Origin of the sequence: Mycobacterium sp. URHB0044 (assembly GCF_000620625.1) — a bacterium.
In the GTDB taxonomy this organism is placed as follows: domain Bacteria; phylum Actinomycetota; class Actinomycetes; order Mycobacteriales; family Mycobacteriaceae; genus Mycobacterium.
In genome coordinates this window covers 285901-342182 of sequence record NZ_JIAW01000007.1, presented here as the reverse complement: position 1 = coordinate 342182, position 56282 = coordinate 285901, and the positions used below count along the sequence as shown (strand labels likewise).

At 66.6% G+C, this 56282-nt stretch carries 60 protein-coding genes (2 of these 60 only partly in view); 38 read left to right on the top strand and 22 right to left on the bottom strand.

Annotation, left to right across the window (positions count from 1 at the left end; translation table 11 throughout):
- On the top strand, positions 1-128 hold the end of the coding sequence (locus tag N536_RS0117510) for a hypothetical protein (protein ID WP_029114787.1). Its footprint begins 229 nt before the window's first position; only the last 128 of its 357 coding nucleotides appear in the window; the start codon falls outside the window, past its left edge; its stop codon occupies positions 126-128.
- Between the two features lie 24 nt (positions 129-152).
- Here the strand turns inward: N536_RS0117510 and N536_RS0117505 are convergent, their stop codons facing one another.
- On the bottom strand, positions 153-1046 hold the full coding sequence (locus N536_RS0117505) for an RNA polymerase sigma-70 factor (RefSeq protein ID WP_029114786.1): 894 nt from the start codon (positions 1044-1046) through the stop codon (positions 153-155).
- Positions 1043-2203 (bottom strand): NAD(P)/FAD-dependent oxidoreductase, encoded by a 1161-nt coding sequence (locus N536_RS0117500; protein ID WP_029114785.1) that lies wholly within the window; start codon positions 2201-2203, stop codon positions 1043-1045. Before N536_RS0117500 ends, N536_RS0117505 begins: the two co-directional genes overlap by 4 nt.
- 129 nt (positions 2204-2332) lie before the next feature.
- On the opposite strand from N536_RS0117500, the gene N536_RS0117495 reads away from it, so the two are divergent.
- Both N536_RS0117495 and N536_RS0117490 read left to right on the top strand, forming a co-directional pair.
- Positions 2333-3295 (top strand): substrate-binding domain-containing protein, encoded by a 963-nt coding sequence (locus tag N536_RS0117495; RefSeq protein WP_036436683.1) that lies wholly within the window; start codon positions 2333-2335, stop codon positions 3293-3295.
- Positions 3296-3356: 61 nt separating this feature from the next.
- Complete coding sequence (locus N536_RS0117490; RefSeq protein ID WP_029114783.1) at positions 3357-3965, top strand: maleylpyruvate isomerase family mycothiol-dependent enzyme; 609 nt, start codon at positions 3357-3359, stop codon at positions 3963-3965.
- A gap of 2 nt (positions 3966-3967) precedes the next feature.
- Here the strand turns inward: N536_RS0117490 and N536_RS0117485 are convergent, their stop codons facing one another.
- From N536_RS0117485 to N536_RS0117465, 5 genes are read right to left on the bottom strand one after another with little or no spacing between them, the layout of a single operon-like run.
- Positions 3968-4555 carry a TetR/AcrR family transcriptional regulator gene (locus N536_RS0117485; protein WP_051574571.1) on the bottom strand — a complete coding sequence of 196 codons (588 nt, stop codon included), beginning with the start codon at positions 4553-4555 and terminating at the stop codon, positions 3968-3970.
- Between the two features lie 29 nt (positions 4556-4584).
- Positions 4585-5124: a putative immunity protein gene (locus N536_RS0117480; protein ID WP_155948629.1), complete on the bottom strand. Its 540-nt coding sequence runs from the start codon at positions 5122-5124 to the stop codon at positions 4585-4587.
- Positions 5125-5143: 19 nt separating this feature from the next.
- On the bottom strand, positions 5144-5446 hold the full coding sequence (locus N536_RS0117475) for a hypothetical protein (RefSeq protein ID WP_029114780.1): 303 nt from the start codon (positions 5444-5446) through the stop codon (positions 5144-5146).
- Positions 5443-6954 carry a class I adenylate-forming enzyme family protein gene (locus N536_RS0117470; RefSeq protein ID WP_029114779.1) on the bottom strand — a complete coding sequence of 504 codons (1512 nt, stop codon included), beginning with the start codon at positions 6952-6954 and terminating at the stop codon, positions 5443-5445. The genes N536_RS0117475 and N536_RS0117470 overlap by 4 nt, the downstream gene beginning before the upstream one ends.
- Entirely contained in the window at positions 6951-7787 is an 837-nt protein-coding gene (locus N536_RS0117465; RefSeq protein ID WP_029114778.1) for an NAD(P)-dependent oxidoreductase, read from the bottom strand. The genes N536_RS0117470 and N536_RS0117465 overlap by 4 nt, the downstream gene beginning before the upstream one ends.
- A gap of 219 nt (positions 7788-8006) precedes the next feature.
- On the opposite strand from N536_RS0117465, the gene N536_RS0117460 reads away from it, so the two are divergent.
- From N536_RS0117460 to N536_RS0117445, 4 genes are all read left to right on the top strand, one after another.
- Positions 8007-9584, top strand: a complete 1578-nt coding sequence (locus N536_RS0117460; RefSeq protein WP_029114777.1) for a methylmalonyl-CoA mutase family protein — start codon at positions 8007-8009, stop codon at positions 9582-9584.
- Positions 9584-10012, top strand: coding sequence for a cobalamin B12-binding domain-containing protein (locus N536_RS0117455; RefSeq protein ID WP_051574569.1), 429 nt, complete (start codon positions 9584-9586; stop codon positions 10010-10012). The genes N536_RS0117460 and N536_RS0117455 overlap by 1 nt, the downstream gene beginning before the upstream one ends.
- A gap of 94 nt (positions 10013-10106) precedes the next feature.
- Positions 10107-11063, top strand: coding sequence for an LLM class F420-dependent oxidoreductase (locus N536_RS0117450; RefSeq protein WP_029114775.1), 957 nt, complete (start codon positions 10107-10109; stop codon positions 11061-11063).
- Complete coding sequence (locus N536_RS0117445) at positions 11060-12115, top strand: CaiB/BaiF CoA-transferase family protein (protein ID WP_029114774.1); 1056 nt, start codon at positions 11060-11062, stop codon at positions 12113-12115. Before N536_RS0117450 ends, N536_RS0117445 begins: the two co-directional genes overlap by 4 nt.
- On the opposite strand, the gene N536_RS0117440 is transcribed toward N536_RS0117445, so the two are convergent.
- Positions 12103-12411: a 2Fe-2S iron-sulfur cluster-binding protein gene (locus tag N536_RS0117440; protein ID WP_029114773.1), complete on the bottom strand. Its 309-nt coding sequence runs from the start codon at positions 12409-12411 to the stop codon at positions 12103-12105. The genes N536_RS0117445 and N536_RS0117440 overlap by 13 nt on opposite strands.
- Before the next feature lie 107 nt (positions 12412-12518).
- Between N536_RS0117440 and N536_RS0117435 the strand changes: the two genes are divergently transcribed.
- Genes N536_RS0117435 through N536_RS0117420 form a run of 4 tightly spaced genes read left to right on the top strand, consistent with a single transcriptional unit; the run spans position 12519 to position 16555 of the window.
- Positions 12519-13916, top strand: a complete 1398-nt coding sequence (locus N536_RS0117435) for a class I adenylate-forming enzyme family protein (RefSeq protein WP_029114772.1) — start codon at positions 12519-12521, stop codon at positions 13914-13916.
- Positions 13901-14716: an acyl-CoA dehydrogenase family protein gene (locus tag N536_RS0117430; RefSeq protein ID WP_029114771.1), complete on the top strand. Its 816-nt coding sequence runs from the start codon at positions 13901-13903 to the stop codon at positions 14714-14716. The genes N536_RS0117435 and N536_RS0117430 overlap by 16 nt, the downstream gene beginning before the upstream one ends.
- Positions 14703-15791: an acyl-CoA dehydrogenase family protein gene (locus N536_RS0117425; RefSeq protein WP_029114770.1), complete on the top strand. Its 1089-nt coding sequence runs from the start codon at positions 14703-14705 to the stop codon at positions 15789-15791. Before N536_RS0117430 ends, N536_RS0117425 begins: the two co-directional genes overlap by 14 nt.
- Positions 15791-16555 carry an enoyl-CoA hydratase/isomerase family protein gene (locus N536_RS0117420; RefSeq protein ID WP_029114769.1) on the top strand — a complete coding sequence of 255 codons (765 nt, stop codon included), beginning with the start codon at positions 15791-15793 and terminating at the stop codon, positions 16553-16555. The genes N536_RS0117425 and N536_RS0117420 overlap by 1 nt, the downstream gene beginning before the upstream one ends.
- Before the next feature lie 72 nt (positions 16556-16627).
- Here N536_RS0117420 and N536_RS38745 read toward each other — a convergent pair whose 3' ends face one another.
- Complete coding sequence (locus N536_RS38745) at positions 16628-17086, bottom strand: VOC family protein (RefSeq protein ID WP_081809249.1); 459 nt, start codon at positions 17084-17086, stop codon at positions 16628-16630.
- 211 nt (positions 17087-17297) lie between these two features.
- Between N536_RS38745 and N536_RS0117410 the strand changes: the two genes are divergently transcribed.
- Both N536_RS0117410 and N536_RS0117405 read left to right on the top strand, forming a co-directional pair.
- Entirely contained in the window at positions 17298-17939 is a 642-nt protein-coding gene (locus N536_RS0117410; protein ID WP_029114768.1) for a TetR/AcrR family transcriptional regulator, read from the top strand.
- 106 nt (positions 17940-18045) lie between these two features.
- Positions 18046-19242, top strand: coding sequence for an acyl-CoA dehydrogenase family protein (locus N536_RS0117405; protein WP_197040159.1), 1197 nt, complete (start codon positions 18046-18048; stop codon positions 19240-19242).
- Here the strand turns inward: N536_RS0117405 and N536_RS0117400 are convergent.
- Together N536_RS0117400 and N536_RS0117395 are read right to left on the bottom strand one after the other, a co-directional pair.
- The gene (locus N536_RS0117400; RefSeq protein WP_029114766.1) at positions 19239-19988 is read right to left on the bottom strand and encodes an SDR family NAD(P)-dependent oxidoreductase; all 750 of its coding nucleotides are present in this window, start codon (positions 19986-19988) and stop codon (positions 19239-19241) included. The genes N536_RS0117405 and N536_RS0117400 overlap by 4 nt on opposite strands.
- Positions 19985-20749, bottom strand: a complete 765-nt coding sequence (locus N536_RS0117395) for an SDR family NAD(P)-dependent oxidoreductase (protein WP_029114765.1) — start codon at positions 20747-20749, stop codon at positions 19985-19987. Before N536_RS0117395 ends, N536_RS0117400 begins: the two co-directional genes overlap by 4 nt.
- A gap of 76 nt (positions 20750-20825) precedes the next feature.
- On the opposite strand from N536_RS0117395, the gene N536_RS0117390 reads away from it, so the two are divergent.
- From N536_RS0117390 to N536_RS0117370, 5 genes are read left to right on the top strand one after another with little or no spacing between them, the layout of a single operon-like run.
- A complete protein-coding gene (locus N536_RS0117390) occupies positions 20826-21965 on the top strand; it encodes a thiolase family protein (protein ID WP_029114764.1) in 1140 nt (379 codons plus the stop codon).
- A 25-nt stretch (positions 21966-21990) separates the two neighbouring features.
- Positions 21991-22905 carry an ArgK/MeaB family GTPase gene (locus N536_RS38740; RefSeq protein ID WP_051574567.1) on the top strand — a complete coding sequence of 305 codons (915 nt, stop codon included), beginning with the start codon at positions 21991-21993 and terminating at the stop codon, positions 22903-22905.
- Between the two features lie 48 nt (positions 22906-22953).
- Positions 22954-23367 carry a Zn-ribbon domain-containing OB-fold protein gene (locus N536_RS0117380; protein WP_029114763.1) on the top strand — a complete coding sequence of 138 codons (414 nt, stop codon included), beginning with the start codon at positions 22954-22956 and terminating at the stop codon, positions 23365-23367.
- 13 nt (positions 23368-23380) lie between these two features.
- Positions 23381-24526: a thiolase family protein gene (locus N536_RS0117375; RefSeq protein ID WP_029114762.1), complete on the top strand. Its 1146-nt coding sequence runs from the start codon at positions 23381-23383 to the stop codon at positions 24524-24526.
- Positions 24527-24580: 54 nt separating this feature from the next.
- Positions 24581-25483 (top strand): enoyl-CoA hydratase, encoded by a 903-nt coding sequence (locus N536_RS0117370; RefSeq protein WP_029114761.1) that lies wholly within the window; start codon positions 24581-24583, stop codon positions 25481-25483.
- A gap of 75 nt (positions 25484-25558) precedes the next feature.
- Here the strand turns inward: N536_RS0117370 and N536_RS0117365 are convergent, their stop codons facing one another.
- Positions 25559-27160, bottom strand: a complete 1602-nt coding sequence (locus N536_RS0117365; protein ID WP_036436676.1) for an FAD-dependent oxidoreductase — start codon at positions 27158-27160, stop codon at positions 25559-25561.
- A gap of 25 nt (positions 27161-27185) precedes the next feature.
- Positions 27186-27893: an IclR family transcriptional regulator gene (locus tag N536_RS0117360; protein WP_029114759.1), complete on the bottom strand. Its 708-nt coding sequence runs from the start codon at positions 27891-27893 to the stop codon at positions 27186-27188.
- 109 nt (positions 27894-28002) lie between these two features.
- Between N536_RS0117360 and N536_RS0117355 the strand changes: the two genes are divergently transcribed.
- Genes N536_RS0117355 through N536_RS0117320 form a run of 8 tightly spaced genes read left to right on the top strand, consistent with a single transcriptional unit; the run spans position 28003 to position 36979 of the window.
- Complete coding sequence (locus N536_RS0117355) at positions 28003-28869, top strand: alpha/beta fold hydrolase (protein ID WP_029114758.1); 867 nt, start codon at positions 28003-28005, stop codon at positions 28867-28869.
- A 30-nt stretch (positions 28870-28899) separates the two neighbouring features.
- Positions 28900-30603, top strand: a complete 1704-nt coding sequence (locus N536_RS0117350; RefSeq protein WP_029114757.1) for a bifunctional 3-(3-hydroxy-phenyl)propionate/3-hydroxycinnamic acid hydroxylase — start codon at positions 28900-28902, stop codon at positions 30601-30603.
- Positions 30551-31471: a 3-carboxyethylcatechol 2,3-dioxygenase gene (locus N536_RS0117345; RefSeq protein ID WP_029114756.1), complete on the top strand. Its 921-nt coding sequence runs from the start codon at positions 30551-30553 to the stop codon at positions 31469-31471. The genes N536_RS0117350 and N536_RS0117345 overlap by 53 nt, the downstream gene beginning before the upstream one ends.
- A gap of 23 nt (positions 31472-31494) precedes the next feature.
- Positions 31495-33270: an FAD-binding protein gene (locus N536_RS0117340; RefSeq protein WP_029114755.1), complete on the top strand. Its 1776-nt coding sequence runs from the start codon at positions 31495-31497 to the stop codon at positions 33268-33270.
- Entirely contained in the window at positions 33267-34583 is a 1317-nt protein-coding gene (locus N536_RS0117335; protein WP_029114754.1) for an LLM class flavin-dependent oxidoreductase, read from the top strand. Before N536_RS0117340 ends, N536_RS0117335 begins: the two co-directional genes overlap by 4 nt.
- Before the next feature lie 10 nt (positions 34584-34593).
- Positions 34594-35418: a coniferyl-alcohol dehydrogenase gene (locus N536_RS0117330; RefSeq protein WP_029114753.1), complete on the top strand. Its 825-nt coding sequence runs from the start codon at positions 34594-34596 to the stop codon at positions 35416-35418.
- Complete coding sequence (locus tag N536_RS0117325; protein ID WP_369798432.1) at positions 35415-36398, top strand: cyclase family protein; 984 nt, start codon at positions 35415-35417, stop codon at positions 36396-36398. The genes N536_RS0117330 and N536_RS0117325 overlap by 4 nt, the downstream gene beginning before the upstream one ends.
- A gap of 8 nt (positions 36399-36406) precedes the next feature.
- Positions 36407-36979, top strand: coding sequence for an NADPH-dependent FMN reductase (locus N536_RS0117320; RefSeq protein WP_029114751.1), 573 nt, complete (start codon positions 36407-36409; stop codon positions 36977-36979).
- Positions 36980-37009: 30 nt separating this feature from the next.
- On the opposite strand, the gene N536_RS0117315 is transcribed toward N536_RS0117320, so the two are convergent.
- The 9 genes from N536_RS0117315 to N536_RS0117275 all read right to left on the bottom strand — a co-directional run bounded on the left by N536_RS0117315 (position 37010) and on the right by N536_RS0117275 (position 44804).
- Entirely contained in the window at positions 37010-37855 is an 846-nt protein-coding gene (locus N536_RS0117315) for a TauD/TfdA family dioxygenase (RefSeq protein ID WP_029114750.1), read from the bottom strand.
- Between the two features lie 31 nt (positions 37856-37886).
- The gene (locus tag N536_RS0117310) at positions 37887-38222 is read right to left on the bottom strand and encodes a hypothetical protein (RefSeq protein ID WP_029114749.1); all 336 of its coding nucleotides are present in this window, start codon (positions 38220-38222) and stop codon (positions 37887-37889) included.
- Between the two features lie 2 nt (positions 38223-38224).
- Positions 38225-39487, bottom strand: a complete 1263-nt coding sequence (locus N536_RS0117305; protein WP_029114748.1) for an SRPBCC family protein — start codon at positions 39485-39487, stop codon at positions 38225-38227.
- A gap of 50 nt (positions 39488-39537) precedes the next feature.
- A complete protein-coding gene (locus N536_RS0117300; RefSeq protein ID WP_029114747.1) occupies positions 39538-40281 on the bottom strand; it encodes an SDR family NAD(P)-dependent oxidoreductase in 744 nt (247 codons plus the stop codon).
- 33 nt (positions 40282-40314) lie between these two features.
- Positions 40315-41394: a ferredoxin--NADP reductase gene (locus N536_RS0117295; protein ID WP_081809247.1), complete on the bottom strand. Its 1080-nt coding sequence runs from the start codon at positions 41392-41394 to the stop codon at positions 40315-40317.
- 73 nt (positions 41395-41467) lie between these two features.
- On the bottom strand, positions 41468-41920 hold the full coding sequence (locus N536_RS0117290; protein WP_029114745.1) for a MarR family winged helix-turn-helix transcriptional regulator: 453 nt from the start codon (positions 41918-41920) through the stop codon (positions 41468-41470).
- Between the two features lie 40 nt (positions 41921-41960).
- Entirely contained in the window at positions 41961-43208 is a 1248-nt protein-coding gene (locus N536_RS0117285; RefSeq protein ID WP_029114744.1) for an amidohydrolase family protein, read from the bottom strand.
- Complete coding sequence (locus tag N536_RS0117280; RefSeq protein ID WP_029114743.1) at positions 43205-43534, bottom strand: hypothetical protein; 330 nt, start codon at positions 43532-43534, stop codon at positions 43205-43207. Before N536_RS0117280 ends, N536_RS0117285 begins: the two co-directional genes overlap by 4 nt.
- 4 nt (positions 43535-43538) lie before the next feature.
- The gene (locus tag N536_RS0117275; RefSeq protein ID WP_029114742.1) at positions 43539-44804 is read right to left on the bottom strand and encodes an aromatic ring-hydroxylating dioxygenase subunit alpha; all 1266 of its coding nucleotides are present in this window, start codon (positions 44802-44804) and stop codon (positions 43539-43541) included.
- A 137-nt stretch (positions 44805-44941) separates the two neighbouring features.
- On the opposite strand from N536_RS0117275, the gene N536_RS0117270 reads away from it, so the two are divergent.
- The 12 genes from N536_RS0117270 to N536_RS0117215 all read left to right on the top strand — a co-directional run.
- A complete protein-coding gene (locus tag N536_RS0117270) occupies positions 44942-46387 on the top strand; it encodes an aldehyde dehydrogenase (protein ID WP_029114741.1) in 1446 nt (481 codons plus the stop codon).
- 73 nt (positions 46388-46460) lie between these two features.
- A complete protein-coding gene (locus N536_RS0117265; RefSeq protein WP_036436664.1) occupies positions 46461-47063 on the top strand; it encodes a carboxymuconolactone decarboxylase family protein in 603 nt (200 codons plus the stop codon).
- 172 nt (positions 47064-47235) lie between these two features.
- Positions 47236-48078, top strand: coding sequence for an alpha/beta fold hydrolase (locus N536_RS0117260; protein WP_029114739.1), 843 nt, complete (start codon positions 47236-47238; stop codon positions 48076-48078).
- The gene (locus N536_RS0117255; RefSeq protein ID WP_029114738.1) at positions 48075-48890 is read left to right on the top strand and encodes an SDR family NAD(P)-dependent oxidoreductase; all 816 of its coding nucleotides are present in this window, start codon (positions 48075-48077) and stop codon (positions 48888-48890) included. The genes N536_RS0117260 and N536_RS0117255 overlap by 4 nt, the downstream gene beginning before the upstream one ends.
- A gap of 30 nt (positions 48891-48920) precedes the next feature.
- Positions 48921-49640 (top strand): TetR family transcriptional regulator, encoded by a 720-nt coding sequence (locus N536_RS0117250; protein WP_051574566.1) that lies wholly within the window; start codon positions 48921-48923, stop codon positions 49638-49640.
- The gene (locus tag N536_RS0117245) at positions 49637-49831 is read left to right on the top strand and encodes a ferredoxin (RefSeq protein ID WP_029114736.1); all 195 of its coding nucleotides are present in this window, start codon (positions 49637-49639) and stop codon (positions 49829-49831) included. Before N536_RS0117250 ends, N536_RS0117245 begins: the two co-directional genes overlap by 4 nt.
- 5 nt (positions 49832-49836) lie before the next feature.
- Complete coding sequence (locus N536_RS0117240; RefSeq protein WP_029114735.1) at positions 49837-51072, top strand: cytochrome P450; 1236 nt, start codon at positions 49837-49839, stop codon at positions 51070-51072.
- 43 nt (positions 51073-51115) lie between these two features.
- Complete coding sequence (locus N536_RS0117235; RefSeq protein WP_029114734.1) at positions 51116-52282, top strand: amidohydrolase family protein; 1167 nt, start codon at positions 51116-51118, stop codon at positions 52280-52282.
- Between the two features lie 13 nt (positions 52283-52295).
- Positions 52296-53537, top strand: a complete 1242-nt coding sequence (locus N536_RS0117230) for a Xaa-Pro peptidase family protein (RefSeq protein ID WP_029114733.1) — start codon at positions 52296-52298, stop codon at positions 53535-53537.
- Positions 53537-54667: a Xaa-Pro peptidase family protein gene (locus N536_RS0117225; protein WP_029114732.1), complete on the top strand. Its 1131-nt coding sequence runs from the start codon at positions 53537-53539 to the stop codon at positions 54665-54667. The genes N536_RS0117230 and N536_RS0117225 overlap by 1 nt, the downstream gene beginning before the upstream one ends.
- A 6-nt stretch (positions 54668-54673) precedes the next feature.
- The gene (locus tag N536_RS0117220; RefSeq protein ID WP_029114731.1) at positions 54674-55636 is read left to right on the top strand and encodes an enoyl-CoA hydratase/isomerase family protein; all 963 of its coding nucleotides are present in this window, start codon (positions 54674-54676) and stop codon (positions 55634-55636) included.
- Between the two features lie 4 nt (positions 55637-55640).
- Positions 55641-56282 carry the 5' portion of a CaiB/BaiF CoA-transferase family protein gene (locus N536_RS0117215; protein WP_029114730.1) on the top strand. The gene runs 1764 nt beyond the window's last position, so the window shows 642 of its 2406 coding nt (coding positions 1-642); the start codon lies at positions 55641-55643; the stop codon falls past the right edge of the window.

Genomic DNA, 56282 nt, shown 5'->3' with positions numbered 1-56282 from the left:
GTGGCACCGATCTGCGGTGGACGCTCTACGTCGACGAGCCGCTTCCCGACGCGAGTCTCATCGGGCACATGCGCAAGCGCATCGGCGAGCTCATCAACGCCAACCTGCGGTACTCGTACGGCCAGTGATCGTGGGCTGTAACCAAACGAGAGCTACATGCGTTTCACGCCGTCGGCGACGGCGTGCAGCTTGTCCGGATTCGCCACGTTGTGCACGGTGCTGATCCGCCCGTCGGCATCGAGGTCGACGGTCAGGGTGGCGATGATGCGGCCGGCGCCGCGCAACACGATGCCCGGGCCGCCGTTGATGTCGACCACTTCCGCTGTCATGTCGCCGATTTCGACGCCCTCGTAGGGGCGTTTGATCGTGCCGGCGATCCACTTGGCCACGTTCGCCACGCCGATGATCGGACGCATCGCCTGGCGAACCTTGCCGCCGCCGTCGGTCCATAGCGTGACCTCCGGTGCGAGCATGTCCATGAGCTCGTTGATGTCACCGCCGGCGACGGCGGCGAAGAATCGCTCGGTGGCCTCCTGCTTCTTGGCGCGGTCGGCTTCGAATCGCGGTCGCCTCGCCCGAACGTGTTCACGGGCGCGATGCCCGGCCTGGCGGACCGCGGACTCGGAACGCTCGACGGCTTCACCGATTTCGGCGTAGCTGAAGTCGAACACCTCCTTGAGCACGAACACGGCCCGCTCGAGTGGACTGAGGGTCTCCAGAACGACGAGCATGGCGATCGATACCGACTCGGCGGTTTCCACGTGGTCGGCGGAATCGGGCTCGGTGAGAATCGGCTCCGGAAGCCACGGGCCCACATAGGTTTCCCGCTGACGCCGAGTCGATCGCAGCCGATCCATCGACAGGTTCGACACGACCCTGGCGAGGTACGCCTTCGGGTCGGCGACCTGTGAGCGGTCGTCCGCCGACCACTTGAACCACGCGTCCTGGACCACGTCTTCGGCGTCTGCGGCCGAGCCGAGGATCCGATAGGCGATCGAGAACAACAGCTTCCGGTAGTCGGCGAACGTCTGCTGATCGGCGCTCATCGCGTCGACCGGCCGCCGCGCCGCCACATCGCCGCTCCCAGCGCGGGTATGGCCTTGAGCAGACGGTAGGTCGTCCACGGGCTGGCGCTCACCGTCTCTTTGTACGCGACGGCCAACCGTCCGGCCAAGTACAGCCGTCCGGCACTGTCGTCGGCGTGGGTGAACTGGATGACGGCGTCGTTGCGTCCCAGGCTCACCGGCTGGTGGATGTAGCCGAAGCGGAACGCCTTGGGCTGCTTGCCGTTCAGCACCCGCACGATGGACGCCGCCGCGTGCAGCGCGGTCGGGATGCCGCTCTGGCAGGTGCCGTGTATCACGCCGTAGCCCTGCCGGATCGCCGCCGCGTCACCCACCGCGTAGACGTTCAAGTGAGACACCGACCGCAGTGACTCGTCGGTGACGATGCGGCCGCGATCGTCGACCTGCAAGCCGGCCGTGGCCGCCAGTGGCGACACCCGCACCCCCGTCGTCCAGAGCACCGCCTGTGCCGCAACCACCTGGCCGTCGGCGAGGGCCACCCCGTCGCCCATGACCTTGACGATGTCGACGCCGGCGCGCACCTGCACGCCAAGGCGATCCAATCCCGCGTGCAGCCGGGCCCGCGCCCGTTCGCCCATCATCGAGCCGGGGACCTGGCGGCTGAGCAGGACCACGTCCAGGTCGGGATGCTGCTCGGCGATCTCGGCCGCCGACTCGATGCCGGTCAGTCCGCCGCCCGCCACGACGACGGTGCCGTCGGACATCCGATTCAGGTGATCGGCCAGCAGCGTCGCGTCCTGCGCGGTGTTCAGGGTGTAGGCGAACTCATCGACGCCCGGCACGACGTCGGCATCGGCGACGCTGCCGAGCGCATAGATCAGGGTGTCGTAGCGCAGCGTGTGGGCGTCATCGATGCGCACGGTCTGGGCCGAAGCGTCGATTCCCGTCACCCAGCCCTGGACGAAGTCCACGCCGGTGCCGGCGAGCCGATCGGGAATTTGCAGGTCCGGCAGCGTCTGACCGGACGCGGTCTGATGCAGTCGCAGCCGCTCGGCGAACCGAGTAGACGGATTGACCAGCGTGACGTGAACGTCGTCGCGGCCCTTGAGGCGGCCCACCAGGCTCGTGGTCGCCGCCATACCGGAGTATCCGCCGCCGAGAATCAAGATCTCCTTCATCGTGCTGCCTTTCGCGTTCGTTCGAAGTGGACACACACCAGACGCATGCAGCGGGCCGATTTGTGACATCCCGACACTTCACGGCGTTTACCTGCGACGATTGTCTTGGTAGCGGGGTAGGAGGTGGCCATGAAGTTCGGAGCGATCACCTGCACCGCAGTGCTCGTCGCGGCCCTGGCGGGGTGTGGCAGTGGCAGCGACACCGCCTCGACCAGTCCCACTGCGGACGTTCCCCGCGTCGCCGTCGCATTCGTGACGCATCAGGCGCCCGGCGACAACTTCTGGGATCTGGTCCGCAGGGGCGCAGAAGCCGCAGCCGCCAAGGACGACGTCGACCTGCGGTACTCGCACGACCCCGACCCAGCGGGGCAGGCCAACCTCGTTCGCACGGCGGTCGACGACAAGGTCGACGCAATCGCCGTCACCCTCGCCGATCCGGTTGCCATGGCACCGGCGATTCAAGCGGCCAAGACCGCCAAGATTCCCGTCGTTGCGTTGAACGCCGGGATCACGGACTGGAAGGCCATGGGAGTGCTGGCGTTCTTCGGGCAAGACGAGCTGATCGCCGGCGAAGCGGTCGGTGAACGTTTTACCGACGAAGGAGCGCACAACGTGCTGTGCATCATTCACGAACCCGGCCACGTCGGGCTCGAAGCACGATGCGAAGGCGTGGCAAGGAAGTTCAGCGGCAACACGCAAAAGCTCTACGTGAATGGGGTGGACAAGCCGACCGTCATGGCCGCGGTGATCCAGAAATTGCACCAGGACTTCGCCATCGACCGGGTCCTCACGCTGGGCGCGCAGCCGGCAACGGCCGCGCTCGAGGCGGTAGCCGAGGCGAACAGCTATGCCAGGGTCGACACGTTCGACACCAGCTCCGCGGTCGTCGACGCCATCAAGAACGGGATGATCGACTGGGCCATCGACCAACAACCGTTCCTGCAGGGCTACCTGGCAGTCGACTCGCTGTGGCTGTACTTGACCAACGGCAACGTGATTGGCGGTGGTGTGCCCACGTTGACTGGTCCCTCGTTCGTCGACGAGACCAACATCGACACCGTCGCCGACCTCGCCGAGCGCGGCACCCGCTGACCCGATCGCGCTCGCGGGTAACCTGAACGCCCGTACGTCAGTTCGGTGTTGGGGGAGTGTCGTGGACCTGCGGGACATGATTGCCGCCGAACGTACGGAGCTACTCGAGTTCCTGCGCACGCTCTCCGCGGACGAGTGGCTGGTGCCGTCGCTCTGCGAAGGCTGGCGGGTTCGAGATGTGGTGGCGCACTTGCTCTGGGACAACGTTTCGATCCCACGGTATCTGTGGGTGGCCGCGAAATACCGGCACCCTGATCGCATCAACCAGTACTACGTCGACGAGGCGAGGTACCTTCCGACGTCGGATCTGCTCGCCGGTCTCGAGTCCACGCTCGGCGGTGGCTGGATCAGCCGGACGATGTCGGCTGGCATCCTTGCCGACCTCGTCGTCCATCATCAGGACATCCGTCGCCCGCTGGGGAGGCCACGGACCATCGAACCGGCACGCCTGCTTCACGCGCTGCGGCAGCCGAACCGTTTCGCCCATCCGCGGCGGATCACCAAGGGGCTCAAGCTCACTGCGACGGACCTGGACTGGACGACCGGTGCGGGCCCCGAGGTCCGCGGCTGCGGTGAGGCGGTGGCGATGGCCATCGTGGGACGAGCGGCCGTGCTCGACGAACTGACCGGAGACGGCGTCGCGATCCTCGCCGACCGGATTACTGCCTAGCGCTAGGCAGGCAGGTCGAGGATGCGCCGCGTCACGGCCAGCACCCGGGCCTTCAGCGTCTCGTCGTCGACGTCCTCGACGAGGGGATGCACGACGGCCGCGCTCAACGCGCCCGACAGGATCGCCGCGTTCACCCGGGCCTCGACGCCGGCGCCCTCGCCAAGCAGCACGCGGTACAACCGCTCGATGAACCGTCGAAACGGTTCGTGATCGGCCAGCACGCGCACGACCACCGGATCGAACTGCAGCAGGCTGGCCAGGTGGCGTCGTTCGACGGCGATGTCCACCACCCGCTCCAACAACGCCTCGCGCGCCGACGGACCACTCTGCGCTTCCGCGACGTCCAGCGCATCCTGCAGTTCGACGAGCTCGGTGGCGGTGACGGCGAGGACGACCTCGTCCTTGCTCTTGAATTGGTGGTAGACAGCGGCTTTCGTGACGCCGATGGCATCGGCGATCATCTGCAGCGACGTGCCACTCACACCATGCTGGCCGAACAACTCGTGGGCGGCCTTGACGATGCGCAGCTGCGCGGCACTGTGCGCGACGGGCGTCAACCGGCCGTCGGCGTCGGGGAGGGCGGGACGCACGCACCGAGCGTAGCCGCTCGGCTAGATGGTCAGGAACGGCCGCGCAGCGCCTCGTCCAGACTGCGCATCAGCTCCCCGACGCGTCCGCCGCCGGACGGGGCGGCGGGGTAGCGGCTCAGCACGTCGACGACGGCTGGTGTCGCTCGCCCGCGAGCCCGCTCGATGGAATCCGCGCCGACATTCGGATCGTCGCCCGCAGCGAGTTCCGCTGCTCGCGCCGCGTGCGCGGGCGCACCCAGAATGTGCTTGACCTGATGAGTGTCGGCGAGCGGATGTAGGTAGGCGGTGCCCGCCGCGGCCATCGCCGCACGTGCTGCGTCGCCCACGGCCGGGATGTCGGTTTCCTTGGCCGCCCGCAGCGCCGCCCACGCGGTGTCGCGCAACGCCTTCCCGCGCTTGCCGCCCCGGGCGAAGGCCCATGCCGCGTCGATCGCGTCGCGAGCTCGGGAGTCCGCAGGACGCGCATCCTCGAAGATCTCCAGCGCTTCCTGCGCGCACTCCGCGGCGTAGCCGGCGACGCTACGCAGATCCTCTGTGCTGAGAACGATGTCGTCCGCCACGGTGACGATTGTCAGGCAAGTCCCTGCGTCAGTCGCTGGCGGGCAGCGGCTTCGCTTCCTTGGTGGTCAGCGGCGTGGAACCGATGCTCAGCGTGCCCTTGCCGGCCTTGGTCACCAGGACCTCGGCACCGGCGTCGTCGACGTACCGCTTGCCCATCAGGTTGCCGTCGGACAGCGCCGGATCGAGTTCCAGACCCGCGGTGACGTCGCCACCGATCGGCACCATCGGTGCTCCACCGGCGCGCAGATCGTCGAGGCTGTCAGCGCTGCGCACGACGATGACCTGGGTGTCGCACACCTGGCTCTGCAGGCGGGTGCCGTTCTTGATCATGCTGACTCCTTGGTGGCGGCGGTCTGTTGGGCGTTCAGTTCTGCGACGAGTTCGCGGCGCAGCACCTTGCCGGTTGCGTTGGTGGGCAGTTCGTCGCGGAACACCACCCGGTCGGGCGTTCGGGAACCGCGCAGCTGCCCGCGCACATGTTCGCGCAGTTCGTCGGGATCCGGATCGATGCCGGCAGTTGGCACCACGACCGCGACGATGATCTGGCCCCATTCGGGATCGTCGGCGCCGACGACCGCGCAGTCACGCACGTGCGCGTGCTCGACGAGGACGTCCTCGATCTCGGCCGGTGCGATGTTCTCGCCGCCGCGGATGATGGTGTCGTCGGAGCGGCCGCCGATGAACAGGTAGCCGTCCGCATCGAGCGACGCGACGTCCTTGGTGGGAAACCAGCCTTCGGCGTCGAGCACCGAGCCGATGTCGGTGTAGCGGCCCGACACCTGCTCGCCACGGACGAACAGCTCGCCGGTCTCGCCCGCGTCGAGCACGGTGCCATCGTCGGCGCGGATCTGCACCTCGATGCCGGGCACCGGCTGACCGACAGAGCCGAGCCGGCGCGCGACCGCGTCGTCGGCCGCCACGAGCGCGGCGCGGTGGTCGTCGGGAGTGAGCACGGCGATGGTGGAGCTGGTCTCCGTGAGCCCGTAGGCGTTGACGAACCCGACCTCGGGCAGCAGCGAGAGCGCCTTGCGCACGAGCGGCGCCGCCACCTTGGAACCGCCGTAGGCGAGCGTGCGAAGGCTGGGCAACGTGGTGTTCTCCGCCTCGAGAAAGGTGACGATGCGGTCGAGCATGGTCGGCACCACGGTGGCCGACGTGACGCCCTCGGCGCCGACCAGCCGGACCCACTCGCTGGCGTCGAAGTGGCGCAGGTACACCATCTTTCGGCCCGAGTAGAGGTTCGAGAGCGCCGCGCTGACACCGGCGATGTGGTAGGGCGGCACGCAGATCAGTGCGGCGTCACCGGGGCTGGCGGAGTCGAATTCGACGGTGCCGGTGACGTAGCTGGTGAGGTTGTTGTGGGTGAGTTCGACGGCCTTGGGGCGCGACGTGGTGCCCGACGTGAACAGCACCACGGCGACCGCGTCGGGGTCGGCGAACTCCGCGGCGGGCTCGGCAGTGCGGGCCGCCTCGACGAACTCGCCTGAGCCGGTCACCCGGTAGCCCTGGCCCACTGCGTCGCGGTACTCGTCGTCGACGACGACCAGCGGGTCGGGCAGGCGGTCGATCAGCGCGCGCAGGCCGTCGACGGACAGCCGGTAGTTCAGCGGCGTCACCGGCACCGCGGCGCGTGCCGCGGCGAACAGCAGCAGCGGCAACATCGCGCCGCCCGTGCCGACGTAGACGACGTGCCGAGCTCCCGAGGAGGTGATCACGCCGGCTCCCCCGTCGGCCAGCGTGCTCAATTCCTCGGCGGTGAGCCGGAGGTCATCGGAGACGACGGCCGTGCGGTCCCCGTTGGCCGAGGACGCCATCTCCAGCAGTAGCGAGATACTCATGTCTTGTCCAGGAAGATATCCCACATCGGGTCGTCGCCACCGCCGTAGCGGGACAGGTCGGTGACTCCGGATGCGGTGAGGACGTCGGCGTCGATGAAGCATTGGCCGTTGGCCTCGGCGGCCGGTTTGGTCAGGATCGCGACCGCGGCGTCGGCCATGATGTCCGGGCTGCGCGACGCCTGCACCAGCGCGTCGCCGCCTGCCAGGTTGCTCACCGCGGAGGTGGCGATGTAGGTCTGCGGCCACAGGCAGCTGAAACCAATTCCGGCGTCGGCATATTCGGCGGCCCAGCCCAGCGACAGCAGCGTCATGCCGTACTTCGACAGCGTGTACGACGGGTGCGCGCCGAGCCAGTACGGGTTCATGTTCAGCGGCGGCGCCAAGGTCATCACGTGCGCGTTCGCCGACGTGCGCAGGTGCGGCAGGGCGGCCTTGGTGAGCAGGAACGTGCCACGCACGTTGATGTCCATCATCAGGTCGAACTTCTTCGCCGACAGCTGCTCGGTCGGTTCGGTCGCGATCGCACTGGCGTTGTTGACGACGATGTCGACGCCGCCGAAGTGCTCCACGGCCGCGTCGACTGCGCGTTGCACGTCCTCTTCCTTGCGCACGTCACCGACGACGGCGAGGCCCTTGCCGCCGGCGGCCTCGACGTCGGCCACCGCGGTGTGCACGGTGCCGGGCAGCTTCGGGTGCGGCTCGCTGGTCTTCGCGAGCAGGACGACGTTGGCGCCGAGCTTGGCGGCGCCGAGCGCGATCGCCAGGCCGATGCCGCGGCTACCGCCGGACACCACCAGCGTGCGGTCGGCGAGGGATTGCGGATCGCTGGACATGAACCTCCTCAGGTCACGTATGTCCCGATCGTAGTCGAAGGGGAGGGACATTCTCATTTTATGCAAGTCTCATGCTCGCACATTCTTCGAGCGCCCTGTTCAGGGGGAACGACGCGCGCGCCCATCCATGCCCTGACGTGCCATGGGACAACTTGCCCCCGTCATGTTTCCGCCCTGCGGTATTGGCATTCTCATTTTTTGCAAGTACGTTATCCCTCGATGAGTGAGCAGTTTGAAACCCCGTCGGGCATCCCGCTCGAGCCCGTCTACGGGCCCACCGAGCGCGCGGCCGACCCTCCCGCGCCCGGCGAGTACCCCTTCACGCGGGGCAACTTCGCGTCCGGATACCGCGGCAAGACGTGGACGTTCCGTCAGTATTCGGGCTTCGGCACTGCCGAGGAGTCGAACCGCCGGTATCGCTACCTGCTGGATCAGGGCGGCACTGGATTGTCGGTGGCGTTGGATCTGCCCACGCAGTGTGGCTATGACTCCGACGATGCCGAGTTCGGCGAGGAGGTCGGCCGGGTCGGGGTGGCGGTGGACACGTTGGCCGATGCCGAGGTGTTGTTCGACGGCATCCCGCTGGATCAGATCAGCACCAGCTTCACGATCAACGGCACCGCGGCCATCCTGCTGGCGCTCTACGTCGCCGCCGCCGAGAAGAAGGGCGTGCCGCGCGAGAAGCTCACCGGCACCATCCAGAACGACATCCTCAAGGAGTACGCGTCGCGCGGTACTTGGATCTGGCCGCCCGAACCGTCGCTGCGCCTGATCGCCGACACCATCGAGTTCTGCGCGGCCGAGGTGCCGCGGTTCAACGCGATCTCGGTGGCGGGTGCGCACTTCCGCGATGCGGGCGCCAATGCCGTGCAGGAGATGGCGTTCACGCTGGCCGACGGTGTCACCTACTGCGACACCGTCGTCGAGCGCGGTCGGATGACCATCGACAAGTTCGCGCCGCAGATCTCGTTCTTCTTCTACACGCACGGCGACTTCTTCGAGGAGATCGCCAAGTACCGGGCCGGGCGACGGCGGTGGGCGACCATCGTGCGCGAGCGCTACGGCGCCACCACCGACAAGGCGTCGATGTTCCGGTTCGGTTGTGTCGCGGGCGGTGCGTCGCTGTATGCGCCGCAGGCGCAGAACAACCTGGTGCGGGTGGCGTATGAGGCGATGGCCGCGGTACTCGGTGGCGTGCAGTCGATGTTCACCGCCGCGTGGGACGAGCCGTTCGCCCTCCCCAGTGAGGAGTCGGCCACGCTGGCGCTGCGCACGCAACAGATCCTGGCCTACGAGACGGGCGTGACGAAGGTGGCCGACCCGCTGGGTGGGTCCTACTTCGTCGAGGCGCTCACCGACGCCACCGAGGCCAAGATCATCGAGATCATGGACGACCTCGAAAAGCACGGCGGCATGGTGCGTTCCATCGAAGACGGTTACCTGCAGGGTCTGATCGCCGACGAGGCGTTCAAGATTCACAAGGAGGTCGAGTCGGGTGAGCGTCCCGTGGTCGGGGTCAACCGGTTCGTCGCCGAGGAGCCGCCGCCGGACATCGACACCTACGAGCTCGACGCCGAGGGTCGCGACCTGCAACTCAAGCGGCTGGCGAAGGTCAAGGCCGAGCGCGATGACGTCGCGGTCAAGGACACTTTGGCCGCGCTGTCGCGGTCGGCGGAGGGCACCGACAACCTCATGCATCGCCTGATCGACTGCGCGAACGCGTACTGCACCGTCGGCGAGATGGTGTCCGCGCTCAAGGCCGTGTGGGGCGAATTCCAGCAACCGGTGGTTTTCTGATGAGTAATTCCTCTGTATCCCAACCGAACCCGGCCCGGGTATTGGTCGCCAAACCGGGACTGGACGGGCATGACCGCGGGGCGAAGATCGTCGCCCGCACCCTGCGCGACGCCGGCTTCGAGGTGATCTACACCGGCATTCGGCAACGGATCGAGGACATCGTGTCGATCGCGCTGCAGGAAGACGTCAGCCTGGTAGGCCTCTCGATCCTGTCGGGTGCGCACGTCGCGCTCACCGGCCGCGTCGTCGAGGCGTTGCGTGCTGCCGACGCGGGCGATATCGCCGTGGTCGTCGGTGGCACCATCCCGCAAGCCGACGTCCAGAAGCTGTTGGACGCGGGTGCGGCAGCGGTGTTTCCGACCGGAACCTCCCTCGAGGACCTGGTCACCGGCGTTCGCGCGCTTACGTCGGAGCGGGTGACGGAGTGACGAGACGCTTCGCCGACACTGCGGGCAGATCGTCAATCGTCCCGAAATTTCGCTCTCACAGCAGTTTCGGCGGGAACAAGGGTAGGGGAGTGACATGCGACTTGGTGTGATGATCGGTGCCGAGCGCGGCGATGGCGCCCGCAAGGTCGCCAAGTTGATCGCCGACATCGAGTGGGCCGAGTCCGCAGGGATGGACACCGCCTGGATGCCGCAGGTGCCCAACGACTTCGACGCGCTGACGATGGTCACGCTGATGGCTGGCCGCACCACGACGATCGAACTCGGCACGGCCGTCGTACCGCTTCAGGCGCAGCATCCGATCGCCTTGGCGCGCCAGGCGCTGTCGGTGCACGCCGTGGCAGGCGGCCGGCTGGCGCTGGGCGTCGGGCCGTCGCACCACTGGATCGTCAAGGACATGCTCGGCCTGCCGTACGACAAGCCCGCGGCCTACACCCGTGACTATCTGCAGGTGCTGCATGCCGCACTCGCCAACCCGGGACCGGTCGACGTCGAGAACGACACGTTCACGGTGCACAACCCGCTGGACCTGCCCGCGGTCGCACCGCTGCCCGTGTTGGTCGCGGCGCTGGGTCCGGTGATGCTGAAGATCGCGGGCGAGCACGCCGACGGCACCGTGTTGTGGATGGCCGACGAGCGCGCCATCGGTGACCACATCGCGCCGCGAATCACCAAGGCGGCGGCCGACGCCGGTCGACCTGCACCGCGGATCGTCGCGGGCATCCCGGTGTGTCTGTGTGCGAACTCCGAGATCGACGCCGCGAAGGAGCGGGCCAACCGCATTCTGTCCGAAGCGGAGACGTCGCCCAACTACCAGCGGCTGCTGGATCGTGGCGATGCCCGCAACGTCGGCGACCTGTGTGCGGCCGGGGACGAAGAGTCAATCTTGGCGCGGTTCAAGCAGTTCGCCGATGCCGGTGTGACGGATCTGTCGGTGCGCCTGTTGCCGATCGGCGACACCCGTGACGAACTCGTCGCGTCCAAGTACCGGACGCGGGAGATGATCGGCGAACTGGCCAAGGCCTTGCGGTGAGTGGCCCCCTCGCCGGTATTCGCATCCTCGAGGTCGGCCACATGTTGGCGGGCCCGTACGCCACGATGATGCTCGCCGATCTGGGCGCCGAGGTGACGAAGATCGAGCCGCCCGGCGGGGACATCTCGCGTCAGGTCAGTGACAGCTACTTCGCGAGTCTCAACCGCGGCAAGCGCAGCGTCTGCATGGAGTTGGCGACCGAGGAAGGGCAGCGCCGGCTCGGTGAGCTGGTCGCGGAATCGCATGCGCTGCTGGTGAATTTGAAGCCGTCGGGCATCCACAAGCTCGGGCTGACCTACGAGAAGTTGCGCAAGTACAACGAAAAGATCGTCTGTGTCGCGCTCACGGGTTACGGCCTCGAGGCTGGTGATGACCCGGCGTTCGACTACGTCATCCAGGCCGCGACCGGAATCGCCGCCCTCACCGGCGATCCCGACGGCCCGCCGACGCTGCCGGGCTACTCGTCGGCCGACAACTCGACCGGGTTGACGGCCGCGCTGGGCCTGCTCGCGCAGATCGTGTCGGGCCGCGGCGGGCAGGTCGACGTCTCGCTGCACGACGTGATGCTGTCGCAACTCAACTACCGGGCGTCGGCCTACCTGAACGACGGCATCGAACCGCGACGCCATCCGAACGGCGCGCACTCGTATTACGTTCCGGCGCAGCTGTTCACCACTGCCGACGGTTACCTCGCGCTGTTCATCACGCACGACGGATTCTGGCGGTCGTTCTCCGCCGAGGCAGGCATCACCGGATACCCGACGATGGCCGAACGTGCCGCCAACCGTGACGAGGTGCTGGCGCTGGTGGCGGGCGCGTTGGCGGGAGACACCGCGTTGGGGTGGGAGGCGAGGCTGAAGCCGCTCGGAATCCCTGCGGCCGCGGTCCGTTCACTGCCCGAGGCGCTGCAGTCCACTCCGGAGGTAGTCGTGTCGGCGGGGGACTACCGATTGGTCCGCAGTTCCATCCGCGTCATCGGCTACGAGCCGGAATACGGCCCACCGCCGCTGCTCGGCGAGCACGACCCGGTGACGGACGCTCAGTCCTCGTAGTCCACGGTGACGTAGGCAGTGTCCGGAACGGCCTGGCACGTCAGGACGTAACCGTCGGCGACCTCGTCTTCCATCAACGCGTCGTTGACGCGCATCGTCGCGCTGCCGTCGGTCAGCTTCGCCATGCACGTGCCACAGTTGCCCGCCTCGCAGGAGAACGGTGGCGTCAGGCCGGCCCGTCGCGCGCTTTCGAGCAGCGTCTCGCCGGGCATCGCGGTTACGGAGACCTTCTTGCGGTCGAGGAGGATCGTCACCTCGCCACCGGCCTCTTCGGTCGGTACCGGGTCTGCGGTCATCAGTTCACTCCTGGCATCAAGATTCTGTCTGCATGAGAATGCTATTCTCTAATAAAGATAGGGTATTCTCAAGTTCATCCTACGGACCAGGCAGGAAGGGTCGACACGTGACTGAGCCGGTCCTGCTCGCGTTCGGGGACAGGCAGTACACGCGCTCGGACATCGACGCGCTGACCAGCGGAATGGCGACCACGCTCGAGCAACGCGGGGTGCGGGCAGGCGAGCGCGTCGCCCTGATGTCGTCCAATCGGCCCGAGTTCGTCGTCGCGATGCGGGCCATCTGGGGCCTGGGGGCCGCCGTGGTGCTGCTGAGCTCGTCGTGGAAGCGGGCCGAGGTCGAACACGCGCTGGCGCTCACCGGGCCTGCTCACGCGGTGGGGGACAGCCCGGTACTGGCCGATCTGATGCCGATGCTGCACCTCGACGAACCCGTGACGCCGGGCCTGCGGGAATTCGATGCGCCCGATCCCACGTCCGACGCCCTGTTCGTGTTCAGTTCTGGTACCACCGGAATGCCCAAGGCGGTGCGGCACACGCACGGCGCCTTCGCTGCGGCCGTCGCGCACTGGCGGGCAGCGCTCGGCATGACGTCGGCCGACCGGATGCAGATCCTGACGCCGCCGTCGCACATCCTTGGTCTGCTGAACATCGCCACCGTGCTCGACGCCGGGGCATGGGTACGGCTGCATCCGAGGTTCGACGTCGAGACAATGTTGCGCCACATCGAAGCCGACCGGATCACCATCGAGATGGCCGTCGCGCCCATCGCGCTGGCGCTGGCCGCCCATCCAAAGCTGGAGTCCTACGATCTCTCCTCGCTGCGCTACGTCATGTGGTGCGCGACGCCCGTCACCAAGAGCGTCGCCGACGAGGTCACCGCGCGGGTCGGGGTGTCCTGGGTGACGGCCTACGGCGCCAGCGAATTACCGGTCATCTCCTGCAACTCCCTCGACGGCGCCCGGCTGGACACCGTCGGGCGTGCCGTGCCGGGCGTACGGATCCGGATCGTGTCACTGGACACCGGCCAGCCGGTGGCGCCGGGGGAGGTCGGCGAGATCCAGGTGTCATCGCCGTCGGTCATGGCCGGCTACCTGCCCGACGACGCCACTGCCTCGGCGTTCGACGACGGCTGGTACCGCACCGGCGACATCGGCCACCTCGACGACGAAGGCTGGCTCCGAATCACCGACCGCGCAAAGGAAATGATCAAGGTGCGCGCGTTTCAGGTGGCGCCCGCCGAGATCGAGGCGGTGTTGCACGGTCACCCCGCGGTCGCCGACTGCGCGGTGTTCGGAGTGCCCGACGCGGCCAACGGCGAAGCGATCGTCGCTGCGGTATTGCGTTCCGGGGTTGTGGAAGCCGACGAGTTGATCACCCTCGTCGCCGATCGGCTGGCGTCCTACAAGCGACCGAGCCGCGTCGTGTTCGTTCCCGAGATTCCCCGTCTCCCTTCAGGAAAGGTGTTACGCCGAGTGCTAAAGGAGCGGCTATGGACGTCCGTCTGACGGCCGAACAACAACAACTACGGGACGCCGCGGCCAAACTGGCCGACGATCTCGGACCAGGGTCGGTCGCCGATCTGGACGACGACGGTCGCGTCGCTCGGCTGGAGAAGACGGTCGCCTCGACCGGCTGGCGCTCACTGCGCTCGGACGAGGCGTCCGGCGTCGAGGTCGCGATCGTCGCCGAGGAGTTCGCCCGCGGCCTCGTCGACGTGCCGTTCCTCGGCCCGGTACTGGCCGACGATCTCACCCACCGTCTGGGTGGGGAGGTGCCGGCTACTCCGCCGGAGTACGCGTCCATTGATTTGACGGGAAGCCTTGCGGGAGCGGTGGAGTCGCCACCCGAACTGGCAGAACTCACCGAGGAGGACGCCGGCCGCTGGTATGCGCTCGCGCTCACCGCGACGACGGCCGACCTGGTTGGTGCGGCCCGCGGCACGCTCGCCCTGGCCACCGAGTACGCCAAGGTGCGCGAACAGTACGGGTCGACGATCGGCTCCTATCAGGCCGTCGGGCACCTGTTGGCGGAGAGCTTGGCGTTGATCGAGGGGGCGACCAGCGTGCTGCGCCACGCCGCCTGGGCCGTCGACGAACTGCCGGTCGCCGAGGCCATCGAAGCCGGCCGGGTCGCAAAGATCTACTCCGCACGCGCCGCATTGACGGTGTGCGAGATGTCGATCCAGGTGCACGGCGGCATCGGCAACACTTGGGAATGCCTCGCGCACGTGTACTTGCGCCGGGTGCTGGCCGCAACCGAGTTGTGGCCGGTCAAGCTGGAGGAGTTGACCATTGGACTTTCGTGACTCGCCGGAGGAAGCCGCGTTCCGGGATCGGCTGCGCGGCTGGCTGACCGAGCAGAAGGGGAAGTTCCCCACCTCGGGTGACGAGTACTGGGCCAAGCAGGGCGAATGGCATCAGGCGCTCTATGCGGCCGGGTTCTTCGGCACGTCGTGGCCGAAGGCGTACGGCGGGCAGGAACTGCCCCCGGTCTACGACGTCATCGTCGACGAAGAGATCGCCAAGGCCGGTGCGCCGGCGCGGCCAAGCCTGGGGTATCTCGTCGTCGGGCTCAGCCATCACGGCGACGAGGAACTGCGCCAACGCTTCCTGCCCGGGATGATCAACGGCACCGAGCGGTGGTGTCAGGGCTTCAGCGAGCCCGGCGCGGGGTCAGACCTCGCATCGCTGACCACCACGGCGACCCGTGAGGGCGATGAGTACGTCATTCATGGCCACAAGATCTGGACCAGCTACTCCGACGTCGCCGACTGGTGCCTCGTGCTGGCCAGGACCGACAAGGACGTGCCGAAACACAAGGGCATCTCGGCGTTCATCGTCCCCATGCACCAGCCCGGCATCGAGCAGCGCCCGCTGAAGATGATCAGCGGCGTCACCAAGGAATTCGGCCAGGTCGAGTTCGACGGCGCCAGGGTGTCGGCGGAGAACATGGTCGGCGCGCCAGGTGACGGCTGGAAGCTGGCCATGACGGTGGTGAGCCATGAGCGTGAACCGTCGACGCTGGGCTTCTCCGCCCGCTACGGAAAGCTGGTGCGCCAGTTGAACGCTCGAGTCGACGGTGATGCGCCGGCCGAACTGTCCTGGGCGTGGGTGCAGACGGAGATGCTGCGGCTGCACGTGCGCCGGCGGCTGTCCGAGCAACTCGACGGCATCCAACACGGTCCGCAAGGATCCTTGGACAAACTGCTCATGACGTGGGTGGAGCAGTCAGTCGGCCACGCCGCCCTCGCGACGGTAGGCACCAGCGACCCCGAATTGTTCGGCGCCTACATGTACAGCCGCGCGCAGAGCGTGATGGGCGGTACGTCGCAAATTCAGAAGAACATCATCGCGCAGCGGATTCTTGGATTGGGGAACTGATGTACGACATGCCAGACGAAATCGACGTTCGCGCCGAGGGTGGTCTGCGGATCATCACGCTCAACCGCCCAGATGAGCTCAACGCGGTCAACGATGCGTTGCACGTGGGGCTGGCCAAGATCTGGGAAGCGCTCAACGAGGACGCCGGCGCGCGTGCCGCCGTGATCACCGGTGCGGGACGGGCGTTTTCGGCTGGCGGTGACTTCAACTACCTCGACGAGCTCCGCAACGACGAAGCCCTGCGGCAGAAGACGATCAAGCACGGTCGCGACCTCGTCATCGGCATGGTGCGGTGCCGCATCCCGGTGGTCGCCGCGGTGAACGGCCCGGCCGTCGGGCTTGGCTGCAGCCTGGCCGCGCTATCGGACATCGTCTACATGGCAGAGACCGCGTTCTTCGCCGACCCGCACGTGTCGATCGGTCTGGTGGCCGCGGACGGCGGCCCATTGGTGTGGCCGTCGCAGATCAGCTTGTTGCAGGCCAAGGAATTCGCGTTCACCGGCGTGCGGATCAAGGCCGCGCGGGCGCTCGAACTGGGGATGGCCAATCACGTGGTCGCCGATCCGCTGACCGATGCGATCGCGTGCGCGAAGAAGATCATGGAGCTGCCGCAGCAGGCGCTCGAAGCCACCAAGCGGCTGATGAACATCCAGCTCGAGAAGTCGGTGATGGCGTCGCTGGACTACGCCAACCTGTCGGAGTACGTGTCGTTCGGGACCGCCGACTTCAACAAGATCGTCGATGGCCTGATCGCCAAGAACTAGGCGCCCCACCACGGCGAGTGTGCGTGTCTGCGGCCGACACGCCGCCGCGGAACAGGATTTTGCGCACGCACGCTACGTGCGACGCAAGATCTTCTGCGCCTCAGGGGAATCCGCTTCCGTCAGCTCTACGGTATTCGGATCTGGATGGACGAAGAACTCGAGTTGCATGTTGTCGGGATCACGGAAGACGACTGTCGGTCCATACCCGATGTCGATGATTCCCGAGTTTGGCACAGTCATCGCGTCCAAATGCGCTAACCAATGCTGCAACTCGTCTCGATCCGACACTTGGAATGCCAGGTGATCGAGGCCCACGCGCCGTTCATCGAATGCGCCACGCTCGGCCGTCCCCGTATGGGTCATCACGTTCACGTTCATCCCCGAGGGATGTAACAACGATCTGATCTCGAATGTCTCCGTTGAGGTCCGGTTCACCAGCGTGAAGCCGAGCACCTCGTGCCACCAGACGGCGGACCGGTCGCAATCGAAAACCGTCAACTCAACATGTGAAACTCCCATGAGCCGTGGCATAGCCCATCCTCCCCGCTGGTCGGCACTCACATCAGGTTGCGCCGAAATAGCGCTCTGGGTCGTGAAATGGGCGAAATTTAGAGCCCGTGCCAGGCGACACACTCATCCTGGAGGATCTCGATCGCGGCCTCGGCTGACTTGGTCAGGGCTGGGCACGAGCGTCCGGTCAATCGTGACTGCTTTTGGCCCGCCTTTGCGCTAGCCTGTCGGGGTGACCACGCCCGTTTCGCGAGCGCGACGATCGCAGGCCAGTCGACGGGCCAGCAGTCACGCGCTGATCTTGGATGCAGCCGTCGAGCTTCTCGTCGAACGCGGCTACAGCGGCACGACGACGATCGCAATTCAGGACCGTGCCGGCGTGACCCGCGGCAGGCTGCTGCATCACTTCCCTTCACGTGAGGCCTTGCTCGTCGCTGCGGCACACCATCTGGCGGACGAACGGATCGTCGACATGGAGCAGTGGTTCGAGCGGCTGCAAGACTCCGCACCAGGCGGAGGTGCCAGGGTGGATCGCGCTATTGCCCTGCTGTGGAGCACCTTTTGGCAACCCTACTTCTGGGCCGCCATGGAACTCTGGTCAGTGGCGCGTACCGACGAGAAACTGCGTAACGAACTCGCCGGAGCCGAACACCGTTTGGGCCGAGCCATCCAGCATGTCGTCGCGACGATGTTCGGACCCGTCCACAGCAGCCACCCGGAGTTCGACGACGTCCGCGAGTTGCTCTTCAGCAGCATGCGCGGAGTGGCGCTCACGTACTCGATCATTTCACGCGATCAGGAGACGGACCCACATCTGACCCTGTGGCAATCGGTCGCTCGTCGAATGCTGGGCGTTGCCGCTGACGCCGAATAAACCAGTCAGACGTGACTGGTATTATGCGAAAATGGCCCCAGAACCGACGACGACCATTGCTGACACCAGTCGCGCGGCGCCAGTCATACCTCGAACTCAGGAGCGGATGACACACGACGTCTGGCTACCCGAAGAGATCGTCGAACTGCGTGCCCAGGCCCGTGCGGCCGTCGAGCGCCGGCTCGTCCCGCACGCGCGCGACATCGGCCAGCGCGAGGAGTCGGTCGATAGCTTTCCCTGGGAAGCATTTCGAGGCCTGGCCGACGAGGGCCTGTTCGCCATTCCCTTCGGCGCGGAATACGGTCGCGGGCTTGAACATCCGATGCTCGGCACCTGCACCGTCACCGAGGAGATCGCCTACCACTCATCGTCGATGGCGGGCGTTTACGACGGACAGTGCATCCTCGTCCCTCAGACGCTGACGTTCGCCACCGAGGAGATGCGGGCCCGGCTCATTCCGGATTTGATCAGCGGGCGGACTGCATTCTCATTCGCCACCACCGAACCGGATACCAGCTCTGATCTGACGGCAGAGCGCATGCAGACCATCGCCGAGGAGGCACCAGACGGCTTCGTGCTCAACGGGCGCAAGCGCTGGATCACCAACAGCGTTGTGGCTGGCTGGGTCTCGGTGCTCATGCGCGCGGGGGTCGGCAGCAATCGGGCGACGATGTTGTTGGTCGACCTGTCGTCGCCGGGTGTCCGGATCGGCGCACCGGATCTGAAGATGGGGCACCGTGGGCAGATCACCGCCGACATCGTGTTCACCGACGTCTTGGTTCCCCACGAAAACCTGTTGGGCGCAGCGGGGAACGGTCTGAGTGTCGCCTTGTCGGCGCTGGTTCGCGGACGCGTCGGAATCGGTGCTGCCGGTGTGGGTGTCGCCCAGGCGGCGTTGGACCTCGCGGTCGAACGGTTGCGCACCCGCCACGTCTTCGGCGGCCCCCTTGGCGCCATGCAACACTGGCAGTTCGCGATGGCGCAGCGGGCAACCGAGATCGAGTGTGCGAGAACCCTGTATCAGAAGGCGGCAACGCTGCTCGATCGTGGCGATCGCAGCGCCGAGCCCGAGGCGGCGATGGCCAAGGCCTATGGCACCCGCTTGGCCAATGACCTCGTCCGTGAAGCCATCCAGATCCATGGCGCGTTGGGTTTCGCCCGTCAGGTGTCCGAAAGCGGCGAGTCGGTGAGATTGGAAGAGATGTACCGCGACGCGAAGATCCTCGAGATCTTCGAAGGCGCCAACGAATTGCAACAGTGGATCGTTGCTCGTCAGCTCATCGGCCGCGACGTCACCGGCTAAGAAACGAGCTCTTCGGACCGTTGGACGGTTCCCGTGATGCCGGAGGCGTCCTGCTGCGCCAGCAGCACCGCGGCGTTGGCCATGGCCTCGGGCGGCTCGACCATCTCGGGTGGGATCTCCATGCCCGCGCCGCCGGCCTGCCAGCCCTCGGTGAGCACGACCCGCGACGGGCTGAGGCAGTTGACGGCGATGTTGTCCGGGCGCAGGTTTGCGGCCAGCCCGAGGTAGAGCCGCTCGGCGGCCGCCTTCGAGACCCAGTAGGCGTTGGCGCCGTGATCGACCATCGCGACGCCCGTGGTGGTGACGGCCATCAGCGAGCCGCGGCCGCGCGCCCGCACGTGCGGGATGACGGCCTTGGTCACCAGGAACACGCCCGTCAGGTTCACGTCGAGGCACAGCTGCCACCGCTTTAGCGGCGTGGATTCGATTGGGCCGAGCCACAATACGCCCGCGTTGGCGACGAGGATGTCGATGCCGCCGAACTCCGCGACCGCAGTCTCGACTGCGGCGTTGACCGACTCCTCGCTGGTGACGTCGCATGCCACCGGCAGCGCTCGTCCGCCCGCGGCGTTGATGCCGTCGGCGACCGATCCGATGGTGCCCGGCAGCTTGCCCTGCTGTTCGGAGCGCGCGGCGACGGCAACCGACGCACCCGCTGCCGCCAGCGCGGTGGCGACCGTCGCGCCGATTCCGCGGCTGGCGCCCGCGACGAACGCGACCTTGCCGTCGAGCGCGCCCTCGCTCACTTCGGCGGGAACCGCAGTGCGCCGTCGAGGCGGATGATCTCGCCGTTGAGATAGTCGTTCTCGACGATGCTCTGGGCCAGCTGCGCGTACTCGGTCGAGCGGCCCATCCGCTTGGGGAACGGCACCTGCGGGCCCCAGTACTGCTCGAGTTGGTCGCCCGCCTTGCCGTACGCCGGGGTGTTGATGGTGCCCGGCGCGATGGTGACGACGCGGATACCCAGCGGGGACAGGTCGCGCGCCGCGACGAGCGTCATGCCCAGCACGCCGCCCTTGGCCGCCGAGTAGGGGAGTTGTCCGATCTGGCCTTCGTAGCCGGCGATCGACGCGGTGTTGATGATCACGCCGCGGGCGCCCTCCTCGAGCGGTTCGGACTTGGCGATCGCGGCCGCCGACAGCCGCATGACGTTGAACACTGCCGTCAGGTAGAACTTGATCGTCGTTTCGAACGCCTCCATGCCCATGGGGGAGCCGTCCTTGCCGACCAGTCGTCCGCCGCCGGCCGGTCCGCCGTGCGTGTCGACCGAGATGCGCAGTGGTCCAAGGGATTCCGCCTCGGCGATTGCGGCGAGGACGGATTCCTCGGAGGTGGCGTCGGTCTGGACGTACCGGACACCGAGCTCACCCTCGAGGGCCTTGCCCTTGTCGTCGGCCATGTCGGCGACGACGACCTTGGCGCCTGCGGCGTGCAGACGACGAACGGTCGCCTCGCCAAGTCCACCCGCTCCGCCGACGACGATGGCGGAGTTGCCCTCGATCAACATGAAGTTCCCCTTCTTGCAACTGACACTCTCAGGCTGAGAGAATAACATTCTCATACCGGATCGAAAGAGGACCGTCATGCCCGAAGCCGTCATCGTCTCCGCGATCCGCACCCCGATCGGCACCGCCATGAAGGGCACGCTGCGCGATACCGATGCCTACACGCTCGCCGACCACGTGGTGGGCGCCGCCGCGGCCGAACTGAGGTCCCACCCTGTCGACGACGTCATCCTCGGCGAAGGGTTGTACGGCGGGGGCGTCATCGCGCGCCACGCTGCCGTCACGGCCGGCCTGCAGACCGTGCCGGGCCTCGCCATGAACCGGCACTGTGCCGCCGGCCAGGCCGCGGTCCAGAGCGCGGCGGCCAGCATCCGCGCCGGCATGGACCAGCTGATCATCGCGGGCGGCGTGAACTCGGCGTCCACTTCGCCGCGCTTCACCCGAGTGGCCGGTGAGGAGACGGTGGCCTGGTTCCCGCCGACGCATCCCAACCGTCCCGACGCGCCCAACATGGACATGTCGATCACCGTCGGCTGGAACGCCGCCGTGCGTGCGGGCGTATCGCGCCAGGAGATGGACGAGTGGGCGCTCGGCTCGCACCGCAAGGCCATCGCGGCGATCGACGAAGGACGCTTCAAGGAGGAGATCCTCCCGATCGACACGCCCCACGGCGTCTTCGACACCGACGAACATCCCCGTCGCGACACCACCATCGAAAAGCTGTCCTCGCTCAAGGTGCTGCACCCCGAGATCGAGGGCTTCTCCATCACGGCGGGCAACGCCTGTGGCGCGAACGACGGAGCGGCGGCGCTCGTCATCGCCAGCGATCGCCTCGGGCTGCCGGCGCTGGCGACGGTCAAGTCGTGGGCATCGGTCGGCGTCGACCCCGCCTTCACCGGTCTCGCTCCCGTCGAGGCGATCCCGAAGGCGCTGAAGCGGGCCGGACTCTCGGTCTCGGACGTGGACCTGTTCGAGATCAACGAGGCGTTCGCGGCGATGTGCGTGGCCACCATCAAGATGCTCGACATCGATCCGCAGATCGTGAACGTCAGCGGCAGCGGCTGCTCACTCGGCCATCCGGTGGCGGCGACCGGCGCGCGGATGCTCGTCACGCTCGTGCACGAACTGCGCAGGCGCGGCGGTGGCATCGGCGTAGCCGCGATGTGCGCTGGCGGCGGCATGGGATCTGCCACGGTCATCGAGGTCCCGGCACCGTAGCCGGGCGATAGAGTCAGCCGCACCGATGACCATCGAGGAACTCGTCGCCGCGGCGCGCAACGGATCGACCCGTGCGGCCGGTCGGCTGCTGAGTCTGGTCGAGAGCACGCGCCGCGACGAAGTACTTGCCGTGATCGGCGATCGCACCGCACGCGTCATCGGCGTCACCGGCCCCCCGGGAGCGGGCAAGTCGACGACCATCGCCGTGCTGGTCTCCGCGTACCGGCAGCAGGGCAAGCGCGTCGCGGTGCTCGCCGTGGATCCGTCGTCCCCGTACAGCGGTGGGGCGTTGCTCGGTGACCGGATCCGGATGGCCGCCCACATCAACGATCACGACGTGCTGATCCGATCGGTCGCGACGCGCGGCCATCTCGGCGGTTTGGCCGCCGCGGTGCCTGCGGCGATCCGCTTGCTCGCCGCGCTCGACTATGACGTGATCCTGCTCGAAACCGTCGGCGTCGGCCAGTCCGAGATCGAGATCTCCGCGGTGGCCGATCCAGCCATCGTCGTGCTCAATCCCGGTGCGGGAGACGCGGTTCAGGCCGCGAAGGCAGGTCTCCTCGAGGTCGCCGACATCGTCGCGATCAACAAGGCCGACCGCGAGGGCGCCGACCAGACCGCGCGGGATCTGGCCGCCGAGACCAGTGCGCCGATCCTCAAGATCATCGCCGCGCAGAACGAGGGCATCGCCGAACTCGTCGAGGCCATCGACGCGCACGCCCGCACCGACAACCCGGCCCGCCGCGCCGCCCGCGCCAGGGCGCAGATCCTGTCACTGGCGCAGAGCGCGCTTCGCGGCCAAGCCAGCCTCGACGGGCTCGCGGTAGCCGTCGCGGAGGGCACCTGCGACGTCTACTCGGCGGCGGACGCCCTGCTCAGCGGTACCAACGTGACGGCCACCGCATCAGATGAGAATGACCTTTCCACTTTCGTGGAATGATGTTGTACGATTTCGTGAACGTATTCTTCGTCGCACCTCAGGAGCCTCATGCAGAAGGCGATCGACCCCGGAATCTCGACGTGGCCGGATGACAATCCGCAGCTGATCGGCAGCGAATGTGGCGCATGCGGCGCATGCGTCTTCCCCCGCCAGTCGCACTGCCCGAAGTGCAGCAAGGCCGAGATGTCGGACACCCTGCTGCCGCGGCGCGGCACCGTCGTGGCGTGGACGACGCAGGGCTTTCCGCCCGGGGCTCCGTACATCGGACCGACCGGCAAGGACTTCGTTCCGTTCGGCGTCGGCCTCGTCCAGCTCGGTGACGTGGTGCGGGTCGAAGGGCGACTGACCGAAAACGACCCGGAGAAACTGAAGTTCGGCATGGAGGTCGAGCTGACCATGGTGCCGTTCACCACCGATGCGGACGGCAACGAGATCGTCACCTTCGCGTTCCAGCCGGTTTAGACAGGAGCCAGACATGACGCACGACGTGGCCATCATCGGCGTTGGCATCCACCCGTTCGGCCGGTTCGACAAGTCGGCCGTGGAGATGGGCGCCGAGGCGATCCAATCTGCACTCGTCGACGCCGGAATCGAATGGGGCGACGTCCAATTCGGCTTCGGCGGAAGCTACGAGGTCTCCAACCCCGACTCCGTGACCAGGCTCGTCGGACTCACCGGCATCACGTTCACCAACGTATTCAATGCCTGCGCCACATCCGCCAGCGCCATCCAGCAGACCGCCGACACCATCCGGCTGGGCAAGTACGACATCGGCATCGCGATCGGTCTGGACAAGCACCCGCGCGGCGCATTCACCGACGATCCCGCCAAGCTGGCGCTGCCCCAGTGGTACGCCGAGAACGGCCAATTCGTCACCACCAAGTTCTTCGGCATGAAGGCCAACAAGTACCTCCACGACCACAACATCAGCGAGGAAACCCTCGCCAAGGTGGCCGCCAAGAACTTCCGCAACGGCGCACTGAACCCGAATGCGTTCCGCCGCAAGCCGATCTCCGAAGAGGACATCATGGCGTCGCCGGTGCTGAACTATCCGTTGCGGCAGTTCATGTTCTGCGCGCCCGACGAAGGCGCCGCCGCCGTGATCATGTGCCGCGGCGACATCGCACACCGCTTCACCGACAAGCCGGTGTTCGTGCGAGCCACCGAAATTCGCACCCGTCGCTTCGGCGCCTACGAGGTGCATGCGACATCGGCGCCGCTCGATCAGGACTTCTCGCCGACGGTCTATGCGGCGCGGGCGGCCTACGAGGTCGCAGGCATCGGACCCGAGGACGTCGACGTCGCCCAGCTGCAGGACACCGACGCGGGCGCCGAGGTCATCCACATGGCGGAGACGGGCCTGTGCGCCGACGGCGAGCAGGAGAAGCTGCTGGCCGACGGCGCCACCGAGATCAACGGCTCCATTCCGGTCAACACGGATGGCGGCCTGATCGCCAACGGCGAGCCCATCGGCGCGTCGGGCCTACGCCAGATGCACGAGCTGGTCCGCCAGCTGCGCGGGGAAGCCGGCGAGCGTCAGGTTCCCGGTGAGCCGCGGGTTGGCTTGGCGCAGGTTTACGGTGCGCCCGGCACGGCGTCGGCGACCATCCTGTCGCTCTAGAGTCGTTCTCGACCCCCTGCGGTAACGGCGTTCTCCAAGGAATAGAGTCCGAATATGGCTGACTACCGCTACGTGACGTACGAGACCCTCGACGAGGGCACCATCGCCCGGATCATGCTCAACCGGCCTGAGGCGCGCAACGCGCAGAACCGGGGCATGCTGGTAGATCTGCACGCCGCCTTCATGGAGGCCGAGGCCGACGACAAGGTCCGCGTCGTCATCCTCGGCGGGGTCGGACCGATGTTCTCGTCGGGCCATGACATGGGGTCCGCGGTCCAGCGGTCCGAGTACACGCCAGGTCCCGACCAGAACCCGAGCTTCGCGGTCAACGGCGGCACGCGCGAGGGTGCCGAGAAACTGATGCTGCAGGAGTGGCACCACTACTTCGAGAACACACGGCGCTGGCGCAATCTCCGCAAGATCACCGTCGCGCAGGTGCACGGCGACGTGTACGCCGCCGCGCTCATGTTGATGTGGGCCTGCGACCTGATCGTCGCCGCGGAGAACACCCGATTCGCCGACGTCGTGGGCACGCGCCTGGGCATGTGCGGTGTCGAATACTTCGCCCATCCATGGGAATTCGGGCCGCGCAAGACCAAGGAGCTGATGCTGACCGGCGACGCGCTGACCGTCGACGAGGCCTATGCGCTCGGCATGGTGTCCAAGGTGTTCCCCGAGGACGAGCTGGCCGACAAGACGCTGGAGTTCGCCCGCCGCATCGCCAAGGTGCCGACGATGGCCGCGTTGCTGGTGAAGGAATCGGTCAACCAGACCATGGACAACCAGGGTTTCTACAACTCGCTCAACGCCTGCTTCACGCTGCACGAGCTGAACCACAGTCACTGGGCGCAGGTGCACGACAACGGATTCCCGGTCGGCCTCGAGTCGGACGGCATTCCGTCGTACAAGGACGCGCCGCCCATCGTGTCCGCGGCGAAGGACAAGGTCAGGGACTGAGTTTCGCGCGCCGAACGTGCGCGGGTGTGCGACGAATCGCAAATTCTTCGCACACGAGCGCACGCTCGGCGTGGACTAACCGGTGAGCGCCCGTCCGACCCGGTAGCCGAAGACCATGGCGGGGCCCAAGGTTCCGCCCGCGCCGCCGTAGGCCTTGCCCGTCACGCCTGCCATCGCGTTGCCCGCGGCGTACAGCCCGTCGATCGGCTCGCCGCTGACGTGCAGGACGCGTCCGTCGCCGTCGGTGCGCGGCCCGCCCTTGGTGCCCATCGCGCCCACGGTGACCGGCACGGCGAAGTACGGCGCGGTGTCGATGGGTCCGAGCGTCTGCAGTGCCGGGCTGGCGGCGGCGGGATCGCCCCAGTAGCCGTCGTAAGCGCTTGAGCCACGGCCGAAGTCGGGATCGACCTCGTCGGCGACGTTGCGATTCCACGCCTCGATCGTGCGGGCCAGCCCGTCGGCGTCGATACCGGTCTTGGCGCCGAGCTCGACCAGATCCGCAGACCTGCAGAACCAGTCGGGCACCGCGGCGTCGGGTTCGATGCCGAGGAAGCCGTACTTCTTCAGGTGCAGCGCGTCGAACACGATCCACGCCGGGTCGTTGAGGTACCCGAAGCGCGGGTCGAGATGGTGGAACGGCCCCGCCATCGAGTTGTACTCGCCGGCCTCGTTGAGGAACCGCTTGCCCGCCCGGTTGACGATGATGCTGCGCGGACGAGTGCGTTCCAGGCGCACGCTGCGGCTGCGCTGGTGCCCGTCGATGGTGTCGCCGGGAATCTGGACGATGGGTACCCACCACGCCTCACCCATGTTGGCCAGATCGGCGCCGTGCGCCATCGCCATGCGCAAACCGTCACCGGTGTTGTTCGGTGGCGACACCGGTCCGTGCATGGGTCCGCGCAGGTAGGCCTCGACGAGCCTGGGGTCCCATTCGAAGCCGCCGGTGCCCAGCACGACGCCGCGACGGGCGCGCACGCGAATGTCGTTGCCGCCATGCGAGATCCGTGCACCGACGATGTGGCCATCATCGGCGATCAGTTCGACCGCCCGCGCGTCGGTGACGGGCACGACACCGAGATCGAGCAGGCCCTTGAGCAGTCCTGCGATCAACGCAGTGCCTGCCACACAGGGATCGGCCAACGACTCGTCGACCGACGCGTGGATCCGGGCCCGTGTCTCGGCGTCGATGCCGACGTTGCTCCAGTCGGCCGGGAACGACGTGATGCGCTTGCCCCAGTCGTCCAGGCGAGCGAGGTCGAACGGCTTGGCGTTGAGTGAGCGTCCACCCGACGGGCGTCCGCCGGGAAGTTCGGGCTTGTAATCGGGGAAACCCTCAGCGATCTCGAACTGCAGCTCGCTGTGCGCTTCGACGAAGTCCAGCATCTCGGGGCCCGTACGGACGAAGGTCTCGACGAGTTCGGTGTCCATCGCACCGAGCGATTGCGCCTCCAGGTAACGCATCGCATCATCCACCGTGAGTTCGCCGGCGGCGGAGCGATGGTGCGCGGGTATCCACACGATGCCGCCCGACACCGCCGTGGTGCCGCCGACCGTGTCGGACTTCTCGTACACCGCCACCGATGCGCCGCCCACCGCGGCGGTCAGCGCGGCAGTCAATCCCGCGCCTCCGGTACCGAGCACGACGACGTCGACCTCGTGGTCCCAATCGCTAGTCACTGCGTCACCCTTCCGAATTATGTTGTCAGCCAAGGATTCGAGCCAGCTGCCCGGCCGCCTCGATCACCGCGTCGCGCCCTTTTAACAGCGCATCCTCGCGGTGTGAGATGAGGTTGATGCACGTCGGCGGCGACGGCGGCCTGCGGCGCACCGGCACGGCCAGGCCGTACGTGTCGGGCTCGATCTCGCCGTGCGTCATCACCCAGCCCTGTTCGCGGGTGCGCGGCACCAGATCGCGTTCGCCCGGCCGGGGCGGCATGCAGGCCAACAGCGCGATGCCTGCGGACCCCCGCTCGAGTGGATACCGGCTGCCCTCGTGAAACGACAGTTGGTAGAACACCAGCGTCGGCACGATCACCGCGACCGCCACCTGCTGGTCGCCCTCGGCGACAAGCAGCGACACCGTCGTTCCGAGGTCGTCGGCCAGTGTCCGCAGTGTCGGCACGCTGAGCTGGCGCAAGTTGTTGTCGAACGACGCGCCGAGCACCGCGAGCGCCGCGGCCGGGCGGTACCGGCCGTCCTCACCCTTCACCACGTAACGGTACTGCGCCAGCGTGGACAGCAGCCGGTAGGCGATGGTGCGGTGCACGCCGACGTGGTCGGCGACCTGCTGCGCGGTCATTCCCGACGGCGAACCGGAGACGGCCTGCAGCGCCGACAGGCCCCGGGCCAGCGTCTGCGAGCCGGCCGCGATCCGGTCGGGCGCGTCGCCATCGTCCTTGACAGACGTCATCGTGAGAGTGATGCTCTATACATAGTGCACATTGATGTGCGATATTAGCACACATCGCTCGCGCCACAAGAGAATGAGATTTCCATCACCGATGGCGGAAGGGGCCTGAATGGCGGAGTTCGAGAGCGTCTGGAGTGACCTCCAGGGCGTCCCGTTCTCGCAGGGGTTCCTCGACGCAGCAGGAGTGCGGACGCGGTACCTGCACGCGGGCGACCCGAGCAAGCCGACGCTCGTGCTGTTGCACGGATCGGGCGGCCACGCGGAGGCCTACGTCCGCAATCTCGAAGCACATGCCGAGCACTTTTCGACGTGGTCGATCGACATGCTCGGCCACGGCTACACCGACAAGCCGGGGCATCCGCTCGAAGTGCAGCACTACGTCGACCACCTGTTGGCGGTGTTCGACGCCATCGGCGCCGACCGCGTGCACCTGTCCGGTGAATCCCTCGGCGGCTGGGTGGCCGCCCGCGCCGCGTCCGACCATCCCGACCGCATCGACCGGCTGGTGCTCAACACCGCGGGTGGTTCCCAGGCCGACCCCGTCGTGATGAAGCGCATCATCACGCTCTCCATGGCGGCCGCCGAGAACCCGTCCTGGGAGACCGTGCAGGCGCGGATCAAGTGGCTGATGGCCGACAAGACCAAGGACTACGACGACATCGTCGCCAGCCGACAGCGGGTGTACCGCCAACCCGGCTTCGTCTCCGCGATGAGCGACATCATGGCGTTGCAGGATCCCGAGATCCGCGCGCGAAACCTGCTCGGACCCAAGGAGTACGGCGCGATCACGGCGCCCACGTTGGTGCTGTGGACCAGCGATGATCCCACCGCCGACGTGAGCGAGGGCAGCCGCCTCGCCTCGATGATCCCCGGGTCGCGGTTCGAGGTCATGGCCGACTGCGGTCACTGGCCGCAGTACGAGGACGCCAAGACGTTCAACCGTCTGCACATCGACTTCTTGCTGGGGCGGCGATGAGCGCTCGCGCGAAGAGCAGAGGTCGGTGACGTGGCTGCCAACGAAGCAACAGACGTCGACGTGCTGATCGTCGGAGCCGGACCGGTCGGGCTGACGCTGGCCAACTTCCTCGGTCTGCAAGGGATTCGGACGCTCGTCGTCGACGAGCGCGAGAACCTGATCGACTATCCGCGCGGGGTCGGCCTGGACGACGAGGCGCTGCGGACGTTCCAGGCCATCGGGCTCGTCGAGCACGTCCTGCCGCACACCGTGCCCAACCAGATACTGCGGTTCTTCGACGGCAACCGTCGGTTGCTTGCCGAGATGGCGCCTCCCGACGCACGTTTCGGCTGGCCGAAGCGCAACGGCTTCGTTCAGCCGATGGTCGACGCCGAACTGCTGCGCGGTCTGGAACGCTTCGACTCGGTCGACGTGGCCTGGAAAGCCCGGATGGAGTCGTGCGAGGAGACCGCCGACGGCGTGACGGTGGCGATCGCGGGGGAGCCGTCGACGGTGACCGCACGCTACGTCGTGGGCTGCGATGGCGGCCGCAGCGCGACGCGGGGCCTGATGGGCGTGTCGTTCGACGGCACCACCTCGGCGACGCGCTGGCTGGTCATCGATCTCGCCAGCGATCCGCTCGGCCATCCCAACAGCGAGGTCGGTGCGGATCCCGCGCGTCCCTACGCCTCCATCTCGATCGCGCACGGAATTCGGCGCTTCGAGTTCATGATTCACGCCAACGAGACCGACGAGCAGGTCGAGCGACCGGAGTTCATCGCTCGCATGTTGGCGCCGTTCGTACCGCATCCCGAGCGCGTCGACGTGATCCGGCACCGGGTGTATACCCACCATTCGCGCATCGCGGGGGCATTCCGCAAGGGCCGCGTCCTGCTGGCCGGTGACGCCGCCCACCTGATGCCGGTGTGGCAGGGGCAGGGGTACAACAGCGGCATCCGCGACGCGGCGAATTTGGGTTGGAAGTTGGCCGCGGTGGTTTCTGGCCAGGCCGGCGAGGGGCTGCTCGACACCTACGACGCGGAACGCCGCAAACATGCCCGCGCCATGATCGACCTGTCCACGATGGTCGGCCGGGTCATCTCGCCAACCGACCGCAGGGTTGCGGCCCTGCGGGACCGCGTGATTCGGGCCGCATCGGTCGTGCCGACGCTCAAGCGCTACATCCTCGAGATGCGGTTCAAGCCGATGCCGCGCTACGAGCAGGGCGCCATCGCGCATGTCGAGCCACGGTCGGCCACCTCGCCGACGGGCACGCTGTTCATCCAGCCCCGCGTCGACACCCGCGACGCCGAGAACGTGCTCCTCGACGACGTGATCGGCCCCGGCTTCGCGGTGTTGACCTGGAACAACAATCCGCGTGCCCTCCTCGGCGCCGACGCCTTCGCCCGGTGGAAGGCATTGGGAGCCACGTTCATCGCCGCGCGGCCAGTGACCCAACTGCACTGGACCGGCCACGACGATTCTGAAGTCGTGATCGTCGGCGACCGCACCGGTGCGCTCAAGGCGTTCTTCGACGCGCATGCCGAGTCCATGCTCTTCCTACGGCCCGACCGGTGCATCGCGGGCGCCTGCATCGCCCAGCTCGCACCGGAGTTGAGCACCGCACTCTTCGACGTCCTCTGCCTAACCGAGGAAGGAGGTAGCCGCCATGAGCCCTCAAACGCAAATCGCGCTGTGCTGCATGTCGCACAGCCCGCTGCTGAATCTGCCGGGACCGTCTCCGGAACTCCTTGACGACATCGACGCCGCGCTGGCGGACGCACGCGAGTTCGTGCGCGCCTTCGATCCCGAACTGGTGATGATCTTCTCGCCCGACCACTACAACGGATTCTTCTACCGCCTGATGCCTCCGTTCTGCATCGGGACAGCGGCGACCGGCGTTGGCGACTACGACACGTACGCAGGACCTTTGACGGTGCCCGAGGACATCGCCACCCGATGTGCGGAGGCACTGTGGGAAGCGGGTGTCGACGTGGCGGTTTCGTCCAGCATGGACGTCGACCACGGCACGGTCCAGCCGCTGCAGACGCTGTTCGGTGACGTCGCGTCGGTTCCGGTGATCCCGATCTTCATCAACTCGGTGGCGACGCCCCTGGGCCCGATCAAACGTGCCCGAGCCCTCGGTGCTGCCGTCGGCGACTTCCTCGCCACGCTGGGCAAGCGCGCGCTGATCGTGGGTTCCGGTGGGTTGTCGCACGATCCACCGGTACCGACCCTGGCGACGGCGCCTCCTGCCGCGCGGGGACGCATCGTGCACGGCGAGCCGATGTCGAGTGAGCAGCGAGAAGCCCGGCAGACCGCCGTGATCGCCGCGGCGCACGACTTCGCACATGGCCAGAGCCGGTTGCGGCCGCTCAACCCGGACTGGGACCACGCTCTGCTCGAATTGCTGGACACCAACCGAGTCACCGACGTCGACGGCTGGACGAACGCGTGGATCGCCGCCGAGGCGGGCAACTCCGCCCACGAAATCCGCACCTGGATCGCGGCCTTCGCGGCAATGGCGGCGCAAGGGCCGTACGAGACTCAGCAGCGGTACTACCGCGCGGCGCCCGAGTTGATCGCTGGCTTCGCGGTACGAACGGCGGTGGTGCGTCGATGAGCGCTCGCGCGAAGAGCAGAGAAATGAGTGATCAAGCGTTCGACCACGAAGTCGACGTCCTCGTCGTCGGCTCCGGCGGCGGCGGGATGACGGCCGCGCTCAAGGCCGACGCCGAAGGGCTCGACACGCTGGTGATCGAGAAGTCGCCCCAGTTCGGGGGTTCCACCGCCCTGTCGGGTGGAGGCATCTGGGTGCCCGGCGCGCCCTCTCAACGACGCGCGGGGTACTCGCCACCGCCGGACGGCACGTTCGAGTATTTGAAGCGGATCACCGACGGACTGGTCAGCGACGCCCGCCTCCGGCAGTACGTCGACGCCGCGCCGGAGATGATGGAGTTCCTCGAGAAGACGAGCCCGTGGTTCGAGTTCGTCTGGAAGCCCGGCTACGCCGACTACTATCCCGAGTTGCCCGGCGGTTCCGAGCGCGGCAGCACGATCAACGTGCCCGAGATCGACCTGCGCAAGCTGGGTGACGAAGAGCCCAACCTGCTGACCCCGTTGGCCATGGCGCCCAAGGGAATATGGTTCGCGCCGAAGGATCTGCGGTTGTTCTATCAGGTCCGGCAATCATGGCGGGGCAAGGCCGTGCTGGTGAAGCTCATCTGGCGGATGATCCGCGCGCGAGTGTTCGGCGACCGGATGGCGGCCATCGGCCAGTCGCTGATGGCCAGAATGCGCCTCGCGCTGAGGGACCAGGGCATTCCGCTGTGGCTGAACGCGCCGATGACCGAGTTGATCACCGATGTCGACGGCAACGTCGTCGGCGCCGTGGTCGAACGCGACGGTGCGCAGCAACGCATCCGGGCCCGGCGCGGCGTCATCCTGGCCACCGGTGGCTTCGACCACGACATGGCCTGGCGCCGCGAACATCTGCCCGAACTCGAGAAGGACTGGAGCTTCGGCAATCCCGCTGCCATGGGCGACGGCATCCGGGCAGGGGAGAAGGTCGGGGCAGCCACCGAACTGCTCGACGAGGCGTGGTGGTTCCCCGCCATCCAGTGGCCCGACGGCCGGCTGCAGTTCATGCTGAACGAGCGGATGATGCCATCGCAGTTCGTCGTCAATGGCGCCGGGAAGCGGTTCATCAACGAGGCCGCGCCCTACATGGACTTCGCCCACGCGATGATCGACGGGCAACGCTCGGGGGTTTCCCACATCCCGTGCTGGCTCGTCACCGACATCCGGTCGTTCCACCGCTACGTCGTGGCAGGCCACCTCCCGATCCCGAAGGTCCCGTTCGCGCCGGTGCCCACCGGACGGAAGGTACCGGAGGCCTGGCTGGAGTCCAGTGTCGTGAAGCAGGGCAACAGCTTCGAAGAACTCGCCGCCGCGATCGGCGTACCCGCCGACCAGTTTCGCCAGACCGCGGAGCGGTTCAACGCGCTGGCACGCAACGGCCACGACGACGACTTCAACCGCGGCGACAGCGCCTACGACAACTACTACGGTGACCCGACGCTGCCCAACCCGAACCTCTACCCACTGCGGGAGCCGCCGTACTACGCATTCCAGATCATCCTCGGCGACCTCGGCACCTCGGGTGGACTGCGCACCGACGAGTACGCCCGTGTGCTGCGCGGCGACGACTCGGTGATCGACGGCCTGTACGCGACGGGCAACACCGCCGCGGCCGTGATGGGTCGCAGCTACGCCGGGGCCGGGGCAACCATCGGACCCGCCATGGCGTTCGGCTACGTCGCCGCCAAGCACATTTCAGAACAACCGAAGACCGACCAAACCGACCCAACTGATCGAACCGACAGCGATTCGGCGCTCAACACCTCACGGAGGCAACGATGAAGATCTCACTGTTCTACGAATTCGCCCTTCCCCGGCCGTGGGCGCCGGACGACGAACGACAGATGTTCGCCGACGGCCTCGACGAGGTCGAGCTCGCCGACAAGGCCGGCTTCTCGACCGTGTGGCTGACCGAGCACCACTTCCTCGAGGAGTACTGTCACTCCACCGCACCGGAGATGTTCCTGGCCGCGGCGAGCCAGCGCACCAAGGACATTCGGCTCGGGTTCGGCATCATGCACCTGCCGCCCGCGGTCAACCACCCGGCCCGCGTCGCCGAGCGCGTGTCCACTCTGGACCTGATCTCCGGCGGCCGTGTCGAATTCGGCACGGGCGAGTCGTCGTCGGTGGGCGAGCTCGGTGGCTTCAACATCGACCCTGCCGACAAGCGGGGGCAGTGGGAGGAGGCGCTCGAGGTCGCCATCCGGTGCATGATCGAGGAGCCGTTCACCGGTTTCAAGGGTCAGCACATCGAGATGCCCGCGCGCAACGTCATCCCCAAGCCGATGCAGCGTCCGCACCCTCCGGTCTGGGTGGCGTGCACCCGTCCGTCGTCGGTGCAGATGGCGGCCCAAAAGGCCATCGGCGCACTGAGTTTCGCCTACACCGGACCGGGTCCGCTGAAGGAGCGCGTCGACGGCTACTACCAGGAGCTCGAGCAGAACGGCTCGCCCGTCACGCCGGTGATGAACCCCAACATCCTGGCGATCGGGGGTGACCTGTCGATGATGGTCGCCAAGACCGACGAGCAGGCCGTCGAACGGCTCGGCGTCGGAGGCGGATTCTTCTCGTTCGGCATCATGCACTACTACATGACCGGCATGCACACGCCCGGCCGCACCGGCGTGTGGGAGCGCTACCTCGACGAGGTCAAGGCCGACCCGACACTCGCCTACGGCCCCGGCCGCGGCGCGATCGGCTCACCGGACACCGTCCGCGAATTCCTGCGCGGCTACGAGGAGAGTGGCGTCGACGAGATCATCCTGCTGCTCAACCCGCGCAGCCACGAGGGCACGATGGAGTCCCTCGAACTGATGGGCCGCGAGGTGCTTCCCGAGTTCATCGAGCGCGACGAGAAGGCCGTGGCGGCCAAGGCCAAACGGCTCGAGCCGGTGCTGGAGAAGCTCGAAGCGCGGCGCGAGGCGTCGACTGCGCCGGACTTCGACGAGAACTACTCGTTCGGCGGCCTCCCCACAGGGCAGGGCGGTAAGTTCACCGCCAGCGAGATTCCGGAGGCCATGGCCGAAATCAACGAGGGCCGGGTGCAGGCAGCGCAGTTGGCCAAACAACAAGCCGAACCAGACGCGGCCGGCTGAGCGGGAGATCATGGGAGAGTTCGCCGATCTACTGAGCTACGCCGGTCGTCGCGTCGTCGTGACCGGCTGCGCATCGGGCATCGGTGCGGCACTCGTGGTCCAGCTGACGGAACTGGGCGCGGACGTCGTCGGCATCGACGTCCGGCCACCCGACTCCCGCCTCGACGAGTTCCACCGTGTCGACCTCTCGGAGCCCGACTCGATCGACGGCGCCGTCGCAGCCATCGACGGCCCAATCGATTCGCTCTTCAACGTCGCGGGTGTGTCGTCGGGCATCGGTAACCCACTGCTGGTGGTGAAGATCGACTTCCTCGGCACGCGGCACCTCACCGAGGCACTCGTGCCCCGGATGCCGTCGGGCTCGTCGATCGTCAGCGTGTCGTCGCTGGCGGCATCCGAGTACGCCGAGAACCTGCAGGAGACAGCAGGTTTGGTCAACACCCGCACCTTCGCCGACGGCGTGGAATGGTGCCACGAACACCCCGACGCGCTCGCCGACGGCGGATATCGACTGGCCAAGGAGGCGATCATCGTCTACGGCACCAAGCACGCCGTCCCGTTCGGCGCGCGCGGCATTCGGATCAACTGCACCGGACCGGGCGTCACCGAGACACCCATCCTCGAGCAGCTCAGGACCAGGTACGGGCAGGACTTCCTCGACGACATCCCGAAACCCCTCGGCCGGGTGTCCAACGCGGGTGAACAGGCCGCCGCACTGGTCTTCCTCAACAGCCGCGCCGCCGGATACGTCACCGGACAGGTGCTCTGGGTCGACGGCGGCAACCTCGCCAGCCGGGCGGCAGCCAACTTGGAGGGATCATCGTGGCCAGCATGAACGACTTTCGGCGCGTCGCCGACGACGTCCGCAACTGGGGTCGATGGGGTGATGACGACGAAATCGGCACGCTGAACTTCATCACGCCGGAGAAGGTCGCCGAAGCGGCCGGCATCGTCCGGCACGGCAAGGTCTTTCCCCTCGGCGTCGACTTCGGATCGTCGGGTCCGCAGGGGGCATTCCGCTACCGCCAGAACCCCACGCACGTGATGACGATCGACGGTGGCGACGCCAACACGCTGCTGGAGTACGGCCCGAAGTGGTTGCAGAACCCGGCGGCGGTGCAGCTGAGCGGCTACTCCGAGGCCGGGCCCATGCGCTTCAACGACGACCTGATCATCATGCCGCTGCAGGCCGCGACGCAATGGGATGCGTTGTCGCACGTCTATTACGAGGACACGCTCTACAACGGCTTCCCCGCGACGTCGGTGACCAGCCTCGGCGCATTCCACTGCGGCATCGACAAGGTGGACGTCAAGGGCATCACGTCGCGCGGCGTGCTGCTCGACATCGTTCGACTGCGGGGCGCCGAGACGTACTGCGACGACGTCGGCGCGCCCATCACTCCCGCCGAACTCGACGAAGCGGCCAGATCCCAGGGCGTCACCGTCACCCCCGGCGACATCGTGCTGGTCCGAACCGGTTGGTGGGCACGATTTCTGCAGACCGGTGACGGCGCGGAACCCGGTGCCGGTCTGGACTGGACGTGCGCGTCCTGGCTGCACGACCATCAGGTCGCCGCCGTCGCCGCCGACAACCTGATGGTCGAGAATCCGCTGTCCGGAGTGGACGGCACGATTCTGCCGATGCACATGCTGTGCCTACGCGACATGGGCCTCATGCTCGGTGAGTACTGGGATCTCACCGCGCTGGCGCAGGACTGCGCCGCCGACGGCAGCTACGAATTTCAGCTCGTCGCCCCGCCGCTGCGCGTCACCGGCGGTGTCGGCTCCCCAATCAACCCCATAGCGATCAAGTGAGTAACGCCGTGACCTCGTCGAAGACCCAACCACTCATCGTCGGCATCGGCGGGACGTTGCGGAAGGACTCGTCCACCGAACGCGCGCTGCGACAGTGTCTTTCGGCCGTCGAACGCCACGGCGGGCGGACGCTGTCGTTCTACGGTGACGACATCGACCTGCCCATGTACAACCCGCACGAAACCGAGCGCACGGACAAGGCGGTCGCCTTGGTGGCGGCACTGCGCGACGCCGACGCGGTCGTGGTCGGTTCACCCGGCTACCACGGCGCAATATCGGGGTTGGTCAAGAACGCGCTGGACTACATCGAGGATCTCCGCGGCGACCAACGCGTGTACCTGGACAACACCCCGTGGGGCTGCATCAGCTGCGCCTACGGCTGGCAAGCCGCGGTGGGCACACTTGGTCAGCTGCGGGTGATCGGTCACGCCCTGCGCGCATGGCCCACCCCGCTTGGGGTGGCGATCAATTCGGCCGACAAGGTCTGGGACGAGGCGGGGGAGTTGGTGGACACCACCGTCCAGGGACAGCTCGACATGCTTGCCGCCCAGCTGATCACGGGTGCCGCGCGGGCGAGTTAGCGGCTCGAAGGGGTGAGCGGTTGTCGCGGGTCATTGAATCGGTTCGTCACCCAACACGGTGGTGCGCAGCATCTCGCGAGGGGAGTCCGGCGGATATGGGGCCGCACGGTGCAGTACGCCGCGGTTGTCCCAGATGACCGTGTCGCCAATCGACCAGTGATGGCTATAGACCTGGTCGGCCCCGGTGGAGCGGTCGAGCAGGCTCGCCAGCAGCGCCCGTCCCTCGTCGACATCCATGTCCACGACGTAGTCGGCCGATGCGCCGAGCACGAGTGACTTGCGTCCGTCGTGGTGCGTCCACACCAGGGGGTGTTCATGGGTGGGCCGCGCTCGCCATCGCGCCAGCTGTTCGGGCGTCGGGTCGGGGGTGACCCGCCGCTGCGACGCCTCCAGAGAGTGCACGACCCGCAACGACCCGAAGCGATCCTTCTCGGCCTCACTGAGCGCGTCGTAGCCTCCGTAGGCGCTGGCGAATTCCGTTTCGCCGCCAGCCTCGGCGACCTGGACGGCACTGAGCACCGTCGCCTTCTGAGGGTATTCATCGTTCAGCGGCGTACACCCGTCGATGTGCCAGTCGAAAGTGGCCCGCAAATACGCGGCCGAGGCGTTCTTCGACTTGTCCAGCGTGATCGGGTAGATGCCCGACACGGGGTGCTGTCCGTCGGCCGAGAAGTCCACTTCGCCGAGTCGGCGGCAGAAGGCGACCTGTGCCTGCGGATCCAGGTTGAGTCCGCGAAAGACCAAGACTCCGTTGCGTTCCAGTGCATCCAGCACGGCCTCGCCCAGCAACTCGTCGGAGGCCAGCCGGTCCGGATCGATGCCGGTCACCTCCGCGCCGACCGAATCCGTCAGCTTGTTGATCGTGAGCGCACTCATTTCGTGTCCTTCTCTTGGTTGGGCGCAAAGTTCACGGCAGTGGCTCCCCGACTCGCGTCATGACGGCATCAGCAGCATCTGTGGGAATCTGTTGGCCGAACACCTCGACTGCCATCGCGACCATCACCAGCGAATAGATCAGGTGCAACAGATTGATGGCGTCCTCGGACATGTCGTCGAGCGGGAATTTGTCGCAGTACTCGATCGCCTCCTCGAGTCGTGGGAAGAACGCATCGTGAAACTCGTGCAGCTCCGGCATGGTACTGGCCAAGCGCTTGTTCCACCGCTCGTCTTCGGTTGGAAGACACCAGCTCTGGGCGTAGTCCTCCAGCTCGGCGAACGCACTGGGCAATATGGCGTCGGGCATGTTCACACCCCAACCGACGCGGACTCGCGCTGATATTCGCCCACCCAGTCGCCGACCACCTTGTGCAGATGCCGGACGAGGATCTCCTGATCGTTGAGCGGAAAGTGGTCGACGATGCCGGTTTCGAGGGCCGCCTGGGTGCCCCCGAGCATGCCTGCGTCCTGCAGTGCGAACTCCTTGAGTACCACCGACGCCACCTCGTGTTCGATGCGCTCCCGGACGGTTCGGGCCGGGTGGAAGCCGGTGTAGGCCTCGAACCGATGAGTGTTGTGCGACGTCGGCCAGTATCGGTAAAGGAGGTACCAGCCGCCGTAGATGAGGATCTCCAGGTTGGGGAAGATCTGGAAGTTGCTGATTCCCCATGGCGAAATGTTTCCGGGATTCAGGCCCTTCGGCAGTTCGCCGATGTCGGGGGTCCGCCACGGGCCGACGAGCCCGCTCCTGGTCGCCCGCTCGATCGGGTACATGAACTCGGGCGCGAGCTCCCAGCGACGGGTCCCGGCAGTGGATACCAGTCGGTGCGGCCCGTCGAGCTGAAAGTGCGCACATTCGAAGGCTGCACCGGGATCGCGCACCGCGGACGGCACCTGTTGCGGATGAAGCGCCGGCACGTGGTAGTACTCCTGAAACGCGTCGGCAAAGACCTTCCAGTTGCTGTTGTTGTCGGCGACGAAGTCGTAGCGCTCGGTGAGCATTTCGAACGGATAGTCGTCGAGGCCGGTGACCATTGGCCCGAGGAACTCGCGCAGCGTTTGCCGTGGCTCCTCGTCGAAGTTGACGAAGATGAATCCGTTCCATACCTCGCAGTGCACGGGCCGCAGTCCGTACTCGGCCTTGTCGACGTCGAAGAACTCCGACTCCTGCTGAACGTAGGTGAGCGCACCCTCGAGGTCGTAGCGCCAGGCGTGGTACTTGCAGGTGAACTGCCGGCACATGCCCTTGGTTTCCTGGCGGGGAAAGTCGTTCCACACCAACTTGTTACCGCGGTGCCTACATACGTTGTAGAACGCGCGGATCTTCTGGTCCTTGCCGCGCACCACGATGATGGAGGCGTTGACGACCGCAATCTCCTTGGTGAGGTAGCTGCCGACGCGAGGCACCTCTTCTACGCGAGCGACGTTGAGCCAGGCGCGTTTGAAGATGGCCTCGCGCTCGAGTTCGTAGAACTCTTCGGACGTCGAGTCGCGGAACGAGATGGGTCCCGTGCCAAGGTCGGGGTAGTGCTCAGTCCAACTTCCCTCGGCGGGTTTCGGCCAGCGGGCCATGTCATCCTCCTAGTTCGAACGCTGCGGATTTGCCTGACGTGGAACGCTTGTCACATCACGGATCCACCATTGACGCCGAGCACCTGGCCGGTGATGAAGCCGGCCTCCTCGGAGCACAGGAACGCCACCGCCGCGGCGATGTCGTCGCCGGTGCCGAGGTGGCCGAGCGGAATGTTGCTTGCCATCGTCTCGTTGGGCGGCAGGTTGCCGTCGCGCTGCGCTTCGTGCTGCATGGGTGTCTCGATGCCCGATGGCGGGACGTTGTTGACGGTGATGCCCAGCGACGCGTACTCGCGCGCCAGCGATTTCGTCAGCGAGATCAATGCACCCTTGGATGCGGCGTAGTGGGCCATCTTCGGGGAGCCGCGCTGGGCGCTCGACGAGGAGATCATGACGATACGGCCCCATTTCGCCGCCTCCATGTCGGGCAGTGCGACCTGACAACAGTGGAACGTGCCGGTCAGGTTGACATCGATGAGGCGTGCCCACGACTCGATCGTGATGTCGGTGAACGGAGAAAAGTCCACCAGCCCAGCGCTGGTCACCAGGATGCCGACCGGGCCGAGCTCGGAACGGATCTTCGCGAACGCCTCCTCCACGGCGGGTCGGTCGGTGACGTCGGCCGCGACGCCGAGTGCGTTGACGCCGCCGCTACGCAAGTCCTCTGCCACCCGTTGCGCCGCGTCGCCGTTGACGTCGAGCACTGCCACCTCGTGGCCGTTGCGGCCGAGCGCATGACACGTCGCCTCGCCCATTCCGGATGCACCACCGGTGACCACTGCGACCCGGCTCACCGGTGACACCTCGCGTCAGCCATGTTCGGCTCCTTACTCATAGACGACTCGGACCCTCGGGCTCGTGGGGACGGCCTGACAGGTAAGCACCCAACCCTCGGCCACTTCATCGGCCTCCAGCGCATCGTTGTTGAACATCCGCGCGGTGCCCTCCTCCAAATGGGCCATACACGTACCGCAGGAGCCGGTTTCGCAGGAAGCGGGTGCAGTCAAGCCGGCCATGCGGGCGGTTTGTAGCAACGTGTTTCCGGCTCGGTACTGCGCAACCGTGGCGCGGCGGTCCAGCACGATGGTGACCTCGTCGGTCACGCGCGGGCCAACGTCGGCGGGTGTGATTTCGGTGTGCTGAAAGCGTTCCAGGTGCATCCGGTCTGCTCGCACGCCCACGGCCAGCGCGGTGGACTCCACGGCGTCCATGAAGGGCGCAGGTCCACAGATGTAGAGTTCGGCATCTCCTGCAGCGCCGACGAACGACGCGAGCTGGTCCGGGTCCACCACGCCGGCGTCGTCGTCGAAGTGATGCTGGACCACGAGTCGATCGGGATGTGCCGCGACGAGCCGTTCCAGCGCGTCGGCGAAGATCACCGATTCGCGACGGCGATTGGCGTAGAACAACCGAACCCGACGTGACGTGCCGGCAAGCGCCGAGGCGACCAGTGAGAACACCGGCGTGATGCCGCTGCCCCCTGCAAAGGCGACGAGCTCCCGATCGGAGTCCGTGAGAACGAACCGGCCCTCCGGTGGAGCGGCATGGATTTCGTCGCCCGCCGCCACGTTGTCGTTGAGCCAATTGGACACCACGCCATCGCGATCCCGTTTGACCGTGATGCGGAGGTCGTCACCGACGATGGGGGAGGACGACATCGAGTAGCACCGCCGGTACTCCTCACCGGCGACCGTGACGCGGAGGGTGAGGAACTGGCCGGCTTGGTACTCGAAGTGCGGCGCCCACGAGCTCGGCACGTCGAACACCAACGACACGGCCTCGTCGGTTTCCTGCTGAATCCGCTTGACCGTCAAGGGCGCAAAGCCGGCAAAACCGGTGCCGTTCAGCGGCTCGACTCCGCTTCGAGTCGCCCCGTCGACCACTTCACTTGCCGCTGATCCGCTCATCTACTCAACTATATCAAGTACTTGTCATTGCCGACAGTGGTGAGCTGTCAGAAGTGCGCAACCGTCGTGACGATCAGGGTGGTGAGTGGTGGTCCCGAAACGGATGGCCGGTGCCCTGTTCGACGATCCGGGCCAGGAGGTCGTGCAGCGTCTTCTGCTCGTCGTCGTCGAGGACGCCGAACACCTCGTTGTGTGCTGCGACTGCGTCGGCGTACACGGCGGCGGTGACGTCGCGTCCCTTATCGGTGAGATATGCCCGCAGAATTCGGCCGTGCGCGGGGTCTGGCTTGCGTTCCACCAGCCCGCTGCGCTCAAGGGACGTCAACGCGAGCTGGGCCCCCTGCGGGGTGATCAGGAGCCGCCGGGCCAGCTGCGCGCCCGACAGCCCAGGTTCGTCAGCCAGCTGACGCAACAGGCCGAGTTGACCCATGGTGACGCCGTGGCCGCTGATCGATTCGTTGACGGAGCCGTACGAGAAGTAGAAGCTCTGTTTCAGCAGCCACAGGATGTTGTGCGTGAGTTCCATGCTGGACCCGTCTCCCGTCGCTTCGCTCGCCCGGACCAGCCTACGGCCGCTTGTAGACATGGCCGTCCTTCATCACGAACCGCACGTCGAGTGTGGTCGTGATGTCACGGGACGGGTCGCCGGGTACCGCGATGATGTCGGCGAGATACCCAGGGGCGATGCGGCCGAGTTCACCGTCGGCCTCGATGAGTTCGGCACTCGTGACGGTGGCCGCCCGCAGCGCCCCCATCGGGGTCATGCCCCGATCGACCAGTGCGCAGATCTCCTTGGCGTTCTCGCCATGCGGGATGGCGGGCGCATCCGACCCGCACGCGATCTTGACTCCCGCCTTGATGGCCTTGGGCAGCATCGCCTGGGCTTGCGGAAAGACCTCGGCCGCCTTCTTGCGCAACTCGGGGGCGATGCGATCGACGGCCATCGACTCGGTGAGGTACGTCGTCGAGACGAGGAACGTGTCGTGGTCGACCATCATCTGGATGGTGTCGTCGGTGGCGAGGAACCCGTGCTCGATGCAATCGATGCCGGCCCTGATGCAGGCCCGGATGGCACTGTCGCCAACGGCGTGCGCGGCCACGCGCACACCCGCGCGGTGTGCCTCGTCGGCGATCGCCTCGAACTCGGCGTCCGAATACTGCTGGGAACCCGGCGCGGTGCTGTGTGACATCACGCCGCCGGACGCCGACACCTTGATCAGCTTGGCGCCGTGGCGAATCTGGTAGCGCACACAGGCAATGACATCGGGCACGCCGTTGGCGATCCCCTCGGCCACCGATAGCGGCATGATGCCAGGCGCCAGCCGCTGAAACACGGTGGGATCGAGATGTCCGCCGTAGGGCGTCACCGCGTGGCCGGCCGGGAAGATGCGCGGGCCTTCGTGCCAGCCGTTCTCGATCGCGCGTTGCAAGGCGACGTCCAACAGGTACCCGCCGGTCTTGACCATCAGGCCGAGGTTGCGCACGGTGGTGAAGCCCGCCAACAGCGTCGTGCGAGCGTTCACGGCACCGCGAAGCGTGCGATAGGCGGGGTCATCCTGAACCCCGTGCATCGGCGAGGGCAGCCCATCCGGCCCGCCAGGCCCGCCGATGAGCAGATTGAGTTCCATGTCCATCAGACCTGGAAGCAGCGTGACGTCGCCGAGGTTGACTTCAACAGCCGAATCCGGCAGTGGCTCAGTCGGATTGACGGCAGTGATGCGATTGCCGTCCACCACGATCACCGCCGGTGAACGGATTTCGCCCGCGTCGATGTCGACCCAGCGATCGGCCCTAAGGACCAGTGGTTCGGTCACGGAACGGGTTCGGACAGGCAGTCCAGGGTCGATGCGCCCGAATCGGGGACGCGCGGCTGTTTCCAGCACTCGACGGGAAAGGACACCATGATCATGGAGTACAGCAGGTGCATCAGATTCAGCACGTCGTCGGGCAGGTCGTCTAGGGGGAACTTGTCGCAGTACGCAATTGCGTCCTCCGCCCGAACGGTGATGGCGTCGTAGAACGCCTGCATGTCGGCCATCGAGCTGGCCAGGCGCTTTGCGTAGCGCTCCCGCTCGCTCGGCAAGCACCAGTCGGAGAACTGCTCGAATTCGGCGAATTCGGTTGGCAGCATGGCAGTCATCGCATCACACCCCGGCCGTCTTGCTCTGGTAGTCGCTGATCCACGCCTTCGTTTCGGCATGAAGGTGGCGCAAGAGCACCTCCTGATCGTTCAACAGGAACTTCTCGACGACACGCGACTCGACCATCGTCTGCGTGGCCTCGAGGGTGTTGGCGTCCTGCAATCCGTACTCCTTGAAGGACACCGCCGCGAGTTCCTGCGCGATGCGTTCCCACGGGGTGCGGGGCTCCGGAAAGTACAAGGTGCCCTCGAACACGTGGGTGTTGTACGACGTCGGCCAGTAGTGATAGGTCAGGTACCAGCCCTGGCCCCAGAACAGGATGACGAAGTTCGGGAACAGCTGGAACGAATCCAGGCCCCACGGGCTACATCTGGCGGGGTTGATGCCGGTCGGCATGTCGCCGATGTCACGGCTGTCCCACGGCCCGAACAGCCCGCTCTGGCAGATGTCCTCCATGGGCTTGCGCATCTCGGCGTCCAATTCCCACGCACGGATTCCGGACGTGCTCACCAAGCGGTGGGGGCCGGCGATGCGATAGTGCGGCGCCTCGAAGCCAGCCTCCGCGGCGGCCTTCGAGAACTTCGTCGGCGACTGGTTCGCGTGCAGGATGGGGGCGTGATAGAACTCCTGGAACGCGTCCATGTAGAGCTTCCAGTTCGCGTTCACCTCTGAGCGGTAGTACCAGCGCGACGTCAGCTCGCCGAACGGGTAGCCCGCGAGATCAGTGATCATCGGGCCGAGGAACTCGGTGAGCGTCTGCTCCGGCACCTTCGCGAAGTTGACGAAGATGAAGCCTTCCCAGACCTCGCAGTGAACGGGAACCAGGCCGTACTCGCTCTTGTCGAGGTCGAAGAACTCGCCTTCCTGCTGGACGAAGGTCAGCTCGCCGTCCAGGTCGTAGCGCCAGGCGTGGTACTTGCACGTGAACTGCCGACACATGCCGCTGGTTTCCTCCAGCGGCATGTCGTTCCACACCAGCTTGTTGCCGCGGTGCCTGCAGATGTTGTGAAAGGCGTTGACCTGCCCCTGTTTGTTGCGCACCAGGATGATCGAGGTCTTCGCGACCTTGAGCTCCTTGGTGAAGTAGCTGCCCGTGCGCGGAAGTTGCTCGACGCGGCCGACATTGAGCCACGCGCGCTTGAAGATCGCTTCCCGCTCGAGCTCGTAGACCTCCGGCGAGATGGAGTCCTCGTAGGACACCGGGGCGGTGCCGAGTTCGGGATAGTGCTGTGTCCAACTACCTTCAGCTGGCTTCGGGAAACGAGCCACCGCTGCTCCTGTCGAATTGGGCCGCCACTTGCGTTTGGCGCAGTTCGGGACCTTCCTCGACCGACGGTATATGCTCGACGGCGCAATGACAAGTAGTTGATATTCATGGTTCGCGCGCTATGCCGAGGAGGCTTTCGATGCACCGCGAAGACGCGTTGTTCATCGGTGGGACGTGGGTGGCACCCAGTTCCGGCGAGGTCATCGAGGTGATCTCGCCACACTCCGAAACGCCCGTGGCTCGAGTTGCCGCGGCCGGTCCGCTCGACGTGGACGCAGCCGTGACCGCGGCGCGCGCCGCGTTCGACGAAGGTCCGTGGCCGCGCTTGGCGGTGACGGAGCGGATCGATGTCGTGCGTCGACTGGCGAAGGTCTTCGCCGAGCGGAAATCGGAGCTGGCTCAGGCCATCAGCACCGAAATCGGCGCTCCCATCACCTTCGCCGAGCGCGCCCAGGTGGGCCTGCCGTTGATGATGATGAACGCATTCTGCGACGTGGCGGCTGACTACCCGTGGGAGGAGAAGCGCGCCGGGTTCTTCGGGTCGGATCTGCACATCCGCCGCGAACCCGTCGGCGTGGTAGCCGCGATCGTGCCGTGGAACATGCCGCAGTTCCTGATCTCCACCAAACTGGTGCCCGCGCTGCTGGCCGGATGCTGTGTCGTGCTGAAGCCGGCGCCCGAGTCCCCGCTCGACGCGTTGCTGCTGGCCGACATGCTCGAGCAACTCGGCCTCCCGCCCGGGGTCGTCAGCGTGTTGCCCGGCGACGGCAAGGTCGGTGAACACCTCGTCACCCACCCGGGCGTGGACAAGGTGTCCTTCACGGGGTCTACCGAGGCCGGTCGGCACGTCGCCGCGGCGTGCGGCGCGCAACTCAAGCGCGTCAGCCTCGAGCTTGGAGGCAAGTCCGCGGCGATTCTGCTCGACGACGCCGACCCCGCTACCGCTGCGGCCGGAATCCGCTCCGCGAGCCTGTCCAACAGCGGCCAGATCTGCAACGCCCTCACCCGAATCCTGGTCCCCGCCAAGCGTTCCTCCGAGTTCGTCGACGCGCTGGCCAATGAGCTAGCAGCCATCGTCATCGGGGACCCGGCCGACCCGGCCACTCAGATGGGGCCGCTGGTCGCACGGCGCCAACAGACTAGGGTGCGCGACTACATTCGCGCGGGTGAGCGAGAAGGCGCGCGGCTCGTGGCCGGCGGCGCCGAGTCGCCCGAGGGCCTTGAGCGCGGTTGGTACGTCCGGCCGACGCTGTTCAGCGACGCGGACAACTCCATGACCATTGCGCGCGAAGAGATCTTCGGACCCGTGCTCACCGTCATTCCCTACGACGATGAAGCGCAGGCCGTGCGCATCGCGAACGACTCCGACTACGGACTGGCCGGCTCGGTGTGGACCGCCGACAGCATCCGCGGGCTATCGGTCGCGTCCCAAATCCGCACGGGCACATTCGGTGTCAACCAGGGCTACACGATGGACCCGTTCGCGCCATTCGGTGGGGTGAAGAACAGCGGGCACGGCCGCGAGCTTGGTCGCGAGGGCTTCGACGGATACACCGACCTCAAGTCAATCGCCGTCGCAGGCTGAAGTAGCAAGGGGTATCACGTGGCAACCCAACTGGATAACGACGTCCCCGTCTTCCACGCAACCGGCGGTGAAAATGTCTGAGGGCGAGCGACTTTCCCCGTTGCCGTTCGAGCAGTGGGGCGACGGGGCCAAGGCGGTACTGCCGGGGTATCTGGGCAGGCCAGAGCTGTACACCGGATCGGACGCCCGGCCCATGCCAAAGGTGATGGGGCTGTTCGCCCACAACGTCGCACTCGGTCAAGGCTGGTTGGAGTTCAACCGCGTGCTGGCGAAGTCGGCCACCGTCGACGTGCGCTTGCGCGAGCTGATCATCCTTCGCGTCGCGTGGGTGGCCCGATCGGCGTACGAGTGGAGTCAGCACACGCGGATCGGGCACCGGGCCGGGCTCACGGTGGAGCAGTTGCACGCGGTCCCGCAGGGACCTGCCGCAAAACTGTGGTCACCCGTCGAGCGGGCCGTGCTCGCAACAGTCGATCAACTGATCGACCATCAGGTCGTCGACGATGCGACCTGGGCTGAGCTCGCAGGGCACTTCGACCGATCGCAATTGCTCGAGGTGTTGTTCACCGCTGGCACCTATATCTGCTTCGCCGCGGTATGCAACTCTGCGCGCCTGCTGCCCGATGCGCCGACCGAACCGGTCGATGCACCCGAGTTACCTGACCTCGCAACCTAGCCCGGCTCAGAGTTCGGCGCCGATCGACCCGAGGAACGCCTGCTTCCGCAGTCGCGAAGTTCCACGGCTTGCCGCGGCGGTGGTTCTGCCTATGAATTAAGCACTTTGGACATTCCGGCGCTTCCGAGAATCGGGTTCTCCCGATTTGGTAGTGCCAGTATCGTGTGCTTTCGTGGAGTTCGAGCGAAAGTCCGTCGTCGTCGATGGACTCGTCACCGGGTATCTCGAGGCGGGTAACGGCGATCCTGTCGTGCTGCTGCACGGCGGCGAGTTCGGCGCGAGCGCAGACCTCGGCTGGGAGCGCACCATCGGCGCGCTGGCCGGGCGTTATCGCGTACTGGCACCAGACATGTTGGGGTACGGCCACTCTGCGAAGGTCGTCGACTTCGTCGACGGGCGCGGCCTGCGGATCCGGCACGTCGCCCACTTCTGCGACGCGATGGGGATCGGAAGGGACGGCACCCCGGCACACTTCGTCGGCAACTCGATGGGGGCCATCAACCTGCTCACCGACCTCACTTCCGACGCGCCAGTGCTACCCGTCCGAAGTCTCGGACTGATCTGTGGCGGCGGCGCGATTCAACGCAACGAGCACGCAGACGCGCTCTACGACTACGACGGCAGCGTCGACGGCATGCGCCGCATCGTCACCGCGCTGTTCTACAGCCCTGCGTATCCGGCCGACGACGAGTACGTGAACCGGCGCCACGCATCGAGCACCGCGCCCGGTGCGTGGGAGGCGATCGCCGCGGCACGGTTCCGTCGCCCCGGGCTGACCCCGCCCGCGACGCCGTCGACAGAGCGCGCATACGAACGGATTTCGGTGCCTACCCTCGTCGTCGAGGGAGCGGGCGACAAACTGCTGCCTGCCGGCTGGGCCGCTGACATCGCGGGCCGGATCGCGGGCGCGCGGTCGGCGGTGGTCGACGCCGCGGGTCACTGCCCACAGCTCGAACAGTCCGAGGCGGTCAACGAATTGCTGTTGCAATTCTTGGAAGGGACGTCTGCGTCATGACTAACGAATTGGCAGGCAAGGTCGCGATCGTCACCGGCGGCGCGGCAGGCATTGGCCGCGGCATCGTCGAGCGATTCCTGGCCGAGGGCGCGAAGGTGGTGGTCGCCGACGTTCAGCGTGAACTCGGCGAGGAGCTAGCCGCGGACGCGGGCCCCGACGCTCACTTCCACTACACCGACGTCGGAGACCAGGCACAGGTCGGCGAACTCGTCGAGACTGCGATCGAGAAGTTCGGCGGACTCCACGTGATGGTGAACAACGCCGGGGTGTCCAGCCCACTGCGTAGGGGCTTGTTCGACGAGGACTTCGCCGAGTTCGACAAGGTCATGCGGGTCAACGTGCTTGGCGTGATGGCGGGCACCCGCGACGCCGCGCGCCACATGGCCACGGCTGGCGGCGGATCGATCATCAACATCTCCTCGATCGGTGGGGTCCTGGCCGGTGGCGGCGTTTCCACCTACCGAGCCTCGAAGGCGGCGGTCATTCACTTCACCAAGTCTGCGGCAATCGAGTTGGCGCACTATGAGATTCGGGTCAACTGCATCGCGCCGGGCAATATCCCCACCTCGTTGGTCAAGAAGGCGGCCAGCGGCGAGGACCGCGAGCGACTCGAGGCGTTCGAGGCGAAGATCCGCCAGACGATGCGCGACGACCGTCCGCTGAAGCGGGAAGGCACGGCCGAAGACGTCGCCGAAGCGGTGCTGTACTACGCCGGCGACCGATCGCGCTACGTCACCGGCACCGTGCTACCCGTCGACGGCGGCACGGTGGCGGGCAAGGTGCTGCCGCCGCGCAAGCCCAAGCCCGAGTAGTAATCGGAGCCGCGACGAACGAGGACCATCATCGCCAATTTAAATCAGTCGCTTGACTTAAACGGAAGTTCGGCGTTGACTGAACCAGTGACCGCAGCCAGGACCCTGCGCACCGAGCGGGCGACCGGCACGCGCGATGCGATCCTCACCGCCGCCGAGCGCCTCTACGCCGAACACGGCGTCTTCGCCGTGTCGAACCGACAGGTGAGTGAGGCTGCGGGACAAGGCAACAACGCGGCGGTCGGCTACCACTTCGGAACCAAGACCGACCTGGTCCGGGCCATCGAACAGCGACACCGCGAACCGATCGAAACGCTGCGGGAACGCATGGTGGCCGCCACCGACGGGTCCACCGACATGCGCGGCTGGGTGGCATGTTTGGTGTGCCCGCTCACCGACCATCTCGCCGAACTGGGCAACCCCACCTGGTACGCGCGATTCGCCGCGCAGGCCATGACCGACCCCGCCTATCACGGCATCGTGGTCAAGGATGCGTTGAGTTCACCGTCGTTGGTCCAGGTCGTCGAGGGCATCAACCGGTGCCTGCCCGACCTTCCGCCGGACATCCGCTTCGAACGCAACATCATGGCCCGAAACCTGTTGATGCACAGCTGCGCTGATCGGGAACGCGCGCTCGCCAACGGGGCGACCGTGGCCCGCACGTCGTGGCAGGCCGCGGGCTCCGGCCTGATCGACGCGATCGTCGGCCTGTGGCTGGCACCGGTGACGCCTGAGGGCGATCTCGCGTGAAGGTGACGGTGGACCAGGACAAGTGTGTGTCGTCGGGGCAGTGCGTGCTCAACGCGGCCGACGTGTTCGACCAACGCGACGACGACGGCGTGGTGGTTCTGCTCGTCGAAGACCCCGGCCCCGAACTCGCCACGGCCACCCGCAACGCCGCCGAGGCCTGCCCCGCCTTGGCCATCCACATCGAGGAATGAGAGACATGTCCGAAACGCTCGCGCAGAACGAGATCGACGCCGACATCCCCGAATACCCGATGGAGCGGTCGGCCCGCTGCCCGTTCGCGCCGCCGCCGGAGGTCCTCGAGCTGAGCGCGGCGGCACCGCTGTCGCGGGTCCGCATCTGGGACGGCAGCACGCCGTGGCTGATCACGGGGCACGAGGTGGCGCGGGAACTGTTCGCCGACGCCCGGGTCAGCGTCGACGACCGGCGCCCAGGCTTCCCGCACTGGAACGAGATGATGGTGTCCACGGTCAACAAGCGACCGCGCTCGGTCTTCACCTCCGACGCCGAGGAACACACCCGGTTTCGGCGCATGCTGTCCAAGCCGTTCACGTTCAAGCGCGTCGAGGGCCTGCGGCCCGCTATTCAGCAGATCACCGACGACCACATCGACGCGATCCTGGCAGGCCCGCAGCCCGCCGACATCGTGACCGCGCTCGCGCTTCCCGTCCCGACCCTGGTGATCAGCGAAATGCTCGGCGTCCCTTACGAAGACCACGAATTCTTCCAGCACCACGCGAACGTGGGCCTCGACCGGTACGCCAAGGCCGAGGACACCATGACCAAGGGCATGAGCCTGTCGAAGTACCTGTGCGACCTGGTCGAGGCCAAGATGGCCAATCCTGCCGAGGACGCGGTATCCGACCTGGCCGAGCGGGTGACGGCCGGTGAGATCGACGTCAAGGAAGCCGCCCAGCTGGGCACCGGCCTGCTCATCGCCGGCCACGAGACGACGGCCAACATGATCGGCATCGGCGTGCTGGCACTGCTCGAGAACCCGGAACAGGCACAGCTGCTGAGCAATACGGAGGATCCGAAGGTCATCGCCAACGCGGTGGAAGAGCTGATGCGCTACCTGTCCATCATCCAGAACGGGCAACGCAGGGTCGCGACGGACGACATCGACATTGCCGGCGTGACCATCCGCGGCGGCGACGGCATCATCATCGATCTGGCACCCGCCAACTGGGATCCCGCCGCCTACCCCGAACCCGACAAGCTGGACCTGACCCGCGACGCCGGCCAACAGCTCGGCTTCGGCTACGGCCGCCACCAGTGCGTCGGCCAGCAGTTGGCCCGCGCCGAGCTGCAGATCGTGTTCCACACCCTCTTCCGCCGCATCCCCACGATGCGCCTAGCGGTCCCGTTCGACGAGATTCCGTTCAAGCACGACCGCCTCGCCTACGGCGTCTACGAACTTCCGGTGACGTGGTAGTCACCGAACACCCCTGCCTCACAGTCCGATTGGAGTGCCAACGATGACTACCCCAAGCACCGTCCTCTATCCGCCAGAAGGCTGGGGCGCGCCCAAACACCGGCACGGCCACTCCAGCGGCGGTGTCGTCGGCCTGCCCGCCGACACCGAGATCTTCTCCGCCGACAACCACATCTCGGTGGCGGACGACATCTTCTACGAGCGGTTCCCCGAGGAACTCAAGGGCGCGGCGCCGCGCATCTGGTACGAGGACGGCGCCTACATGGTCGGCATGAAGGGCAAGGCCTGGACCGGCGGCGACTTCGGCCGCGTTCTGATGCAGTACGACGACCTCGCCGGCGCCGCCTCCAATGACATCGAGGCACGCATCCGGGAGCTCAAGGAAGACGGCATCGACAGGGAACTGGCCTTCCCGAACGCCGTGCTTGCCCTCTTTCATTACCCGGACAAATCCCTGCGCGAGCGCGTGTTCCGGATCTACAACGAGCACATCGCGGATCTGCAGGAGCGCTCAGGCGGCCACTTCTACGGCGTCGGGCTGATCAACTGGTGGGAGCCCAAGGGCACCCGCAGCACGCTGGAGGAGCTGAAGGCCTTGGGGCTCAAGACGTTCCTGCTGCCGTTGAACCCCGGCAAGGACGACGACGGCAACATCTACGACTACGGCAGCACCGACATGGACGCGGTGTGGGACGAGATCGAGATGGCCGGGGTGCCGGTCAGCCACCACATCGGTGAGACACCGCCGAAGACGCCGTGCCAGAACAACAGCGTTGTGGTCGGCATGATGGTGAACGTCGACTCGTTCCGCGAACAGTTCGCCAAGTACGTCTTCTCCGGCATCCTCGACCGCCACCCGTCGTTGAAGATCGGCTGGTTCGAGGGTGGAATCGCCTGGGTGCCAACGGCTCTGCAGGATGCCGAGCACATGCTGGCCTCGTACCGGCACATGTTCAATCACGAACTCTCCCACGACGTAGGCTACTACTGGCGCAACCACATGAGCGCGTCGTTCATGGTGGATCCGCTGGGCCTGGAACTGATCGACAAGATCGGCGTCGACAACGTGATGTGGTCCAGCGACTACCCGCACAACGAGAGCACGTTCGGGTACTCGGAGAAGTCCCTTGCCGCGGTCGTCGAGGCGGTCGGTCCGGAGAACGCCGTGAAGATCGTCAGCGGCAACATCAAGCGATTCCTCGGGATCTAGGAAAGCTGCGACCATGACGACATTCCTGGAGCCGGGCGCTGCCCTGCTCGACATTCCCGACCTGCCCGACCGCGCACGGATGTACCGCGAGATCGGTGAGCGCCTGCGCGAGGCGATGCGAGACAAGGGCGTCGACGCCCTCGTTCTGCTCGGCAACGGCAACGTGGTCTACGCGACCGGTGCCAGCTGGCCGTTGCTCGACGCGGGGCTCTCACACGTGGAGCGCCCGGTCGCGATCGTGCTGGCCGACGACGAGCATCCGCATCTGTACATGCCGTTCCGCGAGGGATCCGCATGGGAGTCCGAGCTCCCCGCCGATCACGTCCACGGTCCGCTGTATCTCGAATTCGACGAGGGCGTCGAGCGTTTCGCGAAGGTGCTCGCAGAACTGGTCCCGCCGGGCGCGAGCATCGCGGTCGACGAGATGACCGGCGCCATGCGCCACGCCGCGAGCCGGCTGTTCCCGGCCGGACCGCCGTCGGACGCCGCGCTCGTCGTCGGCCCCGCCAAACTGGTGAAGACGCCCGACCAGATCTCCTGTATCCGCAAGGCCTGCCGGATCACCGAGCAGGCCGTCATCGATGTTCAGAAGGCCCTCGTGCCGGGCGTGCGTCAGATCGACCTCTCGGCGCAGTTCGTCCGGCGGGCCTTCGAACTCGGCGCTACCGCGAACATGCTCGAAGCCATCTGGCAGGTGATGCCCAGCACCAGGAACAGCGGGGGAGTCTGGACCACCACCGGCGATCTGGCACTGCCGCTGTTGACCACCGAGAAGGAACTCGCCAAGGGCGACGTGCTGTGGACCGACGTCAGCATCACCTACGACGGTTACTGCTCGGACTTCGGTCGCACGTGGATCGTCGGGCAGGAACCCACCCAACGCCAGCAGGCCCAGTACCTGAAGTGGCGTGAAATCCTCGGTGCCGTCCTGGCCGTGACGAAGGCCGGTGCGACGTCTGGCGACCTGGCGCGCGCGGCGATCGCGGCGAACGGCGGGGCCAAACCATGGCTGCCGCACTTCTACCTCGGGCACAGCATCGGCACCAACGCCGCCGAAATGCCCATGATCGGCACGGATCTCGGGCAGGAGTTCGACGACAACTTCGTGTTCCCACCCGGAATGGTGCTGGTGCTGGAACCGGTGATCTGGGAAGACGGCACCGGCGGATATCGAAGCGAGGAGATCGTGGTCATCACCGAGGACGGCTTCGCGCCGATCACCGACTATTCCTACGCCCCATACGGCGGCTTCTGATGGCACTCGAGATCCTCGCCGACGACCGGGCCCTGCGCACCGGACGCCGGGCACGGGCACTGGCCCAGATGGAAGCCTTCGACCTCGACGTCCTGGTGCTGGGGCGGCAGGCCAACGTCCGCTACGTCACCGGGGCTCCCCAACTCTGGGTGGCCGGCACGCGGCCCTTCGCGCCCATTTGCGTGATGATGCGCGGCACCGGCGAGATACACCTCAACAGCAGCTGGGACGAAGGCATGCCCGAGGAGATCGACCACGATCACCTCTACGGGCTGGCCTGGAATCCGATGACGCTCATGGACGTCCTGAAGAACATCAACGGTGCGGCCACCGCGCGCCGCGTCGGAACCGACGCGCTGTCACCGACGTTCGAACAGCTCCTTCCGATCGCGTTCCCGAACGCGGAACTCGTCGACGGTGAACTGGCCATGCGCACCGCGCGGCGCATCAAGACGCCCGACGAGATCACGGCGCTGCGTGCCGCGGTCGCCGTGGCCGAAAAGGGTTTGTCCGCCGCGCTTTCCGAGCTAACGCCCGGGATCACCGAGCAAACGTTGACCGGCGCCATGCTGGAAGCGATGGCCGCGGGGGGAGTGAGCACGTCGGCCACCCAGGACGGCGCGTGGATCACCTCGCGGCAGCACCCGTGGCGGCAGGGACCCAGGGATCGCCGCGTCGAAGCCGGCGACCTCGTGGCACTGGCGTCCGGCGCGCTGGCCGATGGCTACGTCGGCGAGGTCGGCCGCACCGTTCCCGTCGGCGACGTACCCGGTGCCGACGCGCTATACGAACGCTCGACTGCGCTGTGGGACAGCCTGATTCAGTTCTGCCGGCCCGGTGCCGCGGCCGCTGACTTGCTCGCCGCGTACGACACCGTGGGCGAACCGCTGCCCCCGATGGCGGTGGCGCATGGACTCGGTCTCGGGTTCGATCCGCCAGTGGTGTCTCCGGACCTGCCGCAGACTTCGGCCGAGGAACGCCTCGAGCCGGGCATGGTGCTGGCGGTGACCGGATACGTCTGGGAGCAGGGCGTCGGTGCGGTCTACCAACGCGATGCGGTGCTCGTCACCGACGCTGGTCCCGAGGTGCTGACGGCGAGTGATCGCCAGGCCTCCGTCGGGACGAGGTAGGAGATCGTGGCGGGCAAGGGCAAGAAGAGACCGTCGGCCGAGGAGATCATCCTCTACGACAAGGATCCCAAGACCAAGATCGCGACCATCACGTTCAACCGGCCCGAGTTCCTCAACGCGCCGACGTCCGATGCCCGCCTGCGCTACGCGGACGTGATCAGGGCAGCGTCGGTCGACAACGACGTCAAGGTCGTGGTGATCCGCGGCGTGGGCGACGATCTCGGCAGCGGCGCCGACCTGCCCGAGTTCATGGAGGGCGTCGACGAACCGGAGAAGCGGCTGCGGGAACTGCGGGTCGAGGAGATGGACGTCGACTACCCGCCCAAGGGTTCGTTCCGCAACGGCGCCACCATCAGTGCGTGGTACGCCAACGTGCAAGCGGGTAATCGGCCCCTGCAGGAACTGAAGAAGATCAGCATCGTCGAAGCCAAGGGCTACTGCTACGGCTGGCACTTCTACCAGTGCGCCGACGCCGATCTGGTGATCTCGTCCGACGACGCGTTGTTCGGCCATCCGTCGTTCCGGTACTACGGCTGGGGTCCGCGGATGTGGACCTGGGTGCAGATGATGGGTCTGCGCAAGTTTCAGGAGATGGTGTTCACCGGGCGGCCGTTCACCGCCGCGGACATGGAGAAGTGCAACTTCCTCAACAAGGTGGTGACCCGCGACCAGCTCGAGGCCGAGGTCGCCAAGTACGCGCTGGCGTGCGCCCGCAACCGGCCGGTCGACACCGTGTTCATGCAGAAGATGTTCTTCGAGGTGTACAAGCAGCATCAGGGCGAGTACATGGGCAGCCTGCTGAGCGCGTTCTTCGAGTCGATGGGCAGCGGCGTGACCAATGACAGTGGCAGTGACCTCGACATGCACGAGGCCATCGGCAGTGGTCTGGCCGCGGCGGTGAACGACAACGACGACAAGTTCCCGCCCGAGTTCCGGCTCAGCAAGAAGAACCGCAAGAAGTCGAAGTAGGTCGATGCACCCATTGGACGGCTACACCGTCGTCGACCTGTCGAGCGGGATCGCGGGCGCCTACGCCAGCAAGATCCTCGCCGACGGCGGCGCCGACGTCGTGAAGGTCGAAGCACCGGAGGGTGATTCGCTTCGCGGCTGGTCGGCATCGGAGGCCGTCATCGCACCAGGCGACGACGGTGCGCTGTTCAGCTTCCTGGGCTGTTCGAAGCAAGGCATCGTGGTCGATCCCGACGATGCGGCCGACGTCGAGATGGTCGAGCGGCTGCTCGCAGCTGCCGACGCCGTGGTGTGGTCGCGCGGATCCCGCGTCGCCGAACTCGATTCGTTCTCACCCGCGGCGATCTACCGTCGACACCCGCACCTGATCGTCACCGCCATCACGCCGTTCGGGCTGGACGGGCCATGGCACGACCGGCCTGCCACCGAGTTCACCCTGCAGGCGTGGTCGGGCGGGGCGATCGGCATCGGACGCGGATCGCAGGACCGGGCACCGGTGTACGTCGGCGGACAGGTGGGGGACTGGCTGGCCGGTGCGTACGCCGCCGCCATGACACTCGCGTTCCGAGCCCGCGCGCTGCGCGACGGACACGGCGAACTCGTCGACCTGTCGATGCTGGAAACCCAGATCCTCTGCCTCACGTAC

Excerpts from the sequence above, each read along its gene's own strand:
- N536_RS0117500 (WP_029114785.1), bottom strand. The coding sequence starts at position 2,203 with ATGAAGGAGATCTTGATTCTCGGCGGCGGATACTCCGGTATGGCGGCG.
- N536_RS0117390 (WP_029114764.1), top strand. The coding sequence starts at position 20,826 with ATGCCCGAAGCCGTCATCGTCTCCGCGATCCGCACCCCGATCGGCACC.
- N536_RS0117310 (WP_029114749.1), bottom strand. The coding sequence starts at position 38,222 with ATGCCCGACGCCATATTGCCCAGTGCGTTCGCCGAGCTGGAGGACTAC.
- N536_RS0117475 (WP_029114780.1), bottom strand. The coding sequence starts at position 5,446 with ATGATCAAGAACGGCACCCGCCTGCAGAGCCAGGTGTGCGACACCCAG.
- N536_RS0117370 (WP_029114761.1), top strand. The coding sequence starts at position 24,581 with ATGGCTGACTACCGCTACGTGACGTACGAGACCCTCGACGAGGGCACC.
- N536_RS0117450 (WP_029114775.1), top strand. The coding sequence starts at position 10,107 with ATGCGACTTGGTGTGATGATCGGTGCCGAGCGCGGCGATGGCGCCCGC.
- N536_RS0117325 (WP_369798432.1), top strand. The coding sequence starts at position 35,415 with ATGAACGACTTTCGGCGCGTCGCCGACGACGTCCGCAACTGGGGTCGA.
- N536_RS0117315 (WP_029114750.1), bottom strand. The coding sequence starts at position 37,855 with ATGAGTGCGCTCACGATCAACAAGCTGACGGATTCGGTCGGCGCGGAG.
- N536_RS0117240 (WP_029114735.1), top strand. The coding sequence starts at position 49,837 with ATGTCCGAAACGCTCGCGCAGAACGAGATCGACGCCGACATCCCCGAA.
- N536_RS0117420 (WP_029114769.1), top strand. The coding sequence starts at position 15,791 with ATGTACGACATGCCAGACGAAATCGACGTTCGCGCCGAGGGTGGTCTG.
- N536_RS0117460 (WP_029114777.1), top strand. The coding sequence starts at position 8,007 with ATGAGTGAGCAGTTTGAAACCCCGTCGGGCATCCCGCTCGAGCCCGTC.
- N536_RS0117340 (WP_029114755.1), top strand. The coding sequence starts at position 31,495 with ATGAGTGATCAAGCGTTCGACCACGAAGTCGACGTCCTCGTCGTCGGC.
- N536_RS0117375 (WP_029114762.1), top strand. The coding sequence starts at position 23,381 with ATGACGCACGACGTGGCCATCATCGGCGTTGGCATCCACCCGTTCGGC.
- N536_RS0117360 (WP_029114759.1), bottom strand. The coding sequence starts at position 27,893 with ATGACGTCTGTCAAGGACGATGGCGACGCGCCCGACCGGATCGCGGCC.
- N536_RS0117295 (WP_081809247.1), bottom strand. The coding sequence starts at position 41,394 with ATGAGCGGATCAGCGGCAAGTGAAGTGGTCGACGGGGCGACTCGAAGC.
- N536_RS0117395 (WP_029114765.1), bottom strand. The coding sequence starts at position 20,749 with ATGTTGATCGAGGGCAACTCCGCCATCGTCGTCGGCGGAGCGGGTGGA.
- N536_RS0117270 (WP_029114741.1), top strand. The coding sequence starts at position 44,942 with ATGCACCGCGAAGACGCGTTGTTCATCGGTGGGACGTGGGTGGCACCC.
- N536_RS0117330 (WP_029114753.1), top strand. The coding sequence starts at position 34,594 with ATGGGAGAGTTCGCCGATCTACTGAGCTACGCCGGTCGTCGCGTCGTC.
- N536_RS0117305 (WP_029114748.1), bottom strand. The coding sequence starts at position 39,487 with ATGGCCCGCTGGCCGAAACCCGCCGAGGGAAGTTGGACTGAGCACTAC.
- N536_RS0117290 (WP_029114745.1), bottom strand. The coding sequence starts at position 41,920 with ATGGAACTCACGCACAACATCCTGTGGCTGCTGAAACAGAGCTTCTAC.
- N536_RS0117355 (WP_029114758.1), top strand. The coding sequence starts at position 28,003 with ATGGCGGAGTTCGAGAGCGTCTGGAGTGACCTCCAGGGCGTCCCGTTC.
- N536_RS0117405 (WP_197040159.1), top strand. The coding sequence starts at position 18,046 with ATGACACACGACGTCTGGCTACCCGAAGAGATCGTCGAACTGCGTGCC.
- N536_RS0117280 (WP_029114743.1), bottom strand. The coding sequence starts at position 43,534 with ATGACTGCCATGCTGCCAACCGAATTCGCCGAATTCGAGCAGTTCTCC.
- N536_RS0117265 (WP_036436664.1), top strand. The coding sequence starts at position 46,461 with ATGTCTGAGGGCGAGCGACTTTCCCCGTTGCCGTTCGAGCAGTGGGGC.
- N536_RS0117470 (WP_029114779.1), bottom strand. The coding sequence starts at position 6,954 with ATGAGTATCTCGCTACTGCTGGAGATGGCGTCCTCGGCCAACGGGGAC.
- N536_RS0117345 (WP_029114756.1), top strand. The coding sequence starts at position 30,551 with ATGTCGCACAGCCCGCTGCTGAATCTGCCGGGACCGTCTCCGGAACTC.
- N536_RS0117230 (WP_029114733.1), top strand. The coding sequence starts at position 52,296 with ATGACGACATTCCTGGAGCCGGGCGCTGCCCTGCTCGACATTCCCGAC.
- N536_RS0117430 (WP_029114771.1), top strand. The coding sequence starts at position 13,901 with ATGGACGTCCGTCTGACGGCCGAACAACAACAACTACGGGACGCCGCG.
- N536_RS0117380 (WP_029114763.1), top strand. The coding sequence starts at position 22,954 with ATGCAGAAGGCGATCGACCCCGGAATCTCGACGTGGCCGGATGACAAT.
- N536_RS0117505 (WP_029114786.1), bottom strand. The coding sequence starts at position 1,046 with ATGAGCGCCGATCAGCAGACGTTCGCCGACTACCGGAAGCTGTTGTTC.
- N536_RS0117455 (WP_051574569.1), top strand. The coding sequence starts at position 9,584 with ATGAGTAATTCCTCTGTATCCCAACCGAACCCGGCCCGGGTATTGGTC.
- N536_RS0117225 (WP_029114732.1), top strand. The coding sequence starts at position 53,537 with ATGGCACTCGAGATCCTCGCCGACGACCGGGCCCTGCGCACCGGACGC.
- N536_RS0117465 (WP_029114778.1), bottom strand. The coding sequence starts at position 7,787 with ATGTCCAGCGATCCGCAATCCCTCGCCGACCGCACGCTGGTGGTGTCC.
- N536_RS38745 (WP_081809249.1), bottom strand. The coding sequence starts at position 17,086 with ATGCCACGGCTCATGGGAGTTTCACATGTTGAGTTGACGGTTTTCGAT.
- N536_RS0117495 (WP_036436683.1), top strand. The coding sequence starts at position 2,333 with ATGAAGTTCGGAGCGATCACCTGCACCGCAGTGCTCGTCGCGGCCCTG.
- N536_RS0117440 (WP_029114773.1), bottom strand. The coding sequence starts at position 12,411 with ATGACCGCAGACCCGGTACCGACCGAAGAGGCCGGTGGCGAGGTGACG.
- N536_RS0117255 (WP_029114738.1), top strand. The coding sequence starts at position 48,075 with ATGACTAACGAATTGGCAGGCAAGGTCGCGATCGTCACCGGCGGCGCG.
- N536_RS38740 (WP_051574567.1), top strand. The coding sequence starts at position 21,991 with ATGACCATCGAGGAACTCGTCGCCGCGGCGCGCAACGGATCGACCCGT.
- N536_RS0117235 (WP_029114734.1), top strand. The coding sequence starts at position 51,116 with ATGACTACCCCAAGCACCGTCCTCTATCCGCCAGAAGGCTGGGGCGCG.
- N536_RS0117335 (WP_029114754.1), top strand. The coding sequence starts at position 33,267 with ATGAAGATCTCACTGTTCTACGAATTCGCCCTTCCCCGGCCGTGGGCG.